Annotated in this window: 36 protein-coding genes and 3 pseudogenes (1 of these 39 cut by a window edge); 20 read left to right on the forward strand and 19 right to left on the reverse strand. The window is 70.6% G+C overall.

The genetic code is table 11. The annotated features are described in order from the left end of the window. Both ACWGJY_RS18950 and ACWGJY_RS18955 read left to right on the forward strand, forming a co-directional pair. Window positions 1–299 carry the 3' end of an NAD(P)H-quinone dehydrogenase gene (locus ACWGJY_RS18950; RefSeq protein WP_453261953.1) on the forward strand. Its footprint begins 1,147 nt before the window's first position, so only the last 299 of its 1,446 coding nucleotides appear in the window; its start codon lies off the left edge, out of view; the stop codon is at window positions 297–299. A 302-nt stretch (window positions 300–601) separates the two neighbouring features. Next, a complete protein-coding gene (locus tag ACWGJY_RS18955) occupies window positions 602–1,585 on the forward strand; it encodes a DeoR/GlpR family DNA-binding transcription regulator (protein WP_453261954.1) in 984 nt (327 codons plus the stop codon). A gap of 125 nt (window positions 1,586–1,710) precedes the next feature. On the opposite strand, the gene ACWGJY_RS18960 is transcribed toward ACWGJY_RS18955, so the two are convergent. Further along, window positions 1,711–2,268, reverse strand: coding sequence for a TetR/AcrR family transcriptional regulator (locus ACWGJY_RS18960; RefSeq protein ID WP_453261988.1), 558 nt, complete (start codon window positions 2,266–2,268; stop codon window positions 1,711–1,713). 433 nt (window positions 2,269–2,701) lie between these two features. Between ACWGJY_RS18960 and ACWGJY_RS18965 the strand changes: the two genes are divergently transcribed. Next, on the forward strand, window positions 2,702–3,886 hold the full coding sequence (locus ACWGJY_RS18965) for an alpha/beta hydrolase (RefSeq protein ID WP_453261955.1): 1,185 nt from the start codon (window positions 2,702–2,704) through the stop codon (window positions 3,884–3,886). Between the two features lie 83 nt (window positions 3,887–3,969). Here ACWGJY_RS18965 and ACWGJY_RS18970 read toward each other — a convergent pair whose 3' ends face one another. Further along, the gene (locus tag ACWGJY_RS18970; protein ID WP_453261956.1) at window positions 3,970–5,739 is read right to left on the reverse strand and encodes an acetyl/propionyl/methylcrotonyl-CoA carboxylase subunit alpha; all 1,770 of its coding nucleotides are present in this window, start codon (window positions 5,737–5,739) and stop codon (window positions 3,970–3,972) included. A 507-nt stretch (window positions 5,740–6,246) separates the two neighbouring features. Between ACWGJY_RS18970 and ACWGJY_RS18975 the strand changes: the two genes are divergently transcribed. Next, window positions 6,247–6,738: a hypothetical protein gene (locus tag ACWGJY_RS18975; RefSeq protein ID WP_453261957.1), complete on the forward strand. Its 492-nt coding sequence runs from the start codon at window positions 6,247–6,249 to the stop codon at window positions 6,736–6,738. A 93-nt stretch (window positions 6,739–6,831) separates the two neighbouring features. On the opposite strand, the gene ACWGJY_RS18980 is transcribed toward ACWGJY_RS18975, so the two are convergent. The 7 genes from ACWGJY_RS18980 to ACWGJY_RS19010 form a co-directional block, all read right to left on the reverse strand. Further along, window positions 6,832–7,410, reverse strand: a complete 579-nt coding sequence (locus ACWGJY_RS18980) for a DJ-1/PfpI family protein (RefSeq protein ID WP_453261958.1) — start codon at window positions 7,408–7,410, stop codon at window positions 6,832–6,834. Window positions 7,411–7,626: 216 nt separating this feature from the next. Continuing rightward, window positions 7,627–7,758, reverse strand: coding sequence for a hypothetical protein (locus tag ACWGJY_RS18985; RefSeq protein WP_453261959.1), 132 nt, complete (start codon window positions 7,756–7,758; stop codon window positions 7,627–7,629). A 163-nt stretch (window positions 7,759–7,921) separates the two neighbouring features. After that, window positions 7,922–8,536 (reverse strand): nucleoside triphosphate pyrophosphatase, encoded by a 615-nt coding sequence (locus ACWGJY_RS18990; RefSeq protein WP_453261960.1) that lies wholly within the window; start codon window positions 8,534–8,536, stop codon window positions 7,922–7,924. 49 nt (window positions 8,537–8,585) lie between these two features. Further along, window positions 8,586–10,070 carry a peptidoglycan D,D-transpeptidase FtsI family protein gene (locus tag ACWGJY_RS18995; RefSeq protein ID WP_453261961.1) on the reverse strand — a complete coding sequence of 495 codons (1,485 nt, stop codon included), beginning with the start codon at window positions 10,068–10,070 and terminating at the stop codon, window positions 8,586–8,588. A gap of 141 nt (window positions 10,071–10,211) precedes the next feature. Continuing rightward, a complete protein-coding gene (gene mmpB / locus ACWGJY_RS19000; protein WP_453261962.1) occupies window positions 10,212–10,340 on the reverse strand; it encodes a morphogenic membrane protein MmpB in 129 nt (42 codons plus the stop codon). Between the two features lie 124 nt (window positions 10,341–10,464). Continuing rightward, window positions 10,465–10,677: an acyl-CoA carboxylase epsilon subunit gene (locus ACWGJY_RS19005; protein WP_453261963.1), complete on the reverse strand. Its 213-nt coding sequence runs from the start codon at window positions 10,675–10,677 to the stop codon at window positions 10,465–10,467. A 40-nt stretch (window positions 10,678–10,717) separates the two neighbouring features. Continuing rightward, complete coding sequence (locus ACWGJY_RS19010; RefSeq protein ID WP_453261964.1) at window positions 10,718–12,307, reverse strand: acyl-CoA carboxylase subunit beta; 1,590 nt, start codon at window positions 12,305–12,307, stop codon at window positions 10,718–10,720. 131 nt (window positions 12,308–12,438) lie between these two features. Here ACWGJY_RS19010 and ACWGJY_RS19015 point away from each other — a divergent pair, with 131 nt between their 5' ends. The 5 genes from ACWGJY_RS19015 (at window position 12,439) to hutH (ending at window position 19,619) form a co-directional block, all read left to right on the forward strand. Next, the gene (locus ACWGJY_RS19015; protein WP_453261965.1) at window positions 12,439–13,341 is read left to right on the forward strand and encodes a biotin--[acetyl-CoA-carboxylase] ligase; all 903 of its coding nucleotides are present in this window, start codon (window positions 12,439–12,441) and stop codon (window positions 13,339–13,341) included. Window positions 13,342–14,214: 873 nt separating this feature from the next. Further along, complete coding sequence (locus ACWGJY_RS19020) at window positions 14,215–15,531, forward strand: adenylate/guanylate cyclase domain-containing protein (RefSeq protein WP_453261966.1); 1,317 nt, start codon at window positions 14,215–14,217, stop codon at window positions 15,529–15,531. A gap of 218 nt (window positions 15,532–15,749) precedes the next feature. Then, window positions 15,750–16,568, forward strand: a complete 819-nt coding sequence (locus tag ACWGJY_RS19025) for an enoyl-CoA hydratase/isomerase family protein (RefSeq protein WP_453261967.1) — start codon at window positions 15,750–15,752, stop codon at window positions 16,566–16,568. Window positions 16,569–16,837: 269 nt separating this feature from the next. Beyond that, window positions 16,838–17,965 (forward strand): diguanylate cyclase domain-containing protein, encoded by a 1,128-nt coding sequence (locus tag ACWGJY_RS19030; RefSeq protein ID WP_453261989.1) that lies wholly within the window; start codon window positions 16,838–16,840, stop codon window positions 17,963–17,965. A gap of 109 nt (window positions 17,966–18,074) precedes the next feature. Beyond that, window positions 18,075–19,619, forward strand: coding sequence for a histidine ammonia-lyase (gene hutH / locus ACWGJY_RS19035; protein ID WP_453261968.1), 1,545 nt, complete (start codon window positions 18,075–18,077; stop codon window positions 19,617–19,619). Window positions 19,620–19,826: 207 nt separating this feature from the next. Here hutH and ACWGJY_RS19040 read toward each other — a convergent pair whose 3' ends face one another. After that, entirely contained in the window at window positions 19,827–20,327 is a 501-nt protein-coding gene (locus ACWGJY_RS19040; protein WP_453261969.1) for a hypothetical protein, read from the reverse strand. A gap of 109 nt (window positions 20,328–20,436) precedes the next feature. On the opposite strand from ACWGJY_RS19040, the gene ACWGJY_RS19045 reads away from it, so the two are divergent. The 3 genes from ACWGJY_RS19045 (at window position 20,437) to ACWGJY_RS19055 (ending at window position 24,092) form a co-directional block, all read left to right on the forward strand. Further along, window positions 20,437–20,775, forward strand: coding sequence for a hypothetical protein (locus ACWGJY_RS19045; RefSeq protein WP_453261970.1), 339 nt, complete (start codon window positions 20,437–20,439; stop codon window positions 20,773–20,775). Between the two features lie 299 nt (window positions 20,776–21,074). Further along, window positions 21,075–22,340, forward strand: a complete 1,266-nt coding sequence (locus ACWGJY_RS19050; protein ID WP_453261971.1) for a L,D-transpeptidase — start codon at window positions 21,075–21,077, stop codon at window positions 22,338–22,340. A gap of 384 nt (window positions 22,341–22,724) precedes the next feature. Further along, a complete protein-coding gene (locus ACWGJY_RS19055) occupies window positions 22,725–24,092 on the forward strand; it encodes a DUF2786 domain-containing protein (protein WP_453261972.1) in 1,368 nt (455 codons plus the stop codon). Window positions 24,093–24,290: 198 nt separating this feature from the next. Here the strand turns inward: ACWGJY_RS19055 and ACWGJY_RS19060 are convergent, their stop codons facing one another. Next, entirely contained in the window at window positions 24,291–24,932 is a 642-nt protein-coding gene (locus tag ACWGJY_RS19060) for a response regulator (protein WP_453261973.1), read from the reverse strand. Continuing rightward, window positions 24,919–26,298: a sensor histidine kinase gene (locus ACWGJY_RS19065; protein ID WP_453261974.1), complete on the reverse strand. Its 1,380-nt coding sequence runs from the start codon at window positions 26,296–26,298 to the stop codon at window positions 24,919–24,921. Before ACWGJY_RS19065 ends, ACWGJY_RS19060 begins: the two co-directional genes overlap by 14 nt. Window positions 26,299–26,725: 427 nt before the next feature. On the opposite strand from ACWGJY_RS19065, the gene ACWGJY_RS19070 reads away from it, so the two are divergent. Both ACWGJY_RS19070 and ACWGJY_RS19075 read left to right on the forward strand, forming a co-directional pair. Further along, on the forward strand, window positions 26,726–27,277 hold the full coding sequence (locus tag ACWGJY_RS19070) for a hypothetical protein (protein ID WP_453261975.1): 552 nt from the start codon (window positions 26,726–26,728) through the stop codon (window positions 27,275–27,277). A 335-nt stretch (window positions 27,278–27,612) separates the two neighbouring features. Continuing rightward, window positions 27,613–29,511 carry a sulfatase gene (locus ACWGJY_RS19075; protein WP_453261976.1) on the forward strand — a complete coding sequence of 633 codons (1,899 nt, stop codon included), beginning with the start codon at window positions 27,613–27,615 and terminating at the stop codon, window positions 29,509–29,511. A gap of 97 nt (window positions 29,512–29,608) precedes the next feature. Here ACWGJY_RS19075 and ACWGJY_RS19080 read toward each other — a convergent pair whose 3' ends face one another. Continuing rightward, window positions 29,609–31,030: an amino acid permease gene (locus ACWGJY_RS19080; RefSeq protein WP_453261977.1), complete on the reverse strand. Its 1,422-nt coding sequence runs from the start codon at window positions 31,028–31,030 to the stop codon at window positions 29,609–29,611. 222 nt (window positions 31,031–31,252) lie between these two features. Beyond that, window positions 31,253–32,044, reverse strand: coding sequence for a bestrophin-like domain (locus tag ACWGJY_RS19085; protein WP_453261978.1), 792 nt, complete (start codon window positions 32,042–32,044; stop codon window positions 31,253–31,255). Between the two features lie 160 nt (window positions 32,045–32,204). On the opposite strand from ACWGJY_RS19085, the pseudogene ACWGJY_RS19090 reads away from it, so the two are divergent. After that, window positions 32,205–32,324, forward strand: a pseudogene (locus ACWGJY_RS19090) (VOC family protein); the annotation flags it as partial. Window positions 32,325–32,504: 180 nt separating this feature from the next. Here the strand turns inward: ACWGJY_RS19090 and ACWGJY_RS19095 are convergent. The 3 genes and pseudogenes from ACWGJY_RS19095 to msrA all read right to left on the reverse strand — a co-directional run. Beyond that, window positions 32,505–33,287 (reverse strand): annotated as a pseudogene (locus ACWGJY_RS19095) (proline iminopeptidase-family hydrolase); the annotation flags it as partial. Continuing rightward, the gene (locus tag ACWGJY_RS19100; RefSeq protein ID WP_453261979.1) at window positions 33,284–33,646 is read right to left on the reverse strand and encodes a nuclear transport factor 2 family protein; all 363 of its coding nucleotides are present in this window, start codon (window positions 33,644–33,646) and stop codon (window positions 33,284–33,286) included. The pseudogene ACWGJY_RS19095 and the gene ACWGJY_RS19100, both read right to left, overlap by 4 nt. Window positions 33,647–34,296: 650 nt before the next feature. Further along, complete coding sequence (gene msrA, locus ACWGJY_RS19105) at window positions 34,297–34,974, reverse strand: peptide-methionine (S)-S-oxide reductase MsrA (RefSeq protein ID WP_453261980.1); 678 nt, start codon at window positions 34,972–34,974, stop codon at window positions 34,297–34,299. Between msrA and ACWGJY_RS19110 the strand changes: the two genes are divergently transcribed. Further along, window positions 34,973–35,107, forward strand: a complete 135-nt coding sequence (locus tag ACWGJY_RS19110; protein WP_453261981.1) for a hypothetical protein — start codon at window positions 34,973–34,975, stop codon at window positions 35,105–35,107. The genes msrA and ACWGJY_RS19110 overlap by 2 nt on opposite strands. A gap of 383 nt (window positions 35,108–35,490) precedes the next feature. Here the strand turns inward: ACWGJY_RS19110 and ACWGJY_RS19115 are convergent, their stop codons facing one another. Continuing rightward, entirely contained in the window at window positions 35,491–36,651 is a 1,161-nt protein-coding gene (locus ACWGJY_RS19115) for a hypothetical protein (protein ID WP_453261982.1), read from the reverse strand. Window positions 36,652–36,920: 269 nt separating this feature from the next. Between ACWGJY_RS19115 and ACWGJY_RS19120 the strand changes: the two genes are divergently transcribed. Continuing rightward, window positions 36,921–38,081, forward strand: coding sequence for a cystathionine gamma-synthase (locus ACWGJY_RS19120; protein WP_453261983.1), 1,161 nt, complete (start codon window positions 36,921–36,923; stop codon window positions 38,079–38,081). A 741-nt stretch (window positions 38,082–38,822) separates the two neighbouring features. Here the strand turns inward: ACWGJY_RS19120 and ACWGJY_RS19125 are convergent. Then, complete coding sequence (locus tag ACWGJY_RS19125) at window positions 38,823–39,323, reverse strand: MarR family winged helix-turn-helix transcriptional regulator (RefSeq protein WP_453261984.1); 501 nt, start codon at window positions 39,321–39,323, stop codon at window positions 38,823–38,825. A 330-nt stretch (window positions 39,324–39,653) separates the two neighbouring features. Between ACWGJY_RS19125 and ilvA the strand changes: the two genes are divergently transcribed. The 3 genes and pseudogenes from ilvA to ACWGJY_RS19140 all read left to right on the forward strand — a co-directional run bounded on the left by ilvA (window position 39,654) and on the right by ACWGJY_RS19140 (window position 43,515). Next, the gene (ilvA, locus tag ACWGJY_RS19130; protein WP_453261990.1) at window positions 39,654–40,817 is read left to right on the forward strand and encodes a threonine ammonia-lyase; all 1,164 of its coding nucleotides are present in this window, start codon (window positions 39,654–39,656) and stop codon (window positions 40,815–40,817) included. Window positions 40,818–41,363: 546 nt separating this feature from the next. After that, window positions 41,364–42,338 (forward strand): annotated as a pseudogene (locus ACWGJY_RS19135) (ATP-binding cassette domain-containing protein); the annotation flags it as partial. Between the two features lie 373 nt (window positions 42,339–42,711). Next, window positions 42,712–43,515, forward strand: a complete 804-nt coding sequence (locus ACWGJY_RS19140; protein ID WP_453261985.1) for an ABC transporter permease — start codon at window positions 42,712–42,714, stop codon at window positions 43,513–43,515. The last annotated feature ends 198 nt before the right edge of the window (window positions 43,516–43,713 follow it).

Raw genomic sequence — 43,713 nt, forward strand, 5'->3', positions numbered from 1 at the left:
GCGGCCGGATCGACGCCCTGGTCGTGAAGCTCCCGCTGCTGCGCAACCCGCGCGCCAAGATGCAGGGCATCCGCGACGGCTTCGTGAAGCTGCTCTGCCGCCCCGGCACCGGCATCGTCGTCGGCGGTGTGGTCGTCTCCCCGCGCGCCAGCGAGCTGATCCACCCCCTCTCGATCGCGGTCGACAACAACCTGACCGTCGAGCAGATCGCCAACACCTTCACGGTCTACCCGTCGCTGTCCGGTTCGATCGCCGAGGTCGCCCGCCAGCTGCACATCCGGAAGACGGCCGGCGAGTAGCCGGCCAGGAGGCCATCAACGCACGGCACCGGCCGGTCGATTGGAACCTTTGTGCCACCGGTGAGCATTTGGGATGAAACGTCCCTGAAGCGACGGGTGGCCGGTCCGCCCCGGCCGGCCGCCGCCGCAGAGGCCGTGCAGGGCGGCTGACCAGGCGGCAAGCAGGTCACGCCGCGCGGCAGTTCGACATCCGCACGACATATGCATACCGCATACCACGTCACGCTCCGCGGTGTGAACAACTTCCGTTAATTGGTGCAACCTGCTGAAAACAGACGGTCGTTGGCGTTACTGTCAGTTTCGTGTTCGCTGCAGAACGTCGCCAATTGATCCTTGAAATGGTGCGCGCCAATGGAGCCGTATCGCTCCGGGAGCTCGCCCGCGTCGTCCAGACCTCCGAAGTAACCGTACGACGGGACGTGCGGGCGCTGGAGGCAGAAGGGCTGCTCGACCGCCGCCACGGCGGTGCGGTCCTGCCGGGAGGCTTTACTCGCGAATCCGGATTCCCACAGAAATCCCATCTAGCGACCGCGGAGAAAACGGCCATTGCCGATCTCGCGGCCGGCTTCGTCGAAGAGGGTGAGGCCATTGTCGTCGGTGCGGGAACGACCACCCAGGAGCTGGCCCGCCGGCTCGCCCGGGTCCCCGGCCTGACCGTCGTCACCAATTCCCTGCTGGTCGCCCAGGCGTTGGCCCATGCCAACCGCGTCGAGGTCGTGATGACCGGCGGCACCCTGCGCGGCTCCAACTATGCGCTGGTCGGCAGCGGTGCCGAGCAGTCCCTCCAGGGCCTGCGGGTGTCCCGTGCCTTCCTGTCGGGCAGTGGTCTGACCGCCGAGCGCGGGCTGTCCACCTCCAACATGCTCGCCGCCAGCGTCGACCGGGCGCTGGTACAGGCGGCGGGGGAGGTGGTGGTGCTCGCCGACCACACCAAGCTCGGTTCCGACACGATGTTCCAGACCGTGCCGACGGATGTGATCACGCGGCTCGTCACGGACGAGCCGCCGGGCCATGACGACCGCGCCGCCACGGAGCTGCAGGCGCTGGCCGACCAGGGCGTGCAGATCGCCGTCGCCGGCGGCCCGGGTGCGGGCCGCGGACCGGGACAGCCCGGGATGGACGGCGCGGGGGAGCGCAGAGGCCCCCGGCGGGACGTCCCGCTGCCGGGTCAGCGGCGCAGCCATGCGCCGGGCGGCGGGGGCGGCGGACCACAGCTCCGCTCGGCCGCCTCCCTGTCCGAGGCCTCGGGCGGCCGGGTCGCCGATCTGGCGCCGCGCCGCCGCTGAGCGCAGGAGCCGGTGGCGCGTCCGACGGGCGCGCCACCCCGGCCCCGGGTGCCGGGGCCGCCCGGCGGTGCTCCGTGGCGTCCGTCAGGAGCGCCGCCGGGCCTCCCTCAGCCGCCGGGCCTCCCTCAGCGGTGCCGCTCGCCCTTCAGCCCGCTCAGGGTGAGCGTCAGCAGCCGGTCGGCGAGCTGGGGGTCGTCCGGGGATTCCTCGACGGCCAGCGCGATGCCGTTGGTCAGCTGCATCAGATCGCTGATGCTCACATCGGGGCGTACGGCTCCGGCCTGCTGGGCACGGGACAGCAGCGCGCCGCCGGCCTCCCGCATCGGCACGCTGCACCGCGCCATCCCTGAGCTGTCGTCCGCCGACGCCGTCATCAGCGCGCGCGACAGCCCGCGGTAGGTGCTGGCGTGAGTGATGATCGCGCGCAGCCATTCGACCAGCGCGGCGCACGGCTGCGGCGCGTCGGCGAGCTCCCTGGCGTGCGCCAGCAGGGCGTCCACCTCGCCCTGGAAGACCGCGCCCATCAGGGCGGTCCGGTTGGGGAAGTGCCGGTAGAGGGTGCCGATGCCGACGCCGGCCCGGCGCGCGATGTCTTCCAGTGACGTGTCCGTGCCGTGCTCGGTGAAGGCTGTACGGGCCTCGGTCAGCAGCCGCTCGTAATTGCGGCGCGCATCGGCCCGCATGGGGCGCACCTCCTGCGGCCGCGCCGGTGCGGACGCCACCGGCCCCTGCGTCGTCTGCCGCTGCCCTGCCGTCTCGGTCGCCATCGCCGTCCTCCCTCGACCCGGCCGGTTGCGGCCCGGTGGCTCCAGGATGCCATTGCGCCCGAGGGCGGTGTTCCGGTGCCGGGCGGACGGGGCACCAAAGTGGCTCTCCGGGTGTCCGTGAACCGTCCCGCCGGCCCGGTCGGTGGCCGTCCGGCGGACCGGGCGTGAAGTCCCGGCATACCTCGGTGGTCGCGCGGCCGAACACCTCGGCGGTGCGGCAACGCCGGGTCGTGCGGAGACATCAAACCAGGCGCAAGGAGGTCTTCCGGGGTCTTCCGGAGACAAGGGAATACGTCGTGACGGACCGCCGGGGGAGCGGAGCGCGGCGGGGAACACCTGGGGAAGAGTCATGGGACTGACCAGCCGACCGCTGTTCTACGCCCTGGCCGCGCTCGCCGTGGTCTGTGTGGGGCTCACGCTCTGGCTGTGGCCGCGGTTCGCCGGGCGCGGGCCGCGGGCGCTGCTGGGACGGCTCGGCTCGATCGCGGCGACCCAGCTGACGATCGTGGCGGCGCTCGGTCTTGCGGTGAACGCCAATTTCCAGTTCTACGGCTCCTGGCACGAGCTGCTCGGGCTGTACGACGACGCCCCGGCCGCCGTCGGCAAATGGGGTGACGGGGGGACGGCCGGGCCCGCCGGCGACCCGTCGAAGGGCCTGGTGCAGCCGTCGGGGGCGGACGGCCTGGACAAGGTGCACGGTCTGCCGAAGGGCGCACCGTCGATGGCGGGCAAGGTCGAGTCCGTACGGATCGTCGGCAAGCGGACCCGGGCCGTGGACCCGGCGTACGTCTATCTGCCGCCGCAGTACTTCCAGCCCCAGTACGCGCGCCAGCGGTTCCCCGTCGTCGTCGCGCTCAGCGGCTACCCGGGCGGCACCTTCCTGCTGGGCCAGCATCTGCGGCTGCCGCAGACCGCCGCGCAGCTGATCCGGGAAGGCCGGATGCAGCCGACCGTCATTGTGATGCTGCGGCCGACCATCGCGCCGCCGCGCGACACCCAGTGCGTCGACGTGCCAGGCGGCCCGCAGGCCGAGACCTTCTTCGCCCGCGATGTGCCGGACGCGCTCAAGTCCCATTACCGGGTCGGCCACGACCCCGGCGGCTGGGGTGTGATGGGCTACTCCTCGGGCGGCAGCTGCGCCCTCCAGCTCGCCATGCGGCACGACCGTACCTACACCTCGGCGGCCGCCCTCTCGCCCGACTACAAGGTCAGCAACGACCCCACGACCGGCAACCTCTTCGGCGACGGCCGGGACCGGGGACGCCGCCGCCAGGAACACGACCTGATGTGGCGGCTGCGGCATCTGCCCGCTCCGCAGGTGAACGTCCTGGTGGGCACGAGCCGTACCGGCGAGAAGAACTACCCCGCCGCACGGGCCTTCCTCGGTGCCGTCAGGCCGCCGATGAAGGCGGACTCGATCGTCCTGGGCCACGGCAGCCACAACTTCGACACCTGGCGGCGCGAACTGCCCGCCGCGCTCCAGTGGATGAGCAGGTCGCTGAGCTTCCCGGAGGACGTGGTGGGGAACTCCTAGCGGCCCGGCCGCGCAGGAACGGACGAGGGGCTCCCGGCGGCTGGTGCCGGGAGCCCCTCGTGCGTCTGCGGGATGCCGTCGCGTCAGTCCTTGATCTCGCAGATCACGGCGCCGGACGTGAGGGCGGCGCCGACCTCGGCGGTCAGGCCCTTGACGGTGCCGGAGCGGTGCGCGTTGAGCGGCTGCTCCATCTTCATGGCCTCCAGGACGACGACCAGCTCGCCCTCGGTGACCTGCTGGCCCTCTTCGACGGCCACCTTGACGATGGTGCCCTGCATCGGGGAGGCCAGCGCGTCGCCGGAGGCGGCGCTGGACGACTTCTTGGCGGCCTTGCGCTTGGGCTTGGCACCGCCGACGACCGCGGCCCGCGCCAGCGGCATGCCCAGAGAGGACGGCAGCGAGACCTCCAGGCGCTTGCCGCCGACCTCGACCACGACCGTCTCGCGGGTGTCGGCCTCGGCCTCGTCCGCGCCCGGCGCGGCGAACGGCGGGATCTCGTTGACGAACTCGGTCTCGATCCAGCGGGTGTGGACCGTGAACGGGTCCGCGGAGCCGGTGAGTTCGGGGGTGAACGCCGGGTCCGTGACGACCGCGCGGTGGAAGGGGATGGCGGTGGCCATGCCCTCGACGGTGAACTCGCCCAGCGCACGGGCGGCGCGCTGCAGGGCCTGCGCACGGGTGGCGCCGGTGACGACCAGCTTGGCCAGCAGCGAGTCCCAGGCCGGGCCGATGACCGAACCGGACTCCACGCCCGCGTCCAGCCGCACGCCCGGACCGGACGGTGCGGTGAAGGTGGTGACGGTGCCGGGGGCCGGGAGGAAGCCCCGGCCCGGGTCCTCGCCGTTGATCCGGAACTCGAAGGAGTGGCCGCGGACCGCCGGGTCGTCGTAGCCGAGCTCCTCGCCGTCGGCGATCCGGAACATCTCACGGACCAGGTCGAGGCCGGTGACCTCTTCGGTGACCGGGTGTTCGACCTGGAGGCGGGTGTTGACCTCCAGGAAGGAGATGGTGCCGTCCTGGCCGACGAGGAATTCGCAGGTGCCGGCGCCCTCGTAGCCGGCCTCCTTGAGGATGGCCTTGGACGCGCGGTACAGCTCCGCGTTCTGCTTCTTCGTCAGGAACGGGGCCGGGGCCTCCTCCACCAGCTTCTGGTGGCGGCGCTGCAGCGAGCAGTCCCGGGTCGAGACCACGACCACGTTGCCGTGCTTGTCGGCCAGGCACTGGGTCTCGACGTGCCGCGGGCGGTCCAGGTACCGCTCGACGAAGCACTCGCCGCGGCCGAACGCGGCGACCGCCTCGCGCACCGCGGAGTCATACAGCTCCGGGACCTCTTCGAGGGTCCGGGCCACCTTCAGGCCGCGGCCGCCGCCGCCGAAGGCCGCCTTGATCGCGATCGGCAGGCCGTGCTCCTTCGCGAAGGCCACGACCTCGTCCGAGCCGGACACCGGGTCGGGCGTGCCGGCGACCAGCGGCGCACCGGCCCGCTGGGCGATGTGCCGGGCGGCGACCTTGTCGCCGAGGTCACGGATGGCCTGCGGGGGCGGCCCGATCCACGTCAGCCCCGCGTCCAGGACGGCCTGCGCGAACTCGGCGTTCTCCGACAGGAAGCCGTATCCCGGGTGGATGGCGTCCGCACCCGAATCGGCGGCGGCAGCCAGGACCTTGGCGATGTCCAGGTAACTGGTGGCAGGAGTGTCACCGCCCAAGGCGTACGCCTCGTCTGCCGCGCGTACGTGCAGTGCGTCCCGGTCGGGGTCGGCGTAGACGGCTACGCTTGCGATCCCCGCGTCCCGGCATGCACGGGCAACGCGAACAGCGATTTCGCCACGGTTGGCGATGAGCACCTTGCGCACGATGGGTCCTTCCTTGGCGCTTCGCCGTAACAAATGGATGCGGCGATTTTAGGGACTGGCGACACCGCGTGCCGACCCGTTCCCTGGGGTGAGCTTGCCCACACGGAGTGTGCTCGGGGCGCCAGTGAGGAACCTAAGTCCCCTGGTATCCCAGGGTAGGCCCGGATTCCTGGGCTCCGGCTCACGTCCCGGTGTGGCTTAGGTCTCGAACTTTGGACGTCCAGCGGATCGTCAATTCTTTGTGGAGTCCCTACGAATGGGCGAAGGAAACTTTGCGGGCGGCTCCGTCCGTCGGCGTGCCGCCACCCTCCCGCGCGCAGCCGTCACCACCCACCCGCGTACAACCCTTGCCCAGCTTTTACCTTCCGCCGAGCTCTTCCCGAGCAGGGGGGACTCCCCTGTAGCGTGCGCGATGTCCTGTACCCCGCGGTAACAGGGGCATCAGCGGCATCAGGCGTCCGCAGGACGCACCGGGCTCGGCAAACGCGGAAGTGGGTGGACGGGGTGGTGGCACGACGGCCGGTGGCGTTGGCCGCGGCGGTGGTACTGGTCCTGGAAGCGTTCGGGATCGTGCTGCTCAACTGGATTCTGAGCATTGTCGTGGACCGGCAGCAGATGTCCCTGGCCGGGCTGCAGCCGCGCGCGATGTCCACCGGCTCCTGGGTCGCCGGCGGCGTCTTCGGCCTCTCTCTGCTGTTCTGCGCCGGCGTCCTGCTCCGCAGCGCCCTGTGTGACCGCGCCCCCGCCGGCTTCCCCCGTATCGCCCTCATCGGCTGTGCGGTGGTGCACGGCGTCCTGGGCGCCTTCGCCGTCGGCCTGGTCGGCTGGGTCGCCTTTCTCGCGATGACGGTCGTGCTGGGGCTGCTGGTGCTGACCCTGGTGGCGTACGGGGAGGGCCGTCCGGGCGAGGCGCACGGGAGCAGCCAGGACACCCCGGACACCTCGAACTCTCCGGACTCCCTGAACGGAGCACCGCCCGCGGCTCCCACGTCCGCCTGACCCACCCGTGGCCCGCGCGGCGGTCCGGCCCGAACTCCCCCTGCCCCGGGCCGGACCCGCACCTGCCCGGGGCACCCGGCGGACCGGCGGGCCTCAGCCCTCCGCGGCCTTCTTCACCGGCGCGTGCTCCCGCAGTACGTCCATGAAGGCGCGCATCCACTCCGGCTGGTCGTTCCAGGCGCGGGCGGAGACGACCTTGCCGTCCACGACCGCCGGGCCGTCGACGAAGATCCCGCCGCCCATCGCCACATCGGGGGCGCAGGCCGGGTAGGCGGCGGTACGGCGGCCCTTGAGCACACCGAGGGGGGCCAGGGTGATGGCCGCATGGCAGATGTGTGCGACGGGCTTGTCGGTGTCGAAGAAGTGGGTGACGACGCGGCGGTAGTCGGAGTCGTTGCGCAGATACTCCGGTGCCCGGCCGCCCGGGAGCACCAGCGCGGCGTACTCCGCCGGATCGACCTCGGACAGTGCGAGGTCGGACGGCCAGGAGTGGCCCTCGCGCTCGACGTAGGTGTCGAAGTCGTCGACGAAGTCGTGCACCACGAACCGCAGTTTCTTCCGCGACGGGGCCGCGACCTGCGTCTCGTACCCCTCCTCCAGCATCCGCTGGTAGGAGTAGAAGAACTCCAGGTCCTCGGTGGCGTCACCGGCAATGATCAGGATCTTGGGCATGGTGCGGACTCCTCACGGTGGCATGCGGCCGGACCGGCCCGGCCGACCGGACCCATCCGGCCGGCCGGGCCGTATCGGATCCATCGGTTCCCCGCTCGGTGACGTCGAATGCGTCGTCCACCGCCACCTTTCCGGCCCGCCGGCGCGGAGAACGCCGCCTCGAACGCCCGTCCGCGACCCGGGCATCCGCGCGCCACTGCCGGGTACCGCCGGTGGTCACGCCGCGATGCCGGCCGCCTGGCGCCGTACGACATGGCCCTGCACCCCGTAGGTCACCGCCAGATAGAGGTCGAGCGTGGAGAAGCCCAGCAGTCCGGCCGTGGTCGTGCGATCGATCCACTTCTCCATCCCCCGGTACGCCGAGGACGGCCTGTGCCACGACCGGCGCCGTGGTGCGCACCGGCCGGGTACGCAACTGACGCCGGATGATCAGCGCCACGATCAGGGTGCCGACGACCGGCCCGGATATCCCGCTCACGCACGTTCCCCCGTACGGACAGTCCGTTGAAGCTCAGGTCCACAGATCCGTGATCGCCACGTCCAGGCCGGCCAGCAGCCGGCGCAGCAGCGGCAGGGAGAGGCCGATGACATTGCCGGGGTCGCCGTCGATGCCGTCGATGAAGGGCGCGGAGCGGCCGTCGAGGGTGAAGGCGCCCGCGACGAACAGCGGTTCGCCGCTTTCCACATAGGCGGCGATCTCGTCGTCGCTGGGCTCGCCGAAGCGGACCGTGGTCGAGGCGGTGGCGGAGACCTGGCGGCCGTCCGCCGTCGTGTCGATGACACAGTGGCCGGTCCGCAGGATGCCGGCGCGGCCGCGCATGGACTTCCAGCGGGCGGTGGCGTCCTCGGCGTCCGCGGGCTTGCCGAGCGCCCGCCCGTCCAGCTCCAGGACCGAGTCGCAGCCGACCACCAGCGCGCCGGCGGACTCCGGGCGGGCGGCGACGGCGGTGGCCTTCGCCTCGGCCAGTACGCGGGCCAGTTCGCCGGGTGTGGCGGCGGTGAGCGCGTCCTCGTCGACGCCGCTGACGACGACCTCGGGCGCCAGGCCGGCCTGGCGCAGCAGGGCCAGCCTGGCGGGGGACTGGGAAGCGAGGACGAGACGGCGGGGGCGGGGCTCTTCGGTCATGCCCGCCATCGTACGGAGCCCGGAGCCCGGGGCCGCGGGGGTGCCCGGACTACTTCTTGAGCACGGCCTCCATCACGGACTTCGCGATCGGGCCGCCCAGCTTGCCGCCGGCGATCTCCGAGCGGGGAATGTCCATGTTCTTGGGGTCGACGAAGACGGCGACCGCGACCGGGGAGCTGCCGTCGCTCTGCTTGGCGTAGGAGACGAACCAGGCGTAGGGCCGCTCGTCGTTGACGTTCGCGCCGTGCTGGGCGGTGCCGGTCTTGCCGCCGACCGTCACACCGTCGATCTTGGCCTTCGAGGCGGTGCCGTCGCTGACCGTGTACTCCATCATCTCCTGCACCTTCTTCGCGGTGTCCGGGGAGACGGCCTGGGACAGCATCTTCGGCTCGATCTTCTCGATCGTCGACAGATCGGGGCCGCGCAGCTCGTCGACGAGGTGCGGCATCATCACCTTGCCGTCATTGGCGAGGCCGGCGGCGACCATCGCCATCTGCATCGGTGTGCTGGTGAGGCTGCCCTGGCCCATGCCGGTCAGCGCGGTCTGCGGCTTGTCGAGCTGCTGGGGGTAGAGGCTCTTGCTGGCCAGCAGGTCCCCGAGGTCCTTGTCGTAGATGTCGGAGTTGAAGCCGAACTTCTCCGCGGTCTTGCGCATCTTGTCCCTGCCGACCTTCAGCGCGGTGTCGAGGAAGACGTTGTTGCACGACCACTGCATGCCGGTCTTCAGCGAGGCCTTGTCGCAGGGCGCGCCCGCAACATCGTTGCCGATCTTCGTCGTGCTCTGCGGCAGCTGGTACGGGGCGGCTGCGCCGGACGGGGCGTTGATGTCGGAGACCACACCGTTCTCCAGGGCGGCCGCCGCGGTGAGGATCTTGAAGGTGGAGCCGGGCGCATAGGTTTCGCGCAGCGCCCGGTTGCTCAGCGGCTTGTCCTTGTCATGGTCCAGCGCCGTGAACTTCGAGGCGTCGGCGTTGGAGATGCCGGCGAAGACCGACGGATCGTAGGAGGGGGTGGAGGCGAGTGCGAGGACGCGGCCGTTGCGCGGGTCGAGGGCGACCACCGCGCCCTTGGCGTTGAGGTCGGTCAGCCCCTTGTACGCGGCCTTCTGTGCATTGGGGTCGATGGTGGTGAGGACATCGGCGCCGCGCGGCTTCTCGCCGGTCAGGATGGCCTTGGCGCGCTTGAGGGCGAGCCGGTCGTCCTTGCCGCTGAGCGCCTTGTTGTAGATGCCTTCGAGGAAGGACGTGCCCAGGGCCTGCGAGGCGAATCCGGTGACGGGGGCGTACATCGGGCCGTCCTTGTACGTCCGCTTGTACTTGAAGTCGCCGGAGGTCGCCACCGAGCCGGTGATCGGCTTGCCGGCGACGATGATGTTGCCGCGCGGGTAGGAGAACGCCTCGATCTTGACGCGCCGGTTGTTCGGGTCGTTGGCGAGTGCGTCGCCCTGGACGAACTGGACCCAGGTGGCGCGGGCCAGCAGGGCCAGCACCAGCACCCCGCAGAAGACGGCTATATGCCTCAGCGGCCTGTTCATCGCTCCCCCACTCCCGGTCGGGCCCGTCGGGCCCCGGGCGGTCGCACGCCCGAATTGCTCTGTCGAGAGAGAAAGAGGTGATTTCAGCGCTGATGGTTGCGGGAGGGACGTGTGAGGGTTACCTCCCCTGGACGGGAACGGCTACCTCCCCGGGAGCAGAATCATCAGCGCCACCGCGACCACGGCCAGCACGATGCCCATTCTGCGGAGCTTGGCCTGCACGTCGCGCAGCTCCTCAGGAGGTTCATCGGGCGGATCTGACCACAGCATGTACCGATCGTGGGCCCGATACGCCCGTGGCGCCTGAGTACGCGTACTCAGGCGCCACGGTGCACAGGACTAGTCAGTGCATTATGCACCGACCTGACGGCCGGTCACGGCACGAGGCGGCCGGTCAATGCGGCCAGTAACTCGTACGCCAGGCCCGCGGGCCCGGGTGCGGCATACGCGCCCGCGCCGGAACCGTGGACGCGGGGTCCGACCACTCGGTGCCGCGATCCGGTCCGCCGGGCGCGACGGCAGCGGCAGCCGCCGCGCGGACCTGCACCACCGCCAGTGCGGCGGCCAGCTCCTCGGGTGTGGGATTGCCCCGTACGACCTTGATCATGGAGAACGGCTCCCTTCGCCGGTTCCGCTGGTTGTGCCGGTCAGAGCGGGATGTTGCCGTGCTTCTTCGGCGGCAGCGCCTCGCGCTTGTTGCGCAGCGTGCGCAGCCCGCGGACGATGTGCCGGCGCGTCTCGGACGGCATGATCACCGCGTCGACATAGCCGCGCTCGGCCGCGACATACGGGTTGAGCAGGGCGTTCTCGTACTCCTGGATCAGCTCCTGGCGCCGCTCGTCCTGTGCGGCCGGGTCCTCGATCGCGGCCAGCGTACGGCGGTGCAGGATGTTGACCGCGCCCTGCGCGCCCATGACGGCGATCTGCGCGGTCGGCCAGGCCAGGTTGAGGTCGGCACCCAGGTGCTTGGAACCCATGACGTCATAGGCGCCACCGAACGCCTTACGCGTGATGACCGTGATCAGCGGGACGGTCGCCTCCGCGTACGCGTAGATCAGCTTGGCGCCGCGCCGGATGATCCCGTCGTACTCCTGGTCCGTCCCCGGCAGGAACCCCGGCACATCCACGAAGGTGATCACCGGGACGTTGTACGCGTCGCAGGTCCGCACGAACCGCGCGGCCTTCTCGCTCGCCTTGATGTCCAGGCAGCCCGCGAACTGCATCGGCTGGTTGGCGACGATGCCCACCGAATGGCCCTCGACCCGTCCGAAGCCGGTCAGGATGTTTGGTGCGAACAGCGCCTGCGTCTCCAGGAATTCGTGGTCATCCAGGACGTGTTCGATCGCGACATGCATGTCGTACGGCTGGTTGGCCGAATCCGGGATCAGGACATCCAGCTCGCGGTCGGTGTCCGAGGTCTCCAGATCCGCCTCTTCCGGGAAGGCCGGCGGCTCGGAGAGGTTGTTGGACGGCAGGTAGGACAGCAGTCCCTTGACGTAATCGATCGCGTCCTTCTCGTCACCCGCCATGTGGTGCGCCACGCCCGAGGTGGTGTTGTGCGTCCGCGCGCCGCCCAGCTCCTCGAACCCGACGTCCTCACCCGTCACCGTCTTGATGACATCGGGACCGGTGATGAACATGTGCGAGGTCTGGTCGACCATGACCGTGAAGTCGGTGATGGCCGGCGAATACACCGCGCCGCCCGCACACGGGCCGACGATCAGCGAAATCTGCGGCACCACACCCGACGCATGCACATTGCGCCGGAAGATCTCCGCGAACAGACCGAGGGCGGCCACGCCCTCCTGGATCCGGGCCCCGCCGCCGTCGTTGATCCCGACGACCGGGCACCCGTTCTTGAGCGCGAAGTCCATCACCTTGACGATCTTCTCGCCGTAGACCTCGCCCAGCGACCCGCCGAAGATCGTGAAGTCCTGCGAGTAGACACAGACCGGCCGCCCGTCGACGGTGCCGTAACCGGTGACGACACCGTCCCCGTACGGACGGTTCTTCTCGATTCCGAAGTTGGTCGACCGGTGCCGCGCGAACTCGTCCAGTTCGACGAACGAGCCCTCGTCCAGCAGCAGATCGATGCGCTCCCGCGCCGTCAGCTTCCCCTTCGCATGCTGCTTTTCCACTGCACGGGCGGAACCGGCATGCGTGGCTTCTTCGACCCGCCGCTGCAGGTCCGCCAGTTTGCCCGCGGTGGTGTGGATGTTTGCTTCCGGCTCGGACATCGGGATGCGGCTCCTGCTCGTCCTGGACTGGTGCTCGTACTGAGGGTGGTACGGGTTTGGCTACCGATCCGTAGCGTATCGGCGGGACTGCTCAGCGGCACTGCGTCGTTGACCACACCTAGGCTGGTCCCATGACGCCTCAACCACCGGAAAACCGGGACAAAGATGCCGGTCGCTGGAGCGATCTGGGCCGCCCCCCGCTGAACGCCACGGCACTGCGCCGTGCTCTGCTGCGCCCCGGCTCGCTGTGGACCGCCCTGGACGTCGTCGGCGCCACCGGCTCCACCAACACCGACCTGGCGGCCCGCGCGGCCGAAGGGGAGACCGAGGGCGCCGTCCTGGTGGCCGAGGAACAGTCCGCCGGCCGCGGCCGCCTCGACCGCACCTGGTCGGCGCCCCCGCGCTCCGGCCTCTTCTTCTCCGTCTACCTCACCCCCCGGGTCCCCGTGGAGCGCTGGGGCTGGCTCCCGCTGCTCGCCGGAGTCGCCACGGCCACCGCCCTGTCCCAGACGGCCGGCGTCGACACGGCCCTCAAGTGGCCCAACGACCTGCTGGTGACTTCCGACGACTCCGACGCGCTCCGGCCCGGGGGGACCCTCACGGAACGCAAGGTGGGCGGCATCCTCGCCGAACGCGCCGGCCCCGGCGTCGTCCTCGGCATCGGCCTCAACGTCTCCCTCACCGCCGCCGAACTCCCCGTGCCCACCGCCGGCTCCCTGGCCCTGGCAGGCGCCCGCACCACCGACCGCGACCCGCTGCTGCGCGCCGTACTCCGCTCGCTGGAGCACTGGTACGGCGAGTGGCAGTCCGCCGACGGCGACCCCGCCACCAGCCGCCTCCAGGAGACCTACGCCGCAGGCTGCGCCACCCTGGGCCGCTCCGTACGCGCCGAACTCCCCGGCGACACCCGGATCACCGGGGAGGCGGTGGCCATCGACGCCGACGGCCGCCTGGTCCTGGCCACCGCCAACGGCGTACAGCAGCCCGTAGGCGCCGGGGACATCGTCCACCTGCGCCCCGCGACGGACACCTGACCCGAGCCGACGCACCAACGGGGAGCCGCCCGGTTCGGGGGGACAGGCGCGCGGTGGTGGTCATGGCGGGGCCGGTATGACACCGGTATCCGTGGCGGTGACCGGTATGACGGGACGGGCGTCCGGGACGGGGGCCGGACGCCGGCCGATATCTGTGACGGTGACCGGCGTGGCGGGAGGAAAGCCCGGGTCGGGGCCGGGCCGGGTCGGGGGCCGGAGGGCCGGAGGGCTGCCGGATCCGTGACGGTAACCCGTGTGGCGGGAGGGGGCCCGGGGCGGGGCCGGAGGGCCGCCGGATCCGTGACAGCAATCCGTATGGCGGGAGGGGGCCCGGGGCGGGGGTCGGAGGGCCGGAGGGCTGCCGATATCTGTGACGGCAACCCGTATGGCGGGACGGCCGCCAACGTCGGAGGCCGGAGGGGATGTCCCGTGCCCCGCCCGCAGGACCGGAGCGAACAACGGGGTGCCCATTCCACGTACCAGGGCCGCCCGCGCCGAGGACGGGGTACGGGGCGTCCCCTCCGGCCCCCCACCCACGACGCTTACGCGCGACGCCCGGCCGCCACCGGCCGACGGCAGAGGCACTCGGCCCAGCCACACCCAAGGGCGGCGGCGCCCACGGACAACCGGACCGGACCACCCACGGCACCACGACGAACGCCCGGACCAGGGCACCTGCGCCTCCCACCCTGCCCCACCTCACCCACCCCACCCGCCGCGCCGACACCCCCCACCACTTCCGTGGTCGGAGCCGACATGTGAGAGTGAGCCAGAGCACACCTGCCGTATCGTTGAGGCGGTCCGCCAGGGAGTGGGCCACCGGCGAGCAGTGATCGGAAGGGCAGTGCGCAGGGATCGGACAGGGAGCGGCCGGTGACCGCCGACGACTCGGGCGCCGCCCCGCGCGACATGAACACCGAGGACGACGCCGTGCGCGACGTCCCCGTCGACGACCCTTCAGAGGCCGCGGAGGGGGGCGCCACCACCAGCGGCGGCGGCACGACCAGCGCCGATGCCGACAACCGCGGCACCACCCACGGCGGCAACGAGGCCGACAACAAGGCCGACGCCACCGCCGAGGCAGGCGCAGACGCCGACGCAGACGCAGACGCCGACAACGGCGACGAGAACAACATCGCCGTCCGCCTCGAACAACTCATCCTCGGCGCCGACCGCCGCTACACGCCCTTCCAGGCGGCCCGCGGCGCCGGCGTCTCCATGGACCTTGCGGCCCGCTTCTGGCGGGCCATGGGCTTCGCCGACATCGGCCAGGTCAAGGCCCTCACCGAGGCCGATGTGCTGGCCCTGCGCCGACTCTCCGGTCTCGTCGAGGCCGGCCTGCTGAGCGAGGCCATGGCCATCCAGGTCGCCCGCTCCACCGGCCAGACCACCGCCCGTCTGGTCGACTGGCAGATCGACTCCTTCCTGGAGGGTCTCACCGAGCCCCAGGACTCCGGCCTGACCCGTACGGAGATCACCTACCCGCTGGTCGAGCTGCTGCTCCCCGAGCTGGAGGAGTTCCTCGTCTACGTCTGGCGGCGCCAGCTCGCCGCCGCCACCGGCCGGGTCGTCCGGGCCCAGGATGACGCCGAGATGGTCGACCGCCGGCTCGCCGTCGGCTTCGCCGACCTGGTCGGCTTCACCCGGCTGACCCGCCGCCTGGAGGAGGAGGAACTCGGCGAACTGGTGGAGGCGTTCGAGACCACCTGCTCCGACCTGGTGGCCGCGCACGGTGGCCGGCTCATCAAGACCCTCGGCGACGAGGTCCTCTTCTCCGCCGACGACGCCGGTATCGCCGCCGAGATCGGGCTGCGGCTGATCGAGACCATGACCAATGACGAGACGATGCCGGAGCTGCGGGTCGGTATCGCCTTCGGCACGGTCACGACCCGCATGGGTGATGTCTTCGGTACGACCGTGAACCTCGCCAGCCGCCTCACCTCGATAGCGCCGAAGGACACCGTGCTGGTGGACGAGGCGTTCGCCGAGGAGCTGGGCCGTATCGGGGACGCGCCGGTCTCCGAGGCGGAGGCCGCCGCCGCGGAAAAGGCGGCCGAGGAGGGCACCGGCGCCCCGCCGCCGTCGTACCGCTTCGCGCTCCAGCCGATGTGGCAGCGACCGGTGCGAGGCCTGGGCGTGGTCGAGCCATGGCTGCTGAGCCGCCGCGGCGGGCAGGGCACGAACGGCTGAGCCGCCCGCGGACCGGCCGGGTCGCCCTACACCAACGCACACCCCACGGAACGTCCCCGGACCGACCCCCTGGTCCGCGGAACGTCCCCGGAACCGAGCCCCTGGTCCGCGTCCGCGGCCCGGCCCGCCGCCGAGCCACCGCCCCATCCCTGTCCCCCGGACCGCCCACCTGGCATGATCCCCACGTCAGGTCAACGCCCGTTAACTGGGAGGGTTGCATGGAACGGCAGGGGCAACGGCAGCGGCAGCAATTCGGCGCGGACGGCTGGGTCGCCGTCGAGCGCCACGGCTTCGTGGCGGAGCTGGTCATGGACCGCCCGAAGGCCATGAACGCCGTCTCGACGGCCATGGCCGACAGTCTGGCGCAGGCCTGCGCCGAGCTGTCCGCGGACCGCTCCGTACGCGTGGTGGTCCTCAGCTCCACACACGAGCGGGCGTTCTGCGTGGGCGCCGACCTCAAGGAGCGCAACTCCTTCACGGACGCGGACCTGATGCGTCAGCGCCCGCACACCCGCGCCGCGTACACCGGCGTGCTGGAGCTGCCGATGCCCACCATCGCCGCGGTGCACGGCTTTGCGCTCGGCGGTGGCTTCGAGCTGGCGTTGGCCTGCGATCTGATCGTCGCGGACGGTACGGCGGAGGTCGGCCTGCCGGAGGTGTCGGTGGGCGTCATCCCCGGCGGCGGGGGCACCCAGCTGCTGCCGCGCCGGGTGGGCGCGGCGCGGGCGGCCGAGCTGGTCTTCACCGCGCGGCGGGTGCGGGCGGCCGAGGCCGCGGAGCTGGGGCTGGTCGACCGGCTGGTGGCGGACGGGCAGGACCGGGCCGAGGCGCTGGAGCTGGCGGCCGGGATCGCCCGTAACTCGCCGGTCGGACTGCGTGCCGCCAAGCGCGCCATGCGGCTCGGGCACGGGCTGGACTTGCGGGCCGGGCTGGAGGTGGAGGACGGCGCCTGGCGCAGTGTGGCCTTCTCCGGGGACCGGGCGGAGGGCGTGGCCGCCTTCAACGAGAAGCGGGCCCCGGAGTGGCCCGGGGAGTGACGGGCGTTGCTCCTCACCGCCACTCCTCACCGTCGCCCCTCACCGATGGTCTTCCCGTCGGCCTTTCCGCCGGCCTTCCCGTCGGTCAAATAACGACGCGAATAACGCCTAGGCGTCAATCACGCACGGAAAGGGGCGAAAGGGGTTAAACATTCCTACGCTGTATACAGAGCGTGCTCACGGTGACGGAATGCGAGGATCCGGTGACGGGTGAGGGCGAGGGTGAGGGCGACGCGAGGCTGCGGGCCGTGGTGGAGCTGGCGCAGGCGATGGCTGCCGCGCACACACCGCGCGAGTCGGCGCACGCCGCGGCGCAGGGCGTGCGCCAGGCCCTGGCCGGCTCCTTCGCGGCGATCTCGAAGTGGGAGCGCGAACTGGGCAAGCTCCGGGTGCTGGTCAACGTCGGCGAACTCGCCGACGGCGAGGAGGAGTTCCCGGACGACGAGAGCTACCCCGTCCACGAGTTCCCGGAGATCGTCGGCTTTCTGCACGAGCAGTGGGCGGGCGGCGGCGACCCCAGCGCCTGGGTGGAGACCGCCGAGGAGCCGCACCGCGGCCCGGCGCCCGCGGAGGTGGCGGAGATCCGGGGCGGGAGTGGCTGCGCCAACCCCCAGCGGGTGGCCGCGCTGCGCCGCCGCGGCCGGGGCTGCTGTGTGGTCGCGCCGATCGTGCTGCACGGCCGCGCGTGGGGTGAGCTGTATGTCGCGCGGCGTACGGGGGAGCCGGTCTTCGGCCGGGCGGATGCCGAATTCGCCGGGGTGCTGGCCGCCGTGACGGCCGCCGGGATCGCCCAGACCGAGCGGCTGGCGGAGGCCCGCCGGCTGGCCTTCACGGACTCCCTCACCGGTCTCGCCAACCGCCGGGCCGTCGATTTGCGGCTGGACGAGGCGCTGGACCTGCACCGGCGCGACGCGACGGTGGTCAGCCTGGTGGTGTGCGACCTCAACGGACTGAAGCGGGTGAACGACTCCCGCGGCCATGCGGTCGGGGACCGTCTGCTGGAGCGCTTCGGCTCGGTGCTGTCCCTGTGCGGCGCGATGCTGCCGGGCACGCTGGCCGCCCGGCTCGGCGGGGACGAGTTCTGTCTGCTCGCGGTGGGACCGCCGGCCGACGAGGTGGTCAAAGTGGCCGGTGAACTGTGCGAACGCGCGGGGGAGTTGGACCTCGGCGAGGGGGTCGCGGTCGGTGTCGCCTCGACCGGCGATCCGATCGGCCCGGTGCGCAGCGCCCGTCGGCTCTTCCGCCTCGCGGATGCCGCGCAGTACAAGGCCAAGGCGGCACGGTCCGGCGAGCCGGTGGTCGCCGGGCGGCACGGCGGCAAGGACGACCCGGTCGTCCGGCTCGCGGACGCCCCGGACCGGCGGTCGGGGCCGGAGCGCCGCCGCTTTCGGAGGTGAGGCGTTGCGTCCTGGCCCGCGCCCCGGGTCCCTTGCGTACGCCCGGGTAAGGGGTGATCCCGAAATCCGGTGGTGACATCCGACGATTCAGTCTCTAGGGTGCCTGAATATGGATATGCACACTGTGGTGCTGGGGACGTCCGGCACGACCGCACAGGACGTCATCGCGGTGGCCCGCGGTGCGGCCCGGATCGAGCTGTCCGAGGAAGCCCTCGCGGCCGTCGCCACCTCCCGCGCCTTCATCGACGAACTCGCCGCCAAGCCCGACCCCGTATACGGCGTCTCCACCGGCTTCGGGGCCCTCGCCGTCCGCCACATCAGCCCCGAGCTGCGCGCCCAGCTCCAGCGCAACATCGTGCGCTCGCACGCGGCCGGTATGGGCCCGCGGGTCGAGCGCGAGGTCGTCCGCGCGCTGATGTTCCTGCGGCTGAAGACGCTCGCCTCCGGGCACACCGGCGTCCGCCCGCTGGTCGTCGAGACGATGGCCGCCATACTCAACGCGGGCATCACGCCCGTCGTGCACGAATACGGCTCGCTCGGCTGCTCCGGCGACCTGGCGCCGCTGTCGCACTGCGCGCTGACGCTGATGGGCGAGGGCGACGCGGAGGGCCCCGACGGCACCGTACGCCCGGCCGGTGAGCTGCTGGCCGCGCACGGCATCGAGCCGGTCGAACTGCGCGAGAAGGAGGGCCTGGCGCTCCTCAACGGCACCGACGGCATGCTCGGCATGCTCGTGATGGCCTGCGCCGACCTCGCCCGGCTGTTCACCTCCGCGGACATCACCGCGGCCCTCTCCCTGGAGGCCCTGCTCGGCACGGACAAGGTCCTCGCGCCCGAGCTGCACGCCATCCGCCCGCACCCCGGGCAGGCCGCCTCCGCGGCCAACATGTCCAAGGTGCTGGCCGGTTCCGGCTTCACCGGCCATCACCAGGACGACGCCCCGCGCGTCCAGGACGCCTACTCCATCCGCTGCGCCCCGCAGGTCGCCGGCGCCGGCCGGGACACCCTCGACCACGCCCGCCTGGTCGCCGACCGCGAGCTGGCCGCCGCCGTCGACAACCCCGTCGTCCTCCCGGACGGCCGGGTCGAGTCCAACGGCAACTTCCACGGCGCGCCGGTCGCCTACGTCCTGGACTTCCTGGCCATCGCCGCGGCCGACCTGGGCTCGATCGCGGAGCGCCGTACGGACCGGCTGCTGGACAAGAACCGTTCGCACGGGCTGCCTGCCTTCCTGGCCGGTGACCCGGGCGTCGACTCCGGCCTGATGATCGCCCAGTACACCCAGGCGGCGCTGGTCAGCGAGCTGAAGCGGCTGGCCGCACCGGCCTCGGTGGACTCCATCCCGTCCTCCGCCATGCAGGAGGACCATGTCTCGATGGGCTGGTCGGCGGCGCGCAAGCTGCGTACCGCCATCGACAACCTGACCCGGATCGTCGCCGTCGAGCTGTACGCGGCGACCCGCGCCATCGAGATGCGCGAGGGACTGACGCCGGCGCCTGCCACCCGCGCCGTGCTGGACGCGGTGCGCGGTGCGGGCGTCCAGGGACCGGGCGAGGACCGTTTTCTGGCGCCGGACCTGGAGAGCGCGTATGCGTTCGTGCGGGACGGGAAGCTGGTGGCGGCCGTGGAGCCGGTCACCGGCGAGCTGGCGTAGCGGCGTAGCGGCAGACGGGGAACGGCAGACGCGGGAACGGCGGACGCGGGAACGGCAGATGCGGGAACGGGGGACGGGGCAAGCAACGGCGGACGAGGGAACGACGGACAGCGGGCGCCCGCATCCCGCCCCGGCCGGGCCCGGCTCTGTCGGTCCTGCGCCCCCGCCCTGCCGCCGCTCGCCGTCCCGCCCCGCCTCGCCCCCGTCTCAGACGGTGTAGTCGCGGGTGCGGCGGACGGAGTAGCTGACCAGGCCGGCGCCGAGCGCGAGACAGGCGGCGCCGCCGATCACATACGGCGTGGTGTCCGGGCTGCCGGTGTCGGCGAGGAAGTGCGGCGCGGTGCCGGCAGAGCTGCCGTCGGCACCGGAGACCGTGCCGGAGCCACTGTCCAGGCTGGAGCCGGTGCCCGTGCCGGAGCGGGTGCTCGTGCGGGAGTCGGTGGCCGCGCTGGAGCTGCTGCCCGTGCCGGGGCCGGTGCCCGTTGCGCCGTGGCGCGGGGTGGTCGTCGTGGAATCGCTGCCGGCGTCCGGCGCCGGGCCGTTCACCCGGGCGGCCGGGCCCGGCCCGGCCACCGCGGATGCCGCCCGCAGACCGGGATCTGTCGCTCCGTCATGCCCCGCGCTCGCGTTGGCGGACGGTACGAACCACAGGGCGAACAGTACCGATCCCGCGGCTGCGGCGGTCAGCAGTGGTCGGCGTGCGGTCACGGAAGGGATCCCCCTTGTGGGTTCGGCGAATTGGCCGTTGACCTCAGATGTTAGTGACCGCCGCGGGTCGCGGGGAAGTCAGGACCCGTCCATGCCTAACCTCCGTGCTATGAGCAATGGTGAGACATCACGTTTTGTGCGCCTTCATGTCGAACTGATCATGGAGGTCACTGACCCCGGCCGGCTGACCGGCGCGGCCCTCGACCACATCGAAGGTGACCCTTCGCTGCCCGACGAGGAGCGCAGGCAGTCCCTGGACACGGTCAAGGAGGATCCGGCGGAGGCGCTGGCCCATCTGATCGACCCGTTCGACCTCGTCACCACGGTGCCGGGCGCCGAACTCGCCCAGGCCTCCTGGAGCAGCGAGGAGCTGACCGACTACGACCCGGACGCCGAGTGGGACGCGGCGGAGTGGGATCTGGCGGACGACGCCGACGGGGAGGGCTGAACGGCCCTCCCTCCCGCCCGACGGACCGGGCCCCCGTACGGCTACCCGCCGCACGGGGGCCCACTGCATGCCCGGCGCGCAGGCGGTCCATGCCGGTGCGTATGCGGCCCATGAGCGCCGTGTGACCAGCAGGGATGTCATAAGTGGCCTTCCTCACACTGCATGGAGGCATGGAACGGGCGAAACGGAAAAGGCGTTCATATGGCGTCGGCCGGAATGCCAGCGTCCGGATATGGCTGCGTTCAGTTGGCAGCTCGCTCGGGGAACCTGCGAAATCGGTAGCAATGGAGATGCGTGTGATGACGGACGGCAAGCGCCGGAAGGGCCTCATAGCCAGCGCCACGCTGCTCGGGGGCGTACTCACGCTTGCGGCGTGCGGCGGCAGCACTGCGGCTGACCGGGGCAATGGCGGTGCTGACGGCACCCGGCACGAGAACACCCAGCAAGTGGACGAGGCGGCCGCGAAGGACGCCTCCGACGCCAAGATCAAGGTCTCGCCGGCGGACGGCGCGACCGGCGCGGGCCTCAACAGTGACGCCCAGGTCACGGTCAGCGACGGAAAACTCACCGACGTCACCATGACCTCGGTCGAGTCCAAGCAGACGGTCGACGGCACCCTCTCCGCCGACGGCACCTCCTGGAAGCCGAACCAGCCCCTGGACCGCTCGACGAAGTACAAGGTCACCGCGCACGCGGTGGACTCCCGGGGACGCACGGCGGTGGAGAACTCCAGCTTCACCACCGTCGCCCCGGCGAACAGCTTCATCGGGAACTTCACTCCGGAGGACGGCTCGACCGTCGGCGTCGGGATGCCGGTGTCGATCAACTTCGACAAGCCGGTCAAGAACAAGGCGGCCGTCGAGTCCGCCATCAAGGTCGCGTCGAGCAGCAACCAGAAGGCCGTCGGCCACTGGTTCAACGACAAGCGGCTGGACTTCCGCCCCCAGGAGTACTGGAAGGCGAACTCCAAGGTCACCATGACGCTCGGCCTGGACGGTGTCGAGGCGTCGCCGGGCGTCAAGGGCATCCAGAACAAGACCGTGAGCTTCCAGGTCGGTCATTCGCAGGTCAGCACCGTTGACACCAAGACACACGAGATGAACGTGGTGCGTGACGGCCGGACCATCAAGACCATTCCGATCTCGGCCGGCAGCGATGAGCACGCCACCTACAACGGCAAGATGGTCATTTCCGAGCGGTTCAAGCAGACCCGGATGAACGGCTCGACGGTCGGCTTCAAGAAGCACAACGGCAAGGGCGAGTACGACATCCCCGACGTGCCGCACGCCATGCGCCTGACCAGCTCCGGCACCTTCATCCACGGCAACTACTGGGGCAAGGGCATCTTCGGCAAGACCAACACCAGCCATGGCTGCATCGGTCTGGAGGACGTCAAGGGCGCCAAGGACTCCAAGACGGACGGCGCATGGTTCTTCGACCACTCGCAGACCGGCGATGTGATCGACGTCGTCAACTCCCCTGACCAGACCGTCACGCCGGACAACGGCCTGAACGGCTGGAACATGGACTGGTCGCAGTGGGTGGCCGGCAGCGCGCTGAAGTGACGCCGGATGTGCCAGCGGCAGGGCGGTACGCCTGACTGCATGTGACGTGACTGCATGTGACGTGACCGCATGTGAGGTGACTGCACGTGACGTGACTGCTCAGGTCATGAAGTGACTGCCTGCGTCAGGACGTGACCGACGCCCGGTGGCCCCTTGAATGGGGGCCACCGGGCGTCGTCGCTGTGTGCGGCGCGCCGCATGGACATCGGCATCGGCATCGGCATGGGCATGGACATGGGCATCGGCATGGGCATCGGGACCAGCGCCTGGTTCGCCGCGGTTGCCGCCACCGATCGCCACTGACCGCCACTGACCGCCACCTGGGCGTTTCCGCCGGCCGCCACCGGGGCGCGGGCCCGGAGGAGCCCTCCGTACAGTGAGCGGGTGAGCGAGCGGGCGAGTGAACGCGGGAGAAATGGGCGTGGCGGGCCGGGGTCGCCGACGGCCGGTGAGCTGGTCGGGCAGGTGCTCGGCAGCGTCCGTTACGCGCCGGACGGTGCGCAGGCCGAGGACGCCATCGAGGCGGGCGCCTCGATGCTGGCCGCGGCCGAGGCCGGCTGGGAGGCGGTGAGTGCGGCGGTGGTCGCCGCCGCCGTGGCGGGCGTACGGCAGTGCTGGGCGGGCGGCTGGCACCCCGCCGACCTGGAGCGGATCGTCCGGCGTGACGCGTCCGATGCCGCCCTGGTGGCCCTGGTCGTCGACGCCATCGCGGCCGACGCGGCCCGGCCGTCGGCAGGGCGGTCCGCACGGTCTGCGCGGTCCGCACGGTCCGGACAGGACACCCGCTGGGCCGAGCAGCTGCGGCACCTCGGCGCCGAGGTCTGGTGGGACTCCGACACCGGCTACCTCGACGCCCTGGCCGGACGCCGCCGCACCACCCGCTTCGAGACCGCGTACGACGTACTGGCGGCGCTGCGCACGCTCGCCCGTCTGCCCCGCATCACCCCGCTCCCGGCCCCGCCACAGACCGGCCGGGAGAGCGGCTCCGCCGGCCCCGCAGCGTCCCGTGCCCTCGGCCGGATCCGCGGACTGCTCGCCAAGGCCGAGGCGACCGACTACCCCGAGGAGGCGGAGGCGCTGTCCGCCAAGGCGCAGGAGCTGATGGCCCGGCACAGTATCGACGAGGCGCTCCTCGACAGCGCGGACGGTACGCCGGGCGGCCGGGCCGGCGGCCCGGCGGCGGTCCGGATCGGCATCGAGGGCCCGTACGAACAGGCCAAGGCGCTGCTGCTCGACGCGGTCGCGGCCGCCAACCGCTGCCAGGCCGTCTGGGCCGCCGACGTCGGCTTCTCCACCGTCATCGGCTTCGCACCCGACCTGGAGGCGGCCGAGATGCTCTACACCTCGCTGCTGCTCCAGGCCACCGCCGCGATGAACCGTGCGGGCGACGACCTCCACCAGGCCCTCAAGGAGCAGGGCGGTACCCCCATCGCGCGCGGCCGCTCCCGCCGCACCCGGGACTTCCGGCAGACTTTCCTCGTCGCCTATGCCGACCGCATCCGCGACCGCCTCGTGACGGCCACCGCTGCCGCCACGGCCGCCGCCACCGCCGAGTCCGCCGAGTCCGCCGAGTCCGCCGACGCGGCCCCCGCGCTCCTCCCGGTCCTCGCCGCCCGCGAACTCGCCGTCGAGGAGGCCACCGGCGCGCTCTTCCCCGACACCGCCCCGGTCCGCCTCCGCGGCATACGGGACGCGGACGGCTGGCACCAGGGCAGAGCGGCAGCGGACCGGGCACAGCTGGGGGACGGGTGAGGCTGCGCGGTGGGTGGTGAGGCTGCGCGCGGTGGGTGAGGTTACGCAGGGCGGGTGAGGTGGTGACCGCCGAATGCCGTCGAGTACCGCCGTACGCACCGCAGTTGAGCCCGGGGGAGGGAACGCCACACGGCCGTTGCGCCGCCTCGCCTCACCTCCTGCTACGGCAGCAACCCGCGCTCCGGGTCCGGCCTCGCGCTACGGCAGCAACCCGCGCTCCAGGGCCGTGATCACCGCAGCCGTCCGGTCCGACACCTCCAGCTTTTTGAACGCCCGTAGCAGATGGGTCTTGACCGTGGCCTCGCCGATGAACAGCTCCCGGCCGATGTCGGCATTGGTCAGGCCCTGGCTGACCAGCCGTAGCACCTCGCACTCCCGCCCGGACAGCAGCGGCTGTTCCACTGCCCGCACTCGGAACAGCTTGGGGGCCAGCGACGGGGTGAGCACGGTCGCGCCGCGCGCCGCACCGTGCACGGCGTCGATCAACTCGGCCCGGGAACTGCCCTTGAGGAGATAGCCGGCCGCGCCCGCCTCCACGGCGCGCAGGATGTCGGCGTCGTCCTCGTAGGTGGTGACGATGACCACCTTGCTGCGAGGCGACTGCCGCAGGATGTGCCCGGTGGCGACGACCCCGTCCATCTCGCCCATCCGCAGATCGAGCAGTACGACGTCGGGCGTCAGCCGGGTCGCCAGTGTCACGGCTTCCTCGCCGGAGCCGGCCTGCCCGACGACATCGATGCCCGGGTCGGATTCCAGCATCGCGCACAGGCCCTCGCGTACGACGGGGTGATCGTCGGCGAGCAGCACCCGCACCGCGCCCCTGTCCTCAACGCCCATCATCCGCCGCCGCCTTCGCCAACCGCCCCGCCGACGACGGCACATCCGCCCGCCCCGCCGCTCCGGACCTGTCCACCGTCTCCGCCGCTCCGGACCTGCCCACCGCCCCCGCCAAGGGCACGTTCACCTCGATGGAGGTGCCTTCTCCCCGCTCGCTCACGACGCGCATCACCCCACCGATCTCCGCGACCCTCGCCGCCATTCCCCGCAGCCCGAAGCCCCCACCGTCCCCCGCCGCACCGCGCTCTTCCTCTCCCTGTACTGACACCGCCCCCTGTACTGCCACGGCCCCCTGTACTGGCACCGATGCCGCATCGAAACCCTTGCCGTCATCGGCGACACGGAGCCCGATCTGCCCCTCGCCGTACCGGAGCACCAAGTCCACCGCGCGGGCATCGGCGTGCTTCCGCACATTCGCGCCGGCTTCCTGCGCGGCACGCAGCAGTACGACATTGACCGCCATCGGCAGCGGCCGCTCGTCCCCCTCGACGGCGAACCGCACCAGCATCCCGGTCTGCGCGGTCAGCCCGTCCGCCTGCCGCCGCAGCGCCTGTGCCAAGGAGCTCTCCTGCAAGGACGCGGGCGTCCGGTCGGCGACGAAGGCACGGGCCTCGGCCAGGCTCTCCTTGGCCACCCGCCCCACCAGCGCGAGGTGTTTACGGGCGGCGGCGGGCGCAGCCTCCACCTCCGAATCCGCGGCCTGCACCAGGCTGATGATGCTGGTCAGGCTCTGCGCAAGGGTGTCGTGGATCTCCCGGGCGAGCCGCTCGCGTTCGGCGGAGATCCCGGCCTGGTGCGACAGCCGGGCCACCTGTTCGCGGTTCTGCTGCAGCTCTTCGATCAGTGCGGCATGCTCCTTGCTCTGCCGTACCACCCTCTTGATCCACAGCCCGAGGAGTACGGACAGCGCGATTCCGAGCAGCGACGCGAGCAGCACGAACAGCACGGCCGGGCCGGTGGCGCCGCCCTGCAGCCACAGCATCGTCACGGGGACGAGATTGCCGAGTACGCCGACCACGAGGGCCGGTCTGGTCGCCAGGCTCATCATCAGCATCGGGATGAGGGCGAACAGAGCGAATGAACTCATCAGATCGATGGCGCAGGCGACCCCGAACAGCAGGAAGAGCCCGAGGGGGAAGACGACGTTCCGCCGGTCGCTCTCCTGGCGAAGCAGCAACGGCCGCCCGATGCCCGCGTACCAGGGCACGATCAGTGTCAGCGCGCCGATGGCGATCACGCGCGGGCCCTGCGGGCCACCGGAGGTGAACACCAGCCCTGTGGTGACCAGATAACAGATCACGAAGTAGCTGTCCCACAGCCCGAACCAACGTACCCGCGCCTCGGGCGCCCGCCGCGCCTCAAGCGTCACCGTGTCCCCCTGAATCTCAGCATTGGCCTCATGAGCGAGGCGCGGGCGGGCGGCGTGCCCGTGTGACCACATCACCACGCCACCACGCCACCACGTCCCCGGGCCACCGCGCCACAGTCCTATCACCCGGCCCCGACCCGCCCCGCTTCACTCTCGCCTTCCGTCGTCCGCCGCGGTGTCCACCGACCGGTGGACGCCGAATCCACCGGTCGGTCGTCCCGCGGCAACCAACCGCCGCCATAACGTCGTTGACGGCAACGCCGCGAACGCCGAGTACCGATCGGTAGGCGTCGAGTACCGAGTCACGATTACTGATTAATGATTACCGATTGCTGATTACGGGTTGCCAAGTACCGCCTACCGATCGCCGATCACCAACCACCGATCACCGAAGTCGCAGAGAACTGCGGAAGGGCCCGGAATTTCCATGAACCACCTGAGTCAGTTCGCCACTGCACTCATCGCCAGCGCAACGATCCTCACCATCATCCTGGCGACCGACCTGGGCCGCCGCCGCGTCACCAATATGCGGATGCTGCGCTCCGTGATCGCGGTCGCCCTTATCATCGCGATCTTTGTGCACTCGTTCCCGACCTCCGGTAACGCCCCGTCGTTCCAGCTCATGGGCGTCGGACTGGGCGTGATCTGCGGTCTGGTCGCCGGTGCGCTGCTCCCCGCCCACCGCGGCGGCGACGGTCTGATCTACACCACCGGCGGAATCGGATATGCCCTCGTCTGGATCGTTCTTTCCACCGCTCGCGTGCTTTTTGCTTACGGTGCCGAACACTGGTTCACCGAGGGTCTGATCCGCTTCAGTATCAAAAACCAGCTCAGCGGGCCGGACGTCTACGCAAATGCCTTTGTCTTCATGTCACTTGCCATGGTTGTCACCCGGACCGCGGTACTGGTGACAAAGCGCCGGCGCATTCGCCGTTCGCCCGTCGACGCGGCCGGCACCGAACAGCCGGCCGCCGTCTGAAGGCCGTAGGAGAGAGGAGGCAGGAGAGAGGAGGCAGGAGAGCGGAACAGGAGAGAGCGGAACAGGAGAGAGGGGACAGGAGGGAAGGCGAGGTGAGGGAAGAGGAGGTCCGGGCCGATCGGGGGACGGCCCGGCCCTCCCCTCCCCTCCCCTCCCTTTCCCTCCCCTCACCCGTCCCCTCACCTGCTTTCGCCTTCCCCCTTGATGACCTGCACATTGGCGACCCGCACATTGAACGGAGGCCACCGGCCGCCCGTACAGAGGGACGACGGCGCCGACCTCCCGAGTCCGGTCCGCCGTGCCACTACCGGGCCTCGCACGGAAGGACCTTCGGGTTGTCGCACTTCACGCGCTTTCGCCAGCTGCCGCAGGGGAGGCAGGCAACCGGGACCGAGGGCCTGCCGCCGGACGGCCCCCCGGAGCACGCACCGGATACCGGGGCAGGCGCAGCGGAACAGGACACCGTCCCGGGCGAGGGCACGCACCTCACCGACGTCCCGGGCGAGGGCACGCACCTCACTGACGCCCCGGGCGAGGACCTGCACCTCACCGACGTCCCGGGCGGCGGCTGGCGGGACCGGCATCCGGTCGCGGCGCGGGTGGTGGCCTGGACGACCACCGCCCTGGCCGCCACGCTGGTGCTGGCCACTCTTCTGCTGCCGAACGATCCCGCCAGACTCACGCCCGCCGAGTTCGCACGCATCCCGGTGGAGGGGATAGCCGGCGCCGCACTGCTGCTCCTCCTGCCGCGGCCGGCGCGGCGGGTGGCCGCGGTGCTCGCCGGGGTGGTGCTCGGCCTGCTGACCCTCCTGGACCTCCTCGACATCGGCTTCATCGAGGCGCTCGGCCGGGGATTCAACGTGGTGTTCGACTGGAGCCTGCTCGGCGACGGCGCCTCCTTCCTCCAGGACTCCATAGGCCGGGCGGGCACCATCGGTGTCGAGGTCGCGGCCGCGCTCCTCGCCCTCGCCCTGCTCGTCCTCCCCGCGCTCGCGGTCGTCCGGCTCAGCAACCTCATGGCCCGGCACGCTGCCAGGACGGCCGGCACCACCCTCCTGCTCGGGACCGCCTGGGTCCTCTCCGCGGCGCTCGGCCTGCAGATCGCCGGTGCGCCGGTCGCCTCCCGCAGCACCTCCGACCTCGTCCAGGCCCGGGTGGCCGGCGTCGACGCGACCCTGAAGGACGAGCAGAAGTTCGCCAAGGTGGCCGCGAGCGACCCCTACCACCACACCCCGGGGAGCCGGCTGCTGACCGGACTGCGCGGCAAGGACGTCATCTTCACCTTCATCGAGAGCTACGGCCGCAGCGCGGTCCAGGACCCGCTGATGGCCCCGGGGGTCGATGCGGTGCTCGCGAAGGGGACCGAACGCCTACGGGCCGCCGGCTACTCCGCCCGCAGCGGCTGGCTCACCTCGGCGACGTACGGCGGCAGCAGCTGGCTGGGCCACTCCACCTTCCTGTCCGGCCTGTGGATCGACAACCAGCAGCGCTACCGCACCGTCACCGCGGGCGATCATCTGACCCTCACCGGGGCCTTCAAGCGCACCGGCGCCTGGCGGACCGTCGGCATCATGCCCGGCGTCACCAAGGGCTGGCCGGAGGCCAAGTTCTACGGCCTCGACCACGTCTACGACTCCCGCGAACTCGGCTACAAGGGACCCAAGTTCAGCTGGTCGACCATGCCCGACCAGTACAGCCTCGCCGCCTTCGAACGCCTGGAACACGGCAAACCGCACGACAAGCCACTGATGTCCGAGATCATCCTGACCTCCAGCCACAACCCCTGGGCGCCCCTGCCCAAGACGATCGGCTGGGACAAGGTAGGTGACGGGTCCGTCTACAACGGCATCGAGAAGGCCGGCAAGCACCCCGTGGACGTGTGGCAGCAGACCGGCAAGGTGCGCACCGAGTACGGCAAGTCCATCCAGTACTCCCTGAACAGCCTTATCTCGTACGTGGAGAAGTACGGCAACAAGAACACCGTGCTCGTCTTCCTCGGCGACCACCAGCCGGTCGCCAAGGTCTCCGGTGACCATGCCAGCAGGGACGTCCCTGTGGCGATCGTCGCCCACGACCCCGACGTCCTGAAGCGGATCTCCGACTGGCACTGGACACCCGGCCTGAACCCCGGCCACACCGCCCCGGTCTGGCGCATGGACGCCTTCCGCAACCGCTTCCTGACGGCTTACGGCTCCCGGCCGGGTCCGGGTGCGGCCCCGGACCCGGCCCGGTAACCGCCACCATCGGACAAACCCGAGCGGGAAGAGTTCTGGATCTGCCAGATCAACGCGCTGTATGCCCACTACGGCGCGGCACGGCCCTGGCGGCGCGTCAGGCCGGCGAGCGGAGGCCGCCGGCCCGGCGGTCGCGGCGCTGCTTGAGATGGCCCGCGGCTGCCAGCGCCGCCACCACGACGGCCGTACCGGCGAGCTGATGACGGCCGTCCGCGTTGGCGGCCATGACGACGAAGACACCGAGGATGGCGGCGAACGCGACCCAGGTCAGGTAGGGGAAGCCCCACATCCGGACCGAGAGCAGTTCGGGTGCCTCGCGCTCCAGACGGCGGCGCATCTTCAGCTGGGTGAGGCAGACGATGGACCAGACGACCAGCACCGAGCAGCCGGCGATGTTCAGCAGCCAGGCGAACACGGTGGTCGGCCAGACGATCCCGGCGATCACGGCTGCGAAGCCGAACACACAGGACGCCAGCACCGCCGCCGCCGGCACACCCTTGGTGACCTTGCCCAGGAAACGCGGGCCCTGGCCCCGGTTGACGAGGGAGTACGCCATGCGCGACGAGCCGTAGATATTGGCGTTCACCGCGGAGAGCAGCGCCACCAGCACCACGATCTGCATGATCGTGCCGGCGGCCGGGATGCCGAGCCGGTCGAGCACGGTGACGTACGGGCCCTGGGTGGCGACCTTCGGGTTGTTCCACGGCACCAGGGTGACGACCACGGCCATGGAACCGATGTAGAAAACGGCGATACGCCACACGGCAGTACGCACGGCACGGACCACGTTCCGGCTCGGCTGGTCGGACTCCGCCGCCGCGATGGTCACGGTCTCCAGACCCGCGAACCCGGAAATGGTGCTCAGCAGCCCGGCGGCGAGTCCGGCGGCGCCGTTCGGGAAGAAGCCGCCGTGGCCGGTGAGATGGCTGGTGCCGGGGGCGTTGCCGAACACTCCGAGAATGCCGAGCACGCCGAGCACCAGAAAGGCGACGATCGCGGTGACCTTGATTGCGGCGAACCAGAACTCGAACTCGCCGAAGTTCTTGACCGCGGTCAGATTGCTGGCGCAGAAGAACACCATGAAGATCGCCACCCAGCCGTAGGCGGGGATGAACGACACCCAGGTGTGCATGATCGAGCCCGCCGCGGTGGCCTCGGCGGCCACGCCGGCACAGAGCATCAGCCAGTACATCCAGCCCGAGGTGGTGCCGGCCCAGGAGCCGATTTCCGCCTCGGCATGCACGGAGAACGAGCCGGGGGAGGGCCGGGCCGCGGACATCTCGCCGAGCATCCGCATGATCAGCATGACCAGCGCGCCGGCGCCTATGAAGAGGAGGACGATGGCCGGCCCGGCCGCGGCGATGCCGACCCCGGAACCCACGAAGAGCCCCGCGCCGATGACCCCGCCGAGCGCGATCATCGACAGATGGCGCTGCTTGAGGCCGTGCGACAACACGGACTCGCCGTCCTGCACGGCCTGCGGGGAGCCCTGGGGTGACCGGGTGATTGTCCGACTCATGGTCGTGCCTGTTCATTGCTTGAGACGTTCAGTGAGCTTCACGAGTGTGCGGGGACGCGTGGCGCGTACGGCGTGAACGCCCGCCATTCGGACCTTTCACTTACACGCAGTGAAGGAGCTGACACGCAGTACGTGCCTCATCCCGTCACACACGGGCCAGAGCCGGCGCGGCCACTACGGGAAACCACGGGAACCTACGGGCTCAGGTCCACGGCCTCCGGCCTACTGAGGTGACGACAGGCCGTTGACCACCGCGTTCAGCGGCTCCGGCGACGTGGCGAACTCGCCGAGGAAAGGAAAGGACAGTTCCATGACGAGGAACAGATTGGCGGCAACGAGGACGCTCACCGCTCCGACCATCCCGTAGTGCATCGGAGCCTGCGCAGAGCCGAAGACGACGGAAAACCCGAGGACCAGTCCAGTGGTCAGAAAGATCACCATCCACAAGGACAGGGGCGGGCCGATGTTGCTGCGCGCCGCCAGCAGCCGTTCCGTTCGTGCGAGAGCCAACTCCTTCAGGGACGTGAGCGAGCTGGCGAGGAAGGCCCGTTGGGTATCGCTGCGGGGCGTGATGCTCTCGTACGTGTGGTGCAGGCCCTTCAGCGCATTCTCGGCCGCGGGCGTGGCAAGGCCATCCGCGGCGTGGGGCCACTCCGCCACCGCCGCGCGCCCGTACTCCAACACACTCTGCCGGATCCGTGCGCTCTCGGCCTTTCCGAACACCTCGCTGCCACTGGACATCTGCATCGCCACGGCGCCCTCGGTTCGCACCGTCTGGTCTGCCGAGTTCACCTGTCCCCAGAGCGCGAGAACGATAAAGCCGATCAGAAATCCGTAGACCACGGCGATCACGGGGAAGACGAATTCCGCGACGTCGTTGTGCTCCCCCTGCTTGAGACGAGGGAAACGGTGCCGGACAATCACCTGGACAACTGCCGTCCCGCCCGCGATAACGACAACGAGCCCCGCCAGCACCAACCAGGACGGCACGTTCATCACAATCCAACGGGACACAGCCCCACACTCCTGACGTATCTCCCCCCACCCACCACCACCGACGCGGTGGCCAACGAACACCCCGCCCTCCGGACACGCCCGCTTCGCCTCTTTGCCTCTTCTCCTTGCCTCTTCGCTCCTTCTTCTCTTCGGCGGGAGGCGGCCGCACATGACGCCCGAGGCGGAGCGCCTCAGGGGCAAGGGCGTCCGCTTCACCCAGGGGCCGACCGGCCTCGGCACGGCCGTCACGGCGGTGTTCGACGACACCTGCGGAAACCTGATCACGATCGCTCAGCAGAAGTATCGGGCGCCGAACGGCGCGCGCGGGCCGGCCGTCACGCTGCAAAGCACCGGCAACGGCCGCCGGTGCCGCCCGCTCGGCAGTTTCGTGCCGATACGCGCGTGCTTCGACGCGCGCCATGTAGTCCTGAATGAGGGAGACGTACGCATCGCGAAGGGGCTCCTCCTCCAGATATCCCATATGGGCTGCGCCGGGCTGCGTTACATGCTCGGAATCCGGAATTCTTTCGGCGATATCGGCGAGATGCGCGGGAACGCATTCGTCGAACTCGCCACCGAGGACGAGTGTGGGGACCTGGATCCGTTCAAGTGCGTCGAAAATGTCCCAGTCCTTGAGCGTGCCGGTCACGTGGTAGTCCGCATGCCCGATCATGGTCCGGAACGTTGTCAAACTCATGAGTTCCGGGTCCAGGCTCACGGAAGAGGTACGCAGCACGCACGCGCGCATGTACTCCTCTTGGGCCACCCAATAATCGGGATCGTCTGTCTCGCCTCTCAGCTCCCGGCCGTAGGTGCGGTCGAGTACGTTGCCCGGCAGTTTCGCCATCAGGTCTCGGACCTCCTGCTCGAACCTGGGCACGCTCGCCAGGCCATTGGCGCAGACCAGGCTGGTCCATTCCGGCGCCCGCTCCGCGGCGTACTGAAGGCCAAGCATCGCTCCCCAGGAGTGGCCGTAGACGTGCGGGCGTTCCAGGCCGAGCCCCTCGGAAACCGCGCCCAGTTCGTCGAGGAAGCGGTCCACCGTCAGCAGCGAGATATCGTCGACCGGATCCGAACGCCCTACGCCGAGCTGGTCGTACCAGACGACCTCGCGCTCCTGGGCGAGTGGCGCGAAGGCGTCGAACAGCAGATCACTCGGGTAACCCGGTCCGCCGTGGACGAGCAGCAACGGCGTACCACCGCTGCCCGTTCTGCGGTACCACACCTTGCCCCCCGGTACGGAAATCCTGCCTTCCGTCATGCCGACCCCACCTCATAGGCATACTCCTCCATCCGGTCGATGAGATATCCATCGAACCGGAAGTACATCGCGGCGTGGAACTCACTCCGCGAACCGTCTGGCATGGTCAGACGAAGAACGTGCTGCTGAAGTACCTCGTTCGCGCTGTGGAATTGGCGTGTGATGTCGAACCGCAGCGAACCGACCATGTCGGCAAGGGGCTTGAGCTGTTCCAGTTTTTCGTCGATCGTCTGGTCTCCCTTGCCGTCGTTGTGCCATACGGTGGCCGTTTCCGTGCACATGGCCCGCACTTCGTCGAAGTCATGCGATTCCAGGTGCCGCAGGCACCGAGTCGCCATCTCGCCGATGTTCTTCCTCATGTCTCATTCCTCTGAGGGGACTGGTTCGGTGACCCCAAACATAGGAAAGAAGGCCCGCAGAGGTAAGTCTTGACTTGGTTCTGCGCTTCAGGCAGTTGGACGGCAAGCGCGAAGAAACCGCAAGTCAGAGGGGTGGCGGCGCGTCCGAGAGGACATCTCCTGGGGGAAAATCGATAGTTGATCCCGTGGGAAGCGCTGTGGAAGCGCCGTGGAAGGGCGGCAGCCGCGTCGGCCGGTTGACGACCGCTGAGCACGTTATTTGTCGGCCGGCTCCGCTCTTCCTCGGGAGGTCCCCGGTAGTTGATGGTGAGGTTTTGGATCGCGGCAGCCTGAATCGCCGGACCGAATATCGTTCCGGAAAGATCGTTATCTACTCGCGATGGCTCTGCGGGAGAGCCTTGATTCCTGTCAGCTGCCCCCAAAGCCCCCCGTTCCCCCTCCATGGCATGTCCGGCGGCCATGCAGCAGAGGGCATCTGGGGGGCCGTCATGGCGAACCTGTTTCTGGGAGGACCGCAGAGGGAAGGCCAGCGGTTGCCCGCGTGGGCCGAGCTGCGACGGCGCTCGGGTGAACAGGGTCAAATGAACCGGCGGTGACCGGCGTTGTGCTCGTGCCCGGGGTTCGATGTGGGCGGGGGCGTGCGGTTCGTGTCAGATGTCTGTCTTGGCCACACCTACCGGGCAGCTCACGCCCGTCCCGCCGATGCCGCAGTACCCGCCCGGGTTTTTGGCGTCCGAAAGATACTGCTGGTGGTAGCCCTCCGCCGGGTAGAAGGGGCGGCGGGTGGTGTCGGTCGGGAGGATTTCGGTGGTGATGTCGGCGTAGCCGGAGTTCTGGAGGACGGTTCGGTAGGCGTCGCGGGAGGCTTCGGCGGCCTGTTGCTGGGCGGGGGAGTGGGTGTAGATGGCGGAGCGGTACTGGGTGCCGACGTCGTTGCCCTGGCGGAAGCCCTGGGTCGGGTCGTGGGACTCCCAGAAGAGCTTCAGCAGGGCCGTGTACGGGACGACGGCGGGGTCGTAGACGACGCGGACGGCTTCGGTGTGGCCGGTGTGGCCGCTGCAGACCTCTTCGTAGGTGGGGTTCTGGGTGTGGCCGCCCTGATAGCCGACGAGAGTGGTCCAGACGCCCTTGGTTTGCCAGAACTTCCGCTCGGCCCCCCAGAAGCAGCCCAGGCCGAAGTCGGCGACCTCCAGGCCGTCCGGGTACGGGCCGAGCAGCGGGTTGCCGAGGACGGTGTGCCGGTCGGGGACGGTGAAGGCCCGCTCGGGGCGCCCTTCGAGCGCTTCGTCCGGGGTGGGGAGGTGGCTCTTGAAGCGGGAGAAGAGCATGGCGATCAGGCTCCTGGGGCTGGGGCTGGGGCTGGGGCTGGGGCTGTGGGGCTGGGACGCGGGCTCGGCTGGGCTGGTTCGGGGGCGGAGGGCGTACGGGCAGTACATGGCGTTGTACTGCCGGGAACGCTGAGGGGGTGGGGGGTATTCCGGACCGGGCGTGTGGTCGTAGGCCGGGTCGGGTCGGGTCCGGTGGAGAGGGGAGGCGGCGCGGCTGCGGGGTGGGGTCGGGCCGGTGTCCGGGGTGGCTTCCCTTTCGAGGGTGATCTGGGAGCAGTGGCTTTCGATGATGCACGGGGCCACTGACATTCGGCCGCGGGCGTGTTGAGCCTGCAGGCCGGAAGTCGGTGCTGGAGTCGGTGCTCGGAGTCGGTGCTCGGAGTGGGCGTGGGGAGCCGGTGCTCGGAGTGGCCGTTCGGAGTGGGTGCTCGGCGCCGGAATATCAGAGCCGGTAAGTCGGGTACGGCCCCTGTGCCGCCTCTGCGTGGCCGCCCGTCGTCCGCTCGCGTGGCGGCGCTAGTTCCCCGCCGGCGGAAAGCCCGCCGCGTTGCCGCCCAGCTGTTCCCAGCCCGCGATGGCCAGGGCGCGGTAGGCGGCGTACTCGGCGGCGGGGCTGCGGCCGTACGACCACGGGACGGCGCCCACATGGCCGTCGACCAGTCGGAGCTGTTCCATGGCCTCGGCGTAGCGCTCGGCGCGGACCAGGAACCAGACCAGGAGATGGCGGACGTGCGGGGCCATGGGGTGGTCGGCGGGGGCCTCGCGGAGGGCGAAGTGGGCGCCCTCGATCGCGCGTTCGACGACCGCGCTCCGGTAGAGGCTGCGGACCATGTTGGCTTCGGGGAGGTGCTCGTAGACCGCGAAGAGGGGGAGGGCCGGGAGCAGGGTCTTGGCGGGGGCGGCGGACGCGGCGCGCTCGGCGAAGGCTTCGGCCTCCTTGCGGGAGCCGTGCCACTTCTCGGACCAGTAGGGGAGCGCGGCGAGGTGCGCGCCCATGTGCCGCGGCGCGCGCTGGGCGACCTTGGACCACAGCTCTTCGTAGTCGGCGGGGCGGTCGCCCAGACCGCGGGCGACGGCCAGCTCGGTGATGTACGGGACGGGGCTGCCGGGCGCCAGCAGGGCCGCCTCCCGGCAGACCGTACGGGCCTCTTCGAGGATCATGCGGAAGTCCTGCGAGCCCGGGTCGCGCAGCGCCTGTACGACCAGGAACTGGGCGTGCGTCTGGGCGCCGCCCGGGTCTTTGGGGGCCTCCGAGCGCCAGGCGTGCAGCCAGATCCCGCCGGTCCGGCCGCCGTCTTGGTACCCGGGCGCCGTACCGCGTCGCTGCTGCTCCGTCGCCTCCTCGGCGGCCGGCTCGAACGCGGCGGCGCCGGCCAGCGTCTGCACCCGCTGCCAGCGGCGCTCCCAGTCGTCGCCGGTGGACTGCAGCAGTGCCGCGGCCGGGCGCCAGTCGTGCGTCCGGCGCATCTCGGTCAGCGCATCGGCCAGCTCCTGATCGGGGCCGGGCAGCCGTACGTCGAGCTCCTCCAGCGGTACGAAGCCGTAGCCCGCCATCGGGTCGGAGGCCACCACCAGGCCCTGCCGGGTGTGCTGCACGGCCCGCCGGCGCCGCATCCAGGGCAGGAAGACGAAGCCGCCGAGTGTGAGCGCGGCGAGAAGAACCAGTAGAGCGTCCATGTGGGGAGTCCTGTACCTGTAACGGCTACCCGTGCAACGGAAGCCTGTGCAGCAAAGGCCTGTGCAACAGAAGCCTGTGCAGCGGCGCGGGGCGGGGCGGGGCGAAGGGGAGGGGGCGGGAGCGGTCGGATTCGGTGGGGTGGTGGGGCGGTGGGGCGGCGGATCCGGTCCGCCGGGAACCTGTGTGTGGCCTCTCGTAGGTATCCACTATCGAGCCAAGCAGAAAGTTCCGAAAAGTTCGGTCGCGCGGCCGACTACCCTCGGCAGACATGAGTGACCAGCGCGAACCACGCCACCAGCATTTTGAAACCGTTGCCATCCACGCAGGTCAGGAGCCCGACGAGGCCACCGGCGCGGTGGTACCGCCCATCTACCAGGTATCCACTTACAAGCAAGACGGGGTAGGTGGGCTCCGCGGCGGCTACGAATACAGCCGCAGCGCCAATCCGACCCGTACCGCCCTGGAGGAGAACCTCGCGGCGCTCGACGGCGGCCGCCGGGGCCTCGCCTTCGCCTCCGGCCTCGCCGCCGAGGACTGCCTGCTGCGCACCCTCCTGTCCCCCGGCGACCATGTCGTCATCCCCAATGACGCGTACGGCGGGACCTTCCGCCTCATCTCGAAGGTCGTCGAGCGGTGGGGTGTCGAGTGGTCGGTGGCCGACACCTCCGACCCGAAGGCCGTGCGCGACGCGCTGCGGCCCCGTACGAAGGCGATCTGGGTGGAGACGCCCAGCAACCCGCTGCTCGGCATCAGCGACATCGCGGCACTCGCCGGTGTCGCCCATGACGCCGGGGCCAAGCTCGTCGTCGACAACACCTTCGCGAGCCCCTACCTCCAGCAGCCGCTCGCCCTCGGCGCGGACGTGGTGGTCTACTCCACCACCAAGTACATGGGCGGGCATTCGGATGTCGTCGGCGGCGCCCTCGTCGTCAACGACGACGCCCTCGGCGAGGAACTTGCCTACCACCAGAACGCGATGGGGGCGGTCGCCGGACCGTTCGACGCCTGGCTCGTGATGCGCGGCATCAAGACGCTCGCCGTCCGCATGGACCGGCACAGCGCCAACGCGGCACGCATCGCAGACCTGCTGAGCTCCCACAAGAAGGTGACCCGCGTCTACTACCCGGGGCTGGCCGGGCACCAGGGCCACGAGGTTGCCGCCAAGCAGATGCGGTCCTTCGGCGGCATGGTGTCGTTCCAGGTCGCGGGCGGTGAGCAGGCGGCGGTGGAGGTCTGCAACCGGGCCAAGCTGTTCACCCTCGGTGAGTCGCTGGGCGGCGTCGAGTCGCTGATCGAGCACCCGGGTCTGATGACGCACGCCTCGACGGCCGGTTCGCTGCTGGAGGTCCCCGCCGACCTCGTGCGCCTCTCGGTCGGCATCGAGTCCGTCGACGACCTGCTGGCGGATCTCATGCAGGCGCTGGGCTGACGGTCCGCGCGTCGGCCCTGCCGTTCACCACCCCTCCGCGGGAGGGGTGGTGTGGGCCGGCGGGGGCAGCCCGGGGTGATGCATGGCTGCCCCCGCCGGCGCCGGCACGGCGAGCAGCGCCGGCGCCGGCCGAGGCGTCGCAGCAGCCTGCGGTGCGCCAGGAGACGGCGGCCGCGGGTGGTGGCCCGTTCGGCGAGATCGGGCGGTACGAGCGGGTGCGGCCCGGTGCCGTAGGACGAGGACCAAGCGCTCCCGTGGGGGCAGCCGGTCCCAGACGGCGTACGTCCGCGAGAGTGCGCGGGTCAGCAACTCCTCGGCGGCCGGTGCGGGCCGGGAAGCGGGCTCGCCGGTCGGCAGGGTGGCGGTATGCAGCAGCCGGCCCGACGCGCCCGCCACGAACAACGCGAACTCCCGGGCGCGGCGGCGCTCCCGTGCCGGTCGCCGCTCTCGCACCGCGCCTCCCGGATGACGGACGCCCGACCCTCTGGGCTCCGCCAGCACGGCAGTGCGGCCGAGGGGGCAAGAGGCGCGACGGCCCGGCAATACGGGGATCTGCGCTCAAGAGGGGCGACGGTTATGGGGGCCGGGGGCCGGGGGTCGGGGGTTGAGGTCCGGGGCTCGGCGGCAGGCGTTACGGCTGGCGCGCGGCGGTACGGCGGGCCCTCGGCCTGCGTTCGTCCCGCGCCCGCCGGCGTCAGCGCTTCCGGCGCGCGGGCGTCGGGACGTCGGCTCCGCCGGCATTCAGGACGTCGGACCCACCGGCGCCAACGAAGTGGTGATGTCGGCCAGGGAGACGTTGAAGCGGGTCAGGAGTGTCGTGAACGCCGTGCGTTCCTCCTCGGTCCACTGCTCGGTCACCAGGGCCATCAGCGCGCGGCGCGAGGTGCGCACCTCCTCCAGGCGGGCGCGGCCGCGCTCGGAGAGCTGGAGCACCACGGCCCGGCCGTCCTCCGGGTGGGTGGCGCGGCTGACCAGCTCGGAGTCGACCAGCGGGGCGACCTGCCGGGTGACCGTAGAGGAGTCGATGCCCATGCCGGCGGCCAGGGCCTTGACGCCCATCGGGCCTTCCTGGTCCAGGCGGTTGAGCAGCAGATAGGCGGCGCGGTCCATGGAATTGCGTGCCTGTCCGACGCCGCCGAGCCGGCTCTGCTCTGCGCGGCGGGCGAAGACGGCCACTTGGTGCTGCAGCGCGTCGAGGAGAGCGGGGTCGGTGTGGGTCGTCATGTCCGAAGAGGTGGGCATGGCCGGGAGCTCGCTTCGGTGGAAGTGCGTATGGATGGGAGGACAGCGTACGCGGACCAGGCGCGGAGTGTACCTGGGCTGTCCATTCCGATAACGCCCCGTAACCCCCTGGCGGACGTACGGGGGTTACGGGGCGCCGCGGCCGAGCCACCACCCGCAGCGGGTCTGATCGCCATTTGGGCAGAAAAGGCCGCATGGTGGGCGAACTGCAAGACTGGCGATATGGCCGACCACACGCCGCGTACGACGCACGGGACCTCCGCATTCACGCACCCCGCCGCGGACCCGATCGCCGCGATTACGGTCGATGACGTACGCGAGGCGCACAAGATGCTCTCCGGCGTCTCCCGGGCCACCGCGATGGAGGGCAGCCGCTATCTGTCGGGTCTGGTCGGCGCGCCCGTCCACCTCAAGTGCGAGAACCTCCAGCGCACCGGCTCCTTCAAGATCCGTGGCGCCTACGTACGGATAGCCGGGCTCTCGGCGCAGGAGCGGGCGGCCGGTGTGGTGGCCGCCAGCGCGGGCAACCACGCGCAGGGCGTGGCGCTCGCGGCGTCGTTGCTGGGGGTGCGGTCGACGGTGTTCATGCCGGTCGGCGCCCCGTTGCCGAAGGTCGCCGCGACCCGCGAATACGGCGCCGAGGTACGGCTGCACGGTCAGGTGGTGGACGAGACGCTGGCCGCCGCCCAGGAGTATGCGCGGGAGACCGGCGCGGTCTTCATCCACCCCTTCGACCACCCCGACATCATCGCCGGGCAGGGCACCGTCGGCCTGGAGATCCTCGAACAGTGCCCCGAGGTGCGGACCATCGTCATCGGGGTCGGCGGCGGCGGGCTCGCTGCGGGGATCGCGCTCGCGGTCAAGGCGCTGCGGCCGGATGTGAAGGTCATCGGCGTGCAGGCGGCAGGGGCGGCCTGCTATCCGCCGTCGCTGGCGGCGGGGCGCCCGGTGGCGATCGAGGGGCTCGCGACGATGGCGGACGGCATCAAGGTCGGACGGCCCGGCGAGGTGACCTTCGGGATGGTCGCGAAGCTGGTGGACGAGGTCCGTACGGTCACCGAGGACCAGCTCTCCAGTGCGCTGCTGCTGTGTCTGGAGCGGGCGAAGCTGGTGGTGGAGCCGGCCGGGGCGAGCCCGGTGGCGGCGCTGCTCGCCGACCCGGAGTCGTTCGAGGGGCCGGTGGTCGCGGTGCTGTCCGGCGGCAATGTCGATCCCTTGCTGCTGCAGCGCATCCTGCGGCACGGCATGGTCGCCGGCGGGCGCTATCTCTCGCTGCGGCTGCGGCTGACGGACCGGCCGGGGGCGCTGGCGACACTGCTCGGGGTGCTGTCGGCGGCCGATGCCAATGTCCTCGATATCGGCCATGTGCGTACGGATCCGCGGCTCGGGCTGACCGAGGTCGAGGTGGAGCTGCATCTGGAGACGCAGGGCCCGGTGCACTGCGACGAGGTGCGCGCGGCACTGCACGAGGCGGGGTACGCCATCGCGGGGTGAGCGCGATGAGGGGCCTCGCGTGCCCTGCTGCCTCGTGCCGTGTCTTGCCGTCCCCTGCTGCTGTCTCGTGCCGGTCTCTTGCCGTCCCCTCCCGCTGCCTCCTGCTGTCTCGCGCCGTCTCCTGCCGTCCCCTCCCGCTGCCTCCTGCCGTCGCCCGCTGTCTCCTGCCGTCCCGTGCCGAGCGCGCGGCAGAGCACGGGGTGGGATGCGGGGTGGGATGCGGGGTGGGATGCGGGGTGGGATGCGGGGTGGGATGCGGCAAAAAGCGCGGGATACCGCAAAAGGGTTGCTGCACAGGGATGGGGCTGAGGGGGTTCGTGGGTATACCGTGGCGCCCCCACCCGCCGACGAACGTCTGTTCCCCTTCCGTTCGTGCGCGGAAAATCGAAATTTATATCGCGATGTATCGCGTATGGACGTAGCATCGCCGTTGCGGGGTGCCGAGGCGTCATGGCGTTCCGTTGCGGACAAATGCCCGCAGAGCAGGCATAGGCCGCCAACCGTAATATTCGACCTGGAACTGACCCAAGCCATGGGAGTACCCATATGCCAGGCGCCATTTACGCCGAAGGTCTGGTGAAGACGTTCGGCGACGTGAGGGCACTGGACGGCGTCGACCTCGACGTTCCCGAAGGAACCGTCCTCGGAATGCTCGGCCCGAACGGTGCCGGCAAAACCACCGCAGTGCGGGTCCTGACGACCCTGCTCCGGCCCGACCGAGGCAAGGCGGTGGTTGCCGGGATCGATGTCCTCGCGCACCCCGACAAGGTGCGGCGCTCGATAGGCCTGTCGGGCCAATTCGCCGCCGTGGACGAGTACTTGACCGGCCGCGAGAACCTGATGATGGTCGGCCGGCTCTACCAGTTGAGTGGCCGCGACGCCAAGCGGCGGGCCGTGGAACTGCTGGAACGCTTCCACCTCGGCGACGCCGCCGACCGCACCGCCAAGACCTACTCCGGCGGTATGCGCCGCCGGCTCGACCTCGCGGCCGCGCTGGTCGTCAGCCCGCCCGTGATGTTCATGGACGAGCCGACCACCGGCCTGGACCCGCGCAACCGCCAAGGACTGTGGGACGTCATCCAGGAACTGGTCGCGGGCGGTACGACCCTGCTGCTCACCACGCAGTATCTGGAGGAGGCCGACCGCCTGGCCCACGACATCTGCGTCGTCGACCACGGCAAGGTCATCGCCCGCGGCACCTCCGACCAGCTCAAGGCGCGCACCGGCGGCGAACGCGTCGAGGTCGTGGTGCACGCCCCCGAGCACCTGGCCGTCGCCGACGAGGTCCTGCGCGGCTTCGGCAAGGGCGAGGGCACCGTCGAACCGCACATCCGCAGGCTCACGGTCCCGGTGACCGGCGGCGCCAAGCTGCTCGCCGAGGTCATCCGCGAACTGGACGTCCGCGGGGTGGAGATCGACGACATCGGGCTGCGCCGCCCGACACTCGACGATGTGTTCATCTCGCTGACCGGGCACGCCGCGGAGGCCGCGGGGGAGAACGGCGCGGGCGGCAAGGGCGCCGTCGGGCGGCAGAAGAAGGGTGGCAAGGGCGCCGGGACCACCGGTCCGGGCGAGGCGGGCGCGGCGACCGAAGCGACGGAAGCCGCCGAAGCGACCGAAGTGACGGAAGCCGCCGAAGTGGCTGAAGTGACGGAAGCCGCCGAAGTGGCTGAAGTGACCGAAGCCGCTGAAGTGGCTGAAGCGACCGAAGCGACCGATGCCGCCGGTGCGGGCGCGAGCGCGACGACCGACAAGGAGGGCGCGAGGTGACCACGGTGCCCCAAGCGGCCGGCGACGCCCCTGTCCGCACCCCGCAGCCACGCGGCGGCCTCAGTAGATCCGTATGCGACTCCCTGGTCGTGAGTGGGCTGGAGGCCCGGAAGGAGCAGGCGACATGAGCGGCACGAGTGATTCCCTGGTCATCGCTCGACGGAACGTGACCCGCATGGCCCGGATTCCCGAAATGCTCATTTTTGGGCTCATCCAGCCGATCATGTTCGTGGTGCTGTTCAGCTACGTGTTCGGCGGCTCCATCAACATCCCAGGTGCGGGCATCAGTCCGTCCGGGTACCGCGAGTTCCTGATGGCCGGGATCTTCGCGCAGACCGTCACCTTCGCCACGGCGGGTGCCGGTGCGGGCATCGCCGATGACATGCACAAGGGGCTCATCGACCGCTTCCGGTCGCTGCCGATGTCCCGCGGTGCGGTCCTCACCGGCCGCACCCTCGCCGACCTCGTGCAGAGCGCGCTGACCCTGGTGGTGCTGGCCATGGTTGCGCTGCTGGTCGGCTGGCGGACTCACGAGAACATCGCCAAGGTGCTGACCGGTTTCGCGCTGCTGCTCCTGCTGGGATACGCCTTCTCCTGGATCGGCGCGCTCATCGGCCTGACGGTGCGGACGCCGGAGGCGGCCACCTCGGGCGGGCTGATCTGGCTCTTCCCGCTGACCTTCATCTCGAATGCGTTCGTGCCGTCGGAGAACATGCCCGCGTTCCTTCAGACCATCGCGAATTGGAACCCGTTCAGCGCCACGGTGCAGGCCTGCCGTGAACTGTTCGGCAACCTACCGCCGAACTATCCGGTGCCGGACGCCTGGCCGATGCAGCACCCCGTGATCGCGTCGGCGCTCTGGTCGGTGCTGATCATCGCGGCCTTCCGGACACTGGCCGTCCGCAAATACCGGTCGGCCACGGCCTGAGGCGCCCTCCCTCGTGCGGCGGCCCCGGGCCGAGCGGCCCGGCGCCGCGGACAGGGTGCCGCGGACAGGGTGCCGCAGACATGGCGAAGCGGCCCGGAGCGTGGCTTGGGTTCTAGTGGTCGTTGCAACACCCCAGCTCAAGGGGTGCAATGGACTTCGAGATCCGAGAGAGCCGAAAGCCGCAGGGCAGGAAGAAGC

It is taken from the genome of Streptomyces sp. NPDC054765 (assembly GCF_053612065.1).

What these genes read in the sequence shown, in the direction of transcription:
- ACWGJY_RS18960 (WP_453261988.1), bottom strand. Translation starts at nt 2,268, where the DNA reads ATGCGGGCCGATGCGCGCCGCAATTACGAGCGGCTGCTGACCGAGGCC.
- ACWGJY_RS18965 (WP_453261955.1), top strand. Translation starts at nt 2,702, where the DNA reads ATGGGACTGACCAGCCGACCGCTGTTCTACGCCCTGGCCGCGCTCGCC.
- ACWGJY_RS19060 (WP_453261973.1), bottom strand. Translation starts at nt 24,932, where the DNA reads ATGATGGGCGTTGAGGACAGGGGCGCGGTGCGGGTGCTGCTCGCCGAC.
- ACWGJY_RS19015 (WP_453261965.1), top strand. Translation starts at nt 12,439, where the DNA reads ATGACGCCTCAACCACCGGAAAACCGGGACAAAGATGCCGGTCGCTGG.
- ACWGJY_RS19100 (WP_453261979.1), bottom strand. Translation starts at nt 33,646, where the DNA reads ATGAGGAAGAACATCGGCGAGATGGCGACTCGGTGCCTGCGGCACCTG.
- ACWGJY_RS19110 (WP_453261981.1), top strand. Translation starts at nt 34,973, where the DNA reads ATGGCGATCAGGCTCCTGGGGCTGGGGCTGGGGCTGGGGCTGGGGCTG.
- ilvA (WP_453261990.1), top strand. Translation starts at nt 39,654, where the DNA reads ATGCTCTCCGGCGTCTCCCGGGCCACCGCGATGGAGGGCAGCCGCTAT.
- ACWGJY_RS19140 (WP_453261985.1), top strand. Translation starts at nt 42,712, where the DNA reads ATGAGCGGCACGAGTGATTCCCTGGTCATCGCTCGACGGAACGTGACC.
- msrA (WP_453261980.1), bottom strand. Translation starts at nt 34,974, where the DNA reads ATGCTCTTCTCCCGCTTCAAGAGCCACCTCCCCACCCCGGACGAAGCG.
- ACWGJY_RS19025 (WP_453261967.1), top strand. Translation starts at nt 15,750, where the DNA reads ATGGAACGGCAGGGGCAACGGCAGCGGCAGCAATTCGGCGCGGACGGC.
- ACWGJY_RS19030 (WP_453261989.1), top strand. Translation starts at nt 16,838, where the DNA reads ATGGCTGCCGCGCACACACCGCGCGAGTCGGCGCACGCCGCGGCGCAG.
- ACWGJY_RS19115 (WP_453261982.1), bottom strand. Translation starts at nt 36,651, where the DNA reads ATGGACGCTCTACTGGTTCTTCTCGCCGCGCTCACACTCGGCGGCTTC.
- ACWGJY_RS18985 (WP_453261959.1), bottom strand. Translation starts at nt 7,758, where the DNA reads ATGGAGAAGTGGATCGATCGCACGACCACGGCCGGACTGCTGGGCTTC.
- ACWGJY_RS18995 (WP_453261961.1), bottom strand. Translation starts at nt 10,070, where the DNA reads ATGAACAGGCCGCTGAGGCATATAGCCGTCTTCTGCGGGGTGCTGGTG.
- ACWGJY_RS19045 (WP_453261970.1), top strand. Translation starts at nt 20,437, where the DNA reads ATGAGCAATGGTGAGACATCACGTTTTGTGCGCCTTCATGTCGAACTG.
- hutH (WP_453261968.1), top strand. Translation starts at nt 18,075, where the DNA reads ATGGATATGCACACTGTGGTGCTGGGGACGTCCGGCACGACCGCACAG.
- ACWGJY_RS19125 (WP_453261984.1), bottom strand. Translation starts at nt 39,323, where the DNA reads ATGCCCACCTCTTCGGACATGACGACCCACACCGACCCCGCTCTCCTC.
- ACWGJY_RS18990 (WP_453261960.1), bottom strand. Translation starts at nt 8,536, where the DNA reads ATGACCGAAGAGCCCCGCCCCCGCCGTCTCGTCCTCGCTTCCCAGTCC.
- ACWGJY_RS18980 (WP_453261958.1), bottom strand. Translation starts at nt 7,410, where the DNA reads ATGCCCAAGATCCTGATCATTGCCGGTGACGCCACCGAGGACCTGGAG.
- ACWGJY_RS19050 (WP_453261971.1), top strand. Translation starts at nt 21,075, where the DNA reads ATGACGGACGGCAAGCGCCGGAAGGGCCTCATAGCCAGCGCCACGCTG.
- ACWGJY_RS19010 (WP_453261964.1), bottom strand. Translation starts at nt 12,307, where the DNA reads ATGTCCGAGCCGGAAGCAAACATCCACACCACCGCGGGCAAACTGGCG.
- ACWGJY_RS19005 (WP_453261963.1), bottom strand. Translation starts at nt 10,677, where the DNA reads ATGATCAAGGTCGTACGGGGCAATCCCACACCCGAGGAGCTGGCCGCC.
- ACWGJY_RS19070 (WP_453261975.1), top strand. Translation starts at nt 26,726, where the DNA reads ATGAACCACCTGAGTCAGTTCGCCACTGCACTCATCGCCAGCGCAACG.
- mmpB (WP_453261962.1), bottom strand. Translation starts at nt 10,340, where the DNA reads ATGCTGTGGTCAGATCCGCCCGATGAACCTCCTGAGGAGCTGCGCGAC.
- ACWGJY_RS19080 (WP_453261977.1), bottom strand. Translation starts at nt 31,030, where the DNA reads ATGAGTCGGACAATCACCCGGTCACCCCAGGGCTCCCCGCAGGCCGTG.
- ACWGJY_RS19120 (WP_453261983.1), top strand. Translation starts at nt 36,921, where the DNA reads ATGAGTGACCAGCGCGAACCACGCCACCAGCATTTTGAAACCGTTGCC.